Genomic DNA, 55,095 nt, shown 5'->3' with positions numbered 1-55,095 from the left:
GTAAGGCCCGCTGGAGGCCCTGCGTCCGTCGTGTTCTGATGGCCATGGACCGTCACCGGTCCGTCTTCCATCCTCCCACGGACGCCCATGATTGAGCCGCTTTCGAGCGGGAAGGGGTCGCTGCGGGGCCCCAACGACAGGGGAGGAGTTGCCGTGCCTCTTGCAATGATGTTCGGAAAGCGCAGCACCAGTAAGGTTCCGGAGACCCGGATGCGACTGGCCAAGGACCAGGCCCAGCTGGTCAAGGACCAGGCGAGGCTGGCCAAGGACCAGGCCATGCTGCAGATCGTCCGGGCGGCCGAGAAGGTCGGCCCGATGGCCGCGCAGATGCGCGAGACGGCTCTGTGCGCGGCGGACGAGAAGATGACCGAGGCCCGCAGGTGGGCGGCGCCCCAGCTGGACGCCGCGGCCCACTCCATCGAGCAGCAGCTCGGGCCGAAGCTGAGCGCGATGCTGTCCGACGCGGCGGCGAAGCTCGATCCCTCGCCGAAGGCCGTGAAGTCCCGCAGCAGCTGGCCCATGGCCCTGCTGCTCACCGGCATCGCGGTGGGCGCCGCCGGTTTCGCGATGTACCGCAAGAACACGAACCAGTGGGCCGAGTCCGTGAAGGGCGGCGCGCACGACGCGTCGCACTGGATGGGCGACAAGGCGAAGACCGCCGCGGACAAGGTCTCCAACATGGCCGGAGGCATGAAGTCGCGGGCCGAGGAGTTCAGCCACAAGGCCGAGCCCACGGGCGGTGTGAGCGACGTGAGCGGCGGAGTGAGCGCCCCCACCGGTTCCGCCCGCACGGCCGGTGTCCCCGACATCACCGACACCACGGGCGTCCCCGACATCACCGACATCGATCAGCAGCAGCCGAGGAACACCACCTGACCCCGCCCGGGGTCACCGCCCGCGGCTCGCGCCCTCCTCGGGAGGTCGCGGGCCGCCTGCCGTACCGGGGTCCCGCCCGGTCAGGACGGCGGGAGCGCGTACACGGTCGTGCGGTCCTCGACCGTGAAACCGGCGCGGGTGTAGACGCCGAGCGCGCCGGTCGGGCTGTCCGCGTCGACGGAGAGCGCCGCCCGCTGGTAGCCCTGCGCGCGGAACTCGGCCAGAGCGTGGGCGATCAGCGCGCCCGCCACCCCCCTGCCCCGCCACTCGCGCAGTGTGCCGATGGTCTGGATCCACGCCTCGCGGACCCCGGTGGCCGCGGTGTCGGCCTCGTAGTGGCAGGTGAGCAGGATGGCCACGCCCGTCCCCGAGCCGTCCACGGCGACGAACGAGGACTCGGGGCTGAAGGCCGAGGTCCCGACGAGCGCGTCCCGCCAGGACTGCGCCGTGTGCGTGGGGCTGCCCCAGTGGTCGGCGAAGGAGGCGTTGCGCACCTCGCGGACGGTGTCCTCCAGCTCGGCGCCGTAGGGGACGATCCGCAGGCCCTCCGGGAGCGACACCCGGGGAAGCCCGGCGGACAGGTCCCGCCCCATGCCGTAGAACCAGTGGACGGGGGTCGAGCCCGCGCCGGTGAACAGCGCCTGTGCGCCCTTGTTCCGGTCGTCCGCGTACGCGTGGATCTCCAGCGGACGGCCGGGGAAACGGCGCCCGTGCAGCACCGGCGCGGTACGGCGGGCCCAGCCGACCAGGTGTGCGCCCAGCCCCCGGCGGCGGTGGGCGGGGTGGACCCCGCCCCACAGGATCATCTGGTGGGACGGGTCGGCGGAGGGACGGGCCATGAGCGTGCAGAAGGCGACCAGCCGGCCGTCCACCCGCCCGCCCAGGCTCCCCTCCGCCAGGTCGACCAGGGGGTGGGCCAGGTGCTCGGCGATGTCGTCGGCGCCGTGGTTCTCCCCGATCCTGTCCTCGGCCTCCATCGCGGCGACCAGCTCCACCAGGGCGTGCACGTCACCGTCGGCCAGCGGGCCCCACTCAGGCGTCATGGTCCGGGAGCATATGCACCGGTCATCCGGAAAGCGATCCGTTTTCCGGTGGGGCTCCGCGGTGCCGGAGACGGCCGGCGATCTCCGCCATCGTCTCCTCGGGGAACGGCGCCCGGGCGCGGTCGCCTCCGGCCGTGACGATCCCGACGGCCGTGACGAGGTCGGCGTGCTGGCGCCGGACGAAGTCGCGGTCGACGACGGCTCCGTGACCGGGGACCACCGTCTCGCCGGGCAGCTCCAGCAGGCGGGCGAGCGTGTCCGGCCACTCCAGCGGGAAGCCGTCCCCGAACTGCGGCGGCGCGCCCTCCTCCACCAGGTCGCCCGCGAAGACCACCCCGGCGTCGGGCACCTCGGCCACGACGTCGTGGTCGGTGTGGCCCCGGCCCAGAAAGCGCAGATGGACCGGGCGGCCGCCGAGGTCGAGGGTGGTGGAGTCGGTGAACGTACGGCCCGGCGGGGTGATCTCCACCTCGGCCAGTTCCTCCGGACCCTCGCGCAGCCACGCCTGCCGCTGCGCCTCCCCGGTGGCCGCGGCCGTCTCCGCGCAGCGGGCGTGGCCCCAGATCTCGGCGGGGAGGAAGACCGCGTTGCCGAAGAAGTGGTCGAAGTGCGCGTGGGTGTTGACGACGGTCCAGGGCAGGGCGGTGACCGTACGGACCGCGTCGGCCAGCTCGCGGCCTTGGCGGTGGGACATGCGCGTGTCGATCACCAGGCAGCCCTCGTCGCCGACGACCAGCCCGGCGTTCAGGTCGAACGACGCGTGCCGCCGGACATAGACGCGGTCGCCCACTTCCCGCCACTGCTCAGTCATGCCGGGGAGCCTGCCAGATCCGGAGCCGGGACGGGAACCAGGGCAGGGAGCCGGGACGGGCCGGCGTGACAGCAAGCAGGGACGGACCGGCGTGACAGCGAACCGGGACGGACCGGCGTGACAGCGAACCGGGACGGACCGGTGCCCCGGCGCGGCCGTCGGCGGGACGGTCAGCGGGCCGTCAGGGCCAGCTTCGCTCCGCCGGCCGTCACCGTGAGCCCGCGCCCGGCCGTGCCGGGCTTGGCGGGTCCGACCTTGAAGGTCAGCTTGACCGTCGCCTTCGGGGCCAGCCGGGTGATCGTGCACCGCACCGCCGTACCGCTGAACCGGCAGCCCTTGCCCACCTTGACGATCTTCTGTCCGCCGGACGTACGGCCGGCGACCTTGAGCTTGGTGACCGGCGTGTTGCCCGTGTTGGTGACCGTCACCGTGTAGGTGCTCCCGCTGACCCGGCCCGTCAGCCTGATCGGCGACGGCGGCCGGGCGAGCGCCCGCAGCTGCGCCGCCGTGCCGTTGAAGGAGTTCTGCCCGCCGGGGAAGGACGGGTCCTTGTCCGCGGACTGCCAGAAGGCGTGGCGCTTCCAGCCCGCCGGGAGCTCCCCCGGCTCGCTGCCCCACCGGGCCAGCCAGAGCGGGTTGCGGCCGAAGGCGGCGGAGTCGCCGGCGCAGGTCCGCCACCAGCTCGTGGTGGTGTAGATGATCGCGTCCCGGCCGGTCCGCTGCCGGTAGCGGCGGGTGAAGTCGCCCACCCAGGCGACCATCTCCGCCGGGGTGAGGCCGTAGCAGTTGTCGAGCTTGTTCTTCTTGCCGTACGGGTTGTCCTCCAGGTCCAGCACGCCCGGCAGGGTCCGGCCGTCGCGGACCAGGCCGCCGCCGTTCGCCACGAAGAAGTCCGCCTGCGCCCTGCCGCCGGACTCGTGCGGCTGGGCGAAGTGGTAGGCCCCGCGCACCAGGCCCGCGTCGGCGGCTCCGCCGTACTGCTCGGTGAAGCGGGGGCTGACGTAGTCCAGGCCCTCGGTGGCGTGCACGAACGCGAACGCCGCTCCGGCGTCGGCGGCACCCGCCCAGTCGACCTCTCCCGTCCAGTTGCTGACGTCCGTCCCGGTGACCCCGGGCGCCCGGGACTCCGCGAGGGCGGACGCCTGCGTGCCCTCCAGGAGCAACACCCCGGCCGTGACGGCCGCGGCCGTGGCGGCACGATGTTTCACGTGAATCCCCCTCCGCGTGGCAGCGGGGACGATCATGTCGGATGGCCCGGGACGGCCGCAAGGGCGGATTCCGGCCCCTTCCACCGCGGGAGGACCCCCGGCGGAGAAGGCCCGCGCCGGTGAGGCCGGAAGCGGACGGCCCCGGTGGACCCCGCCGCGACACGCCCGCCGAGAGGCATGATGCTCATGTGGAGCGCGATCTCGTGGAGCTGAACGTCCGGGCCGGGGAGCTGACCGGTTCCGGCTCCTGGGTCTACCTCTGGCTGCTCGGCCCCCGGGTGGTCTACGTCGGCACGACGGGACTCCCGCCCGAGGCCAGGACGTGGCTCCACCTCAGTCACCCCGACCCCTCCATCGGGAGGATCAGGGCCCTGCTCCCCGACCTCGCCGCCGGCGACCTCGACGTCCTGGCCTTCCGCCTGCCGGACGGGGTGGGGCGGCCCCGGGCCAAGGCGGCGGTGATCGCCGGACTGTCCGGCGCGGGCCGGCTGTCCGGGCGCTACGCCGGGGATCCTCCGGGCGACGGGGACCCGGCACTCGCCCCCGTCGTGGAGGCGGTCATCCTCGCTCTCGAGGAGAGGCGCCCGGCGGATGGCTGAGCGCCGGTGGGCGGCCGGGGCCCCGGGGCCGCCGCGGAGTCCGTCCGAGGAGACCTGAGGAGGAGCCGAGTCCGTGTCCGACATCATCATGCGGCCGTACGGCGGCCCCGGCGACCTGCGGAGGATGCAGGAGCTCGTCCAGACGGGCTGGGGGCCGGGCAGCCGGTGCCACGTGGGCGAGCTCGCCTGGGACCGGTTCCAGCACCCGGGCCGGGAGCCGGAGTGGCCGACGATGCTCTGGGAGCACCGGGGGCGCACGATCGCCTGGGCCTGGGTGCGGCTCCCCGGCGGTCTGCAGTTCGTGGCGCCCGACGACCTCGCCGACGAGGTGCTCGACTGGTTCCACGAGATCACCACCGGAGACCGGCTGGCGACGACGATCCTCGACACCGAGACGGGTCTCGCGGAGGTCCTGGCCCGCCGGGGCTACCGGCCGGCGCAGGACGGCTCCTTCCTGCTGCGCATGTCGCGCGGGCTGGACCGGCTGGAGGAGGTGGAGGTCCCGGACGGGTTCACCGTGCGGCACGTGCGCGGCGACGAGGACGTGCCGGAGCGGGTGGCGGTGCACCGGTCGGCCTTCCACCCGTCCCGGGTCACCGAGGACAGCTACCGCCGGGTCATGCGGGCCTGGCCGTACCGGAGCGACCTGGACTGCGTGGTGGAGGCGCCGGACGGCCGGCTGGTGGCGTACTGCCTGGCCTGGCCTGACCCGGACAACCGCGTCGGGCAGTTCGAGCCGGTCGGCACGCACCAGGGATTCCGGCGGCTCGGGCTCGCCCGCGTCGCGTGCCTGTACGCGATGCACCGGCTGCGGGACGCCGGGGCGAGGGAGGCGCTCGTCTACGCCCGCGGGGACGCGGGCCATCCGGGACCGGCCGAGCTGTACCGCTCGCTCGGCTTCCGCGCCGGCGCCCGTACGGTGACCTACACGCACTCCCGCTGACCGGCACGCCGGGGGGTGGGACGGCCTGTCAGGCCGCGACGGCGATGGCCGCCAGCAGGAGCAGCGAGCCGCCGATCTCGACGAAGCCGAGCTGCTTGGCGGTGGCGGAGCGCCGGGGCAGGACGACGGCGCGGACCAGATACCAGGTGAAGGGGACGGCGTACAGCGGGGCGACCCAGGTCGCCAGGGCGAGCGCGGCGAGGTGGAAGGCGGCCGAGGCGGCCAGGAGTCCCCGGTTGCCCCGCTCCCGGATGCCCGTCTTGACGAAGAACACGGTCCCGGCGAAGTAGAGCAGTGTCACCAGGAACGTCCCGCCGGTCTCCAGGGGCGGCACCCCGTTGACGGCGGCGACGACCGGCAGGATGAGCGTCGCGGCGGCCGCCGAGACGAGCCCGTTCACCAGCGCCCGGTCGTTGCGGTGGGAGGCGAAGAAGGCGTTGACCGCCAGCACCGCGGCGAAGACGGGAGCGAAGGCGAGCAGCTGGGGACGGGCCGCGAGCACCGTCGCCCCCGCGGCCAGCGCCGCGGTGCCGTACACGGTGAGCTGGGCGCGGACCCGGCCCGGGCGGCGGGTCTTGACCGCGAGCAGCGCGAAGTACGACAGCACGTAACCGGCCGTCCACGCGACGAGGAGCGGCAGGACGGGCCAGGAGAACCCGGTGGTGACCAGCCCGGCCAGGTAGGGGACGAGCAGCATCGCCCACGCGCCGTGCTGGGGCGGCACCCACTGCCCCCTGCGGCGGCGCGGTCGCGAGGCGGGCGCCGGGCGGTCCGGGTCACCTTGCGCCTCTGCGGGACCGGCCTCTGCGGGACCGGCCTCCGCTGGACCGGCCTCCGCTGGACCGGCCTCCGCGGGATCGGCGTCTCCGGCCGGGCGGGCGGTGCGCCCTGACCTTCGGCGGGAAGGTGGGGTGGGACGGGAGCCACCGGTGAGGAGGACGTGGCGGCGGGTCAACGGGGACCCCCTTCCGATGGGGGCGGCGGCCTCAGGGCGGGACCACAGGGATGGCGGCCGACGGCGGCCTCTGATCAGGACATTAAAAACAATATATTTTCGGTTCTATTACCGCAAAACGGTAGCATCGGCGGCATGGCCTCCGAACGGCTGACCGATCCCGGCCCTCCGACCCCGGTCCAGCGCGGCCGCCGCGCGGCCGTGCTGCAGGTCCTGCGCGGCTCGGACGAGCCGCTGGGCGCAGCCGAGGTCGCCGACCGCGTCGGGGTGCACCTCAACACCGCCCGCTTCCACCTCGACGCGCTCGTCGCGGGCGGCCAGGCCACCCGGGACACGGTGCCGCGCACCGAGCGCGGCCGGCCGAAGGTCGTCTACACCTCCGTCGACGGCTCCGCCCAGGCTGGGGACACCCGGAGCTTCCGGTTGCTCGCCGAGATCCTCACCGGCATCGTGGCCTCGTCGGCGCCGGACCCGGCCGCCGCCGCGCTGGAGGCCGGTCGCGACTGGGGGGCCCGTCTGGCCGATCCGCCCGGGCCCGGTGAACGGGTCGACGCCGACGAGGCGCAGCGGCGGATCGTCTCCGGCCTCGACAGGATGGGCTTCGTCCCCGACGCCGACGAGCAGGGGGATCGGAGGGAGCTCCGCCTGCACCACTGCCCGTTCCGCGAGGTGGCCCAGGAGCGGCGGGAGATCGTCTGTGTGATCCACCTCGGCCTCATGCAGGGGACCGCCGCGCGGCTGGGAGCACCGCTCGAGGTGGAGGACCTCACCCCGTTCGTCCGGCCGCACCTGTGCGTCGCCACCCTGCGCCGCACCGGACCGGACTCCCCGCCCTCCGGCTGACCGCCGGACATCCGTACGGCCCGGCGCGGAGAACTGCCCGGCGCGGAGAACGACCCCGCACGGAGAACGGCCCGGCCACCGGATGGGCCGAGGGCTCCCCGGCCTTCAAGCCGGGGTGCGCGTCAATCCTCTCCCAGCCACCACCGGGCCGACTCCGGTGAACGCGAACCGGCCGGGGACACGGCCCGCCGACGGAGGGCGGGCAGCCGCCGGAGCAGGGGGTGGAGAAGGGCCGTGACCAGGGAGGCGGTCATGGCGAGGGAGAGCGCCAGGCAGACGAGCAGGCCGATGACGGTGAGCACCCCCTCAATGATCTTGTGGCCGTACAGGAAGGCGAACTCGCCCAGCTCGAGACCGAGCGGCGTCCTGCCCGCTCCTTCTGGATACACGGCCGCTCCTCGTCGTAGTCCGTCGCGGGTCCATCCGCCTCCGCCGTACGGAGCGCACGGAGCCGTCCACCCACCGGGACCGTTCCGCCCGTTATGTCTTTCTTCCCCGCCAGAAGATGGAATCGTCACTTCCATCCTCCGGGAACCGAGCCTGGCGGAGGCCGCCTGCGAGGCACTTGCGGACCACTGGACGCGTACCGGGGCCGGTACGCTGGCGGGCTCGTCCCGCGACCGCACGGAGGGCAGGCCGTGATCCGTTACACCACCGACATGGACATGATCGAGGCTGATCAGCTGAGGGGATTCTTCGTCGGATGGCCGGTCCCGCCCTCGGCGGACAAGCACCTGGCGGTGCTGCGCGGCAGCCACCGGACGGTCGTCGCGATGGACGAGAGCGGGCGCGTCGTCGGCTTCGTCAACATGATCAGCGACGGTGTGCTGACCGCGTTCATCCCGTGGCTCGAAGTCCTCCCCGAGTACCAGGGGCAGGGGATCGGCACCGAGCTGGTGCGGCGGATCCTGGCGGAGGCCGGTGACCTCTACTCCGTCGACCTGGTGTGCGACCCCCCGCTCCGGCCGTACTACGAGCGGCTGGGCATGTCCCCGCTGCAGGGAATGGGCCTGCGCTCCCCGGCGGCCCTCCGGGACCGGCCGGGCCCCGCGGAAACCGTCCCTGAGGACCGCTAGGTTCCCTGAATGAGCCTTGCGATGCCGGACGCCGAGGCCGCACGGGTGCACGCCCTGCCGGAGAGCGCGCCCTTCGAGATCGAGTCCGTGGTGTGGCTCGCCCTCCACGAGGCGTGCCGGGCGAGCGTCTCCACCGGTCAGGCCATCGTCTTCCACTGGCGGATCTTCCACCGACGACGGTGCGGACGTGCCGGTCCCGGCGGCCCGGCGGCCCGGCGGGCGGCCGGCGACCGGCCTGGCCGGGTGCGCATCCGGCCAGGCCGGCCGCGCTCCTGCGCGCGAAGGGACGGTCCGCTGAGGCCCTCGGCCGCGACGGCGTCTGGAGATCAACCGCACGTGCTCATGAGGCGGCCGACACTCTGCTCGGGTTCTTCTCCCTCGGTGCAGAGAACCGTCGTGGCGAGCGTGCGGTTGCCGGGATGGTGCACCCACCGGCGGAGGAAGTCGTGTCCGTCCTCGCCGATCCAGTCGGTGCCCTTCGCGGTGATGCTGCGCTGCCGCAGGACCTCGACGGACCGTTCCGGGTCGAGAGCGGGAAGCACCAGCACCACATGGCCGACAGGCCTGAGCGCGGCTTGAACACGCCGGAACAACTCGGGGCGGGTGTAGTGGCTGTGACCGGCGCCCAGGGAGACGATCGCGCCCGGATGGTCCGCGACCACGCGTTCCACGGCATGGGCGCGCGCGGGTTCCCACTCCTGCTCCGCCGCGGCACGGCCCACGGCCCGGATCCGGTTCCTCAGCCTGTCCATACTCCATCCGACCTCGGCGTAGTAGGTCTCGCCGAGGTCGTCCACGTCGATGAAGGCTCTTCCGGTCACCGTGGCCGATCCGTCGCCGATCGTGCTCTTCCCCGCGGCGGCCGGGCCGATGAGGACCATCCATGGGACTGGGTGCATCCCGTGCATTCTGGCGGAAGGGTCTCCGGGAAACCTCCGGGACGCTAGAACCCGAGGAGGGACCCCAGAATCCGGAACAGCCAGGGCGGAGCCTGCACGACGATCCCCACGAGGAGGATCGGCGGTATCACCTCGGCGAAATCGGCCGCCATCACCACCAGCGTCACTCCCAGCGCCGCGATCACCACCCACTGGCCCACCAGATAGCCGACGAGCCAGCCCATGCCGCCCTCCGACCGGACGTGGTGCGCGAAGCACATCTCCTGGCACGTGCGCACGTCGGGCAGGGAGGCGTCGAGGTGGACCTCGTGTCCCGGCTCCTCGTCCCGGGGCTCGGGGCCCTCTCCGGCTCAGCGGATGAATCCCGTCGCTCACGTCACCCGTCTAACAGAGCCCTCTTGCATCTTTACACCGATTCGGGCGGAAAGCTGACCTTTGTCACCGTTCAGCGACCGTCGATCACCGCGAGGAGGTACGGCGCCGCCTCCGCGAGGGAGGTGAAGCACACGTCCGCACCGCCCAGATCATCGGGCGCGTGGGTGGTGGCCACACCGACCACGGTGCATCCCGCCGCCTTCCTCGCGTTCACCCCGTGGGGTGCGTCCTCGACCACGACACAGTCGGCGGGATCGACCGCCAGGAGCCCGGCCGCACCCGGGCGGGCCACCGGACGGTCATCTCACCCGGCGGGAACGGCCATGCCGCTCGTGAACCCGGATCGATCCGGATCGGCTCAACCGGCCCGGCCCCCGGCCTGGCGCTCGTGAGCACGCCGGGACTCCTGGTTCATCAGCATGACGCCGTCGGCGCCGCCGCCCGCCGCCCCGAGACGCGCCCCCCTCAGGAGAGCGGGGGACACGGACGTCCGCCCCCGGGCCGGGTCACGCCTGGACCTCAGGGCGTCCCAGGCCCAGATCGCGGCCGCCCCGCCGAGCACCAGGACAAGGACCCACGTGAAAGCGTTCATCGCATCTCTCCTCATACGGAGCACGGGTGGAGGATCCGGCCCGGTACCACCGATGGTAAAAGATCTAGAAGTCCGGCGTGCGCGCTGTACGCATGGCATGTCCGGCGTGCGGGATGACTGCACGACTGGGAATTCACCGTCGGCCCGGCGCGTTGAGCACCGGTGCGGACCCGGCCAGGGCCCGCCCGGACGAGACGCGCCGTACCCGGCCTGCCAAGACGACGCTTTCCACGTGAAGGAGCCGCCACATGGCCTGGGTGATGATCGTCGTCGCTGGACTGTTCGAGGTCGCCATGGCCTACTCGCTCAAGCTCAGCGACGGGTTCTCCGTCCCCCTCCCCACCGTCGGGTTCATCGTCTCCGCCCTGCTCAGCTTCGGTCTCCTCGCACTGGGGCTCAAGAGCCTCGACGTCGGCACGGCCTACGCCGTCTGGACGGGCATCGGCGCGGTCGGCACCGCCACGCTGGGCATCCTCGTCCTGGGGGAGGACGCCTCCCTCATCAAGATCGCATCGATCGCCCTCATCCTCACCGGCGTCATAGGCCTCAACCTCGCGGGCGGCGGCCACTGACGGAGACCGGCGAGCGGTCGCCGCGGTGTTCTCCGGAACGGGTCGTCAGGCGCCGAGCTCGTCACAGAGGTCGGCGTAGCGGTCGAGGTGGTCCGGGTTGCTCCGGAACCGGCCGAGACCGATCGTGTCGAACTCGTCCGCCGGAGCGGCCGCCCGGACGCCGAGTGCGGCGAGTGCCTCGTTGATCGATGCCCGGTCGCCCGTCAGCCGCCTCTCGCCGGCGAACGCCGCGGCCCACTGGCCGCCGGCACCGGCGAAGTACTCCGTCTGGATGATCGCGAACCGCGGCTCGTCCGTGCCGGTCACCTCGCGGACGAGGTCGCACAGCACCGCCTCCCCCGGGAACGTGGCGGGAAGGTCGCCGGGCAGGTCGAGCCGTGTGCCGCTGCCCCGGATCGCGGCCCAGTAGGCCGAGAAGTAGTGATCGATCGGGAACACGCCTATGCCGTCGTGCACGAGTTCGGCACGTAGCCCCATGGAGCGGGCGCGCTCGGTGTCGACCCGTCCGGCCACGACGAGGGCACAGATGTGATGACCCATGCCCGGACCCTAACCGAAGGCTCCCGGAAGCCCCGAAGTGATCAGGGCCCGCCTCCTAGACTCCCGGCATGGATCTGAGGCGGCTCACGGACGAGGTCGAAGCGGTGTCGAGCGCCTACGCCCGCAGGCACGGGATCACCCGGGACGACACCTGGTTCCTGCTGAAGCTCCAGGAAGAGGTCGGTGAGCTGACGCAGGCGTTCCTCATGCGCTCCGGGCAGGCCAGGGACAAGGGGCACTCGCCGGAGGAACTGGAGGCGGGCTTCCGCTCCGAACTCGCGGACGTCCTGTCCCAGCTCCTGCTCATGGCGCGGCACCACGGGGTCGATCTGGAGGCGGAGGTCGAGCGGAAGTGGATGCCGTGGCATCCTGACCGGCTCTCCGCGCGCGGCGGGAGCCGAACGACGGACAGCGATCCGGAGGCGGCGCCGCAGGCCAGGTGAACCCGTACCTCCGGCATCCGAGGAAGACGCTCCGTGACCGACACCGTCCCGCTGCGCAGGAACGTGCGCTTCCAGCTGCTGTGGGCCGGCAGCGCGGTCTCCAGCTGGGATCGGAGCTCACCCGGCTCGCCATGCCGCTGCTGGTGCTGGCGCTCACCGGCTCACCGGGGGCGGCGGGCGTCGTCGCCGGGGCCCGCGCCGTCGCCTTCCTCCCGGTCCAGCTGCCGGCCGGCGTCTGGGTGGACCGGTGGGACCGCCGCCGCACGCTGATCACCGCTCAGAGTCTCCAGGCGGCCGTGTCCGCGCTGCTGGCGGCGCTGATCCTCACCGGTCAGGCGCAGATCTGACACTTCGTCACCCTCGCGGTGCTCGACGGGCTGTGCGCCGCGTTCATCGGTCCCGTCCAGGACACGGCGATCCGCGGGATCGTCCCCGCGGGGCAGCTACACAGCGCCTACGCGCAGGAGGAGGCCCGCACCCACGCCGCCGGGCTGATCAGCCCCCCGATCGGCAGCCTGCTGTACTGCCTGGGCCGGGCGGTGCCCTTAGTCGTCGACACCGTGACCTTCCTCGCCGCCACCGCCCTCTACACCGTGACCTTCCTCGCCGCCACCGTCCTCTACACGCTGGCGAAGGTGCCGCGCCGCCCGGCGGACGAGCCGCGGGCCTCCTCCCATGCCTCCCCTGAGGAGGCATGCCTCCCCTGAGGAGGAGGGTGAGGAGCGGCGCCCGGCCGGAGACGCGCTCCCGCACGCCTCCGCCTGACTCCTCAGACCCTCGGGGCCGGCTCCCCGACGGCGCGTTCCCGGTGCCGGAACCGGCCCGGCGGCACCCCGAACTCGCGCCGGAAAGCGCCGGCGAAGGCGAACTCCGAGCTGTAGCCGACCTGGCGGGCGATCGAGGCCAGCGGCGCGTCGGTCTCACGGAGCAGCCACGCGCCGCGGTTGAGCCGCCAGTGGGTCAGATACGTCATCGGCGGGAGACCGACGAGCGCGGCGAAGCGGCGGGCGAAGGCGGTGCGGGACATGCCCACCTCGGCACCGAGCTCCTCCACCGTCCACCTGTGCCGGGGATCGTGGTGCATCCGGTGCAGGGCGGCCGCGATGGCGGGGTCGTCCGGCGCCGCGGGCAGGCCGGCGTCGTCGTGCCAGGCGCGCAGCAGGTGGACCAGCAGCAGGTCGATCAGGGCCGGTACGACGGCGTCCGCCCCCGAACCGGACTCCGGACGGTCGGCCAGCAGGCCGACCAGCGTGCGCGTGCCGGGGTGGCGGCCGGAAGGCAGGTGGATCACGTCGGGGAGCCCGCGCAGGAAGGGATGGGCCCGGCCCCTGTCCAGCCGGTAGGCACCGCACACCACGTCCGCGTGCGGCGCGGCGGCGTCCTCGGGCGGGAGGCCGGCGCCCGGTGCCGCAGGCAGCTCGGCGAGGGACCGGTCCGGGGTACCGCTCAGCCCGTGCGCCGCGCCGTGCGGGACGAACACCACGTCGCCCGCGCCGAGCCGTACCGGCGGCTCGGACGGCGTGACGAGCCAGCCGCCGCCTTCCAGCACGACGTGGAACCCCGTTCCGGAGAACGGCTCGAGCCGCCTGCCCCATCGGCCGGTGCCGCGGGTGCGGCAGAACGACTTCTGTCCGGCCCGCATGCTGCCGATCACGTCGCTGAAGAGATCCACGCCATCCGTTCCGCATGATCTCGTATGGACCAAGCCTTTCCGGACATCGTCCCATACATCCGATGATCCCTACAGTGAGAGTTTGGAGACGATCACTGTGCATCCGTCCGGCGACGGGGGCGTCCCGTACCTCCTCGGCCTCCCCGCGCGTCCGCACGCGGAAGAGCCACGGGTTCGCCCGGACGGAAGCCGTGATCACCGACGGGACCCGCGATGCCGGAGGTCATGGGCCGGTCAGGCCGTCCCGGAACCGAAGGTCTCGCCACGGACCGGCGGGCGCCGTCACCCGGTCACCGGATGGTCCGGAGGAGCCGGTACCCCTTCCCATCCGCTGGACGTACGAGGTCCCTGTCAGGGGTTCGTGTCCTTCACCGTCCGGCACGGAACAGCGACGGGTTCGGTGACGTGCTCGCTGTTCGCCGGCGGACAGCTGATCGGCCGGACGGAGAGCACGGGCGCGCACGCGGGCGCCGCCTGCGCGGCAACGATCGACGAGTGATCGTCTGCGGCGGTGTGACCCCGGCGCTGCGAGTCGACCGGACACGGCGGAGGACCGGTGGCCGGCACCGGCCTCCGAAACGATCATTGAGATCCGCGGAAATGCGCGAAGGACCTCGCCCAGGACGGGCGAGGGGCTTGGCCCTCACCGGGCCGGACGCCGTGCCGCCGCGGCGGCCAGGGCGGCCGGCCTGTGGCTAGGACCAGATCGGGCCCTGGTCGGTCCAGACGACGCCCTTGTTGCGGCACAGGCAGAAGGGGTGACCGATCGGGTCGGTGTAGATCCGCCAGCCGTAGCCGTCGGGGCCGATGAAGTCCTGCCGCAGAGTCGCGCCGAGGTCGAGGATACGGCGCTGCTCGGACTCGATGTCGTCCACTTCGAAGTCGAGGTGGAACTGCTTGGGGTGCTCGCTGTCGGGCCACTGCGGAGCGCGGTAGTCGTCCACCCGGATGAAGGCCAGCTCGATCTCGCCGAACTTGATGCCGGCCCAGTTCTCGTGGCTGCCTTCCTTGATCGGGCGGCCCGTAACCTCGGAGTAGAAGGCCGCCAGTTTCATCGTGTCCGGGCAGTCGATGATGAAATCGGTGAGTCGCAGCATGCCGCGATCTTGCCACAGAATCCTCGGCACAGGCATTGGCCACGATGGCGGGAACCGGGCGGCCGCAGAGCCCCGCCGTCCTCTGTGCGGACCTCTGTGCGGACCTCTGTGCGGACCTCTGTGCGGACGCAGTGGCGGGACGTACGGCGGGCCGGAGCGCCGTCGCCTCGGACCTCCACAGGAACGGTTCGGTGATGCTCAGCGGTCATGGCCGGCCATGTCCCGGAGTGCTCCCGGGAAGCGCCGACGACCTCGCAGAGACCGGAGAAGAGCTCGCAGAGACCGGAGAAGATAGAGCGTGCTCGACCACCGGTTCAGAGTGACCAAGTACGACCCGCGCCTACGGGACGCGCGGGGAGTGTTCACCGGTGACGACTGGACGTCCATCAGCGACGTCGGCGGGGTCTTCGACGGCCGGCGGCTCACCTGGGAGCGGTACGAGCAGGTCGAGGCGGCCCACGTCAGAGCGGTGCAGCTGTTCGCTCAGGAGTCCGGCGTCACCGAGCTGACCGTACGCACTCCCTCGCTGCACGGTCTCGGTTCGGGATCTCCGCTACCAGACCACGTTTCGGCGGTGTCCGGCGGCTTGTCACCGGAGGACTTCCACGACGGTCTCACGGTGTCGCTCACGACAGGGCTGGAACTGGTGCGGGCGATGCTGCGCGAAGACGGCCTGTGGTGCCTTCTGGAGGCGGAGGATCGTTTCAGAGTCGCGGTGGGCTGGGACTACTACCTCTACATCGGCAGTCACCGGCCGTGCTCGCAGGTGGTGGACCGAGTGCGTGAGCTGGGGCTCTTCGTGGACGAGGGCTTCATCTCGCCCTACGACCCTGATCTCGGCGATCCGATGGCGTTCCGGCCCGCTGACGAGGAGTTCTGGACGGAGGTGGAGTCGCTGGCGGCTCGGGCAGGCGGGGAGCTGCCGCTGCTGGAGATGTGGGCCGGAAACGCCTGGCGCTGGCACCTGGTGACCCCGGGAGAGGGCATCGCCCGGGTCCGTTCCGCTCTCAGACCACGTGCTGTGGTCACGGTCTTCACCGATGCCCCGGTGGCCGCCGACGGCGACGGGATGACCGAGATCGAGGAACGGATCCGGCGCCTCCTCCACGAGGGCTCTCCCGTCGTCGGAGTGATGTGCCTGATCGAGGACAGGGAGACGGGGAAGCTCCACCACGCTTACCTGCTGGACGAGGACGAACTCCCGGCCTGGCTGGAGACGGCACGGAGCGCCCGGCGTTGCGGGGTCTATCCGGTCGAGACAGACGACCGGCCCGAAGTCCTCACCGCGGTGCTCCCGGACGAGGACGGAACCGTCCGGGCCCGCTGGTCGTGACACCGTACGGGCACCGCGATCACCTGGCCCGCTGATGGCCCGGCGGTCCGTGGTGTCGTCCGCCCTCCGCGTGCGAGGAGACGGCCGTCCCCTTCGCAGTCCACGGAGCAGTCGTGGTCCTGCCGTCCGGCGTGCCGTACGGACAGCGGCGGTACCACGCCCTCATGGCGGAGAACGGGATCATCGGGCACACGCCGGAGGAGGCCGCCGCCGCCCTGGCCGCCGAAATTCGCAATGCCCTGGACGCTTGCCGAGTTCGCATCCGAGGCTGAGGGGCTGAGGTCACAGCGGTTCGGGGATGAAGCCGGTCCGAGCGATGAAGCCACCCGGGAGCCCGGACCGGTGCCGCATCCGCTCGAGCTTGGTGGCGACCGTCGCGGCGAGCCCGTCGATGTCGATGCCGTGCGGAGCGAGATCGACCGGGGCCCGTTCGAGCGTTGGCCACCGGACCGGACGGGCTGCGCGCGCCGCCGGTCATGGCGGAATCGAGAGTGAGGATCACGCCGGCGCGCCCGCCCCACTCGATTCCCGAGCGCAGTGCTACGCATCTGGCCGTGAACCGAATTCCATCTGCTCAGAGCAGATCTGCCCCGAGCAGATCGCGTCGACGCCGGTACGGACCGCCTCACATGATGGGCGCATGAGCGGAGAATCGAATCTTCCACTGTTCAACGAGCGGGTGAGGCGCGAACTGTACGACCAGCGCGTTCTCGTTCTCGACGGCCCTCTCGACGATGACAACGGGACACTGCTGGCCACGCAGCTGATAGCACTCGCCACGCAGGACGCGTCAGCGGACATCGCATTGTGGATTCACTCGCCGGGCGGGTCGGTTCCCTCGATGCTCGCGATCCGCGACATCATCCGGCTCATTCCCTGTGACGTGTCGACCCTCGTGCTGGGCATCGCTTACAGCGCCGGCCAGTTCTTGCTGTCGTCGGGGACCCGGGGGAAGCGCCGTGCCCTGCCGCACGCACGTGTCCTGATGCACCAGGGATCGGCGGGGATCGGTGGCACCGCGGTCGACATCGAACTGCAGGCCGGCGATCTCCGGCATACCCGCGACACGGTGCTCGGTCTCATCTCCGAGGACACGGGACAGTCCGTCGAGCGCGTATTCGAGGATTCCCTGCACGATCGCTGGTACACAGCGCAGGAGGCACTGGACTACGGCTTCATAGACGCGATCGTTCAAGATTTCGACGAAATCGCGCCGCACAATCGCCCGCGGCTCGGATTCGGCGTCACCGAGGGAGCAGGCCAGTGACCACGTACACGATTCCGAACGTCATCACCCAGAATTCCCGCGGCGAGCGGATCATGGACGTCTACTCGCACCTGCTCACCGAGCGGATCATCTATCTGGGCACCGCGATCGACGCGGGCGTCGCGAACGCGCTCATCGCGCAGATGATTTTCCTGGAGTCGGACAACCCCGATGCCGAAATACAGTTCTACATCAACTGCGAAGGCGGGGATCCGAGCGCGATGCTCGCGATATACGACACCATGCGCTACATCCGCCCGCGGGTCTCGACGACCTGCGTCGGACAGGCCGTCTCGGTGGGTGCCGTCCTTCTCGCGGCGGGTGCCGAAGGAAGACGTGCCGCTCTCCCGCACGCACGAGTGGTTCTGCACCAGCCGGCCGCTCAGGGGCGCGGAACGATCCCCGATCTCATCCTGCAAGCCGACGAGGTCGTCCGTGTCCGAGCGGACATCGAGCGCATACTGTCACGGCACACCGGCCAGACGATCGAGACCCTGCGCGCCGACACCGATCATGATCGTGTGTTCACCGCGACCGCGGCTCTGGAGTACGGACTCATCGATCAGATCATCGAGGAGCGCTCACAGGCCAGGAGATGATCACGGCAGGCCAGGCTACGCGGCCAGAGCGTACGCCACCGAGCAGGTAGCACCTCTCGACGTGCTGTTCCTGGCAGACCGCAGGCTCTCGGCGACGGCAAGGGTCAGATCGACCAGGGTCACGTCCAGCGCGCCGGCGACCGCAGCGATCATCTCGCTCGACGGTTCCTTGACGCCTCGTTCGATCTCGGAGAGATACTGCGGCGAGACCCCGGCACGACGTGCCGTCTCGCTCAACTTCTCGCCCCGCTCGTGACGAAGGCCTCTGAAGCACTCACCGAGCGCGTGCCGCCACAGCGGCTCGCGAGCCGGAGACGGCTTGGAGTCGGGCCGATCGATCGCCGGACGCAGCGGCGGGATGGAAGAGGCCATACCTCACCTTAGGTAGACGGCGCGTTCGGGTTCAGGGTGATCCGCGCAGAGCGGAATCATCCCCGCCTCCTCCGATCCGTCCGGGGGCGGATCATGCGCTCACCGGGTGGTCACCGTAGCGGAGACCGCCCGGTGATGCCGGTGACCGGTCCCACGAGTGGGCGCCGCAGACGGTGCTCAGCAGCGTGAGGCGGGTGGTGCGGGCCTCGGACAGGATCTCCGGTACGGCCAGGATGTCGAGCCGGCCCTTCCACGGGTGTCGATCGTCCCGGCCCCAGGCTCCGGTCATCGTCGACCGCTGGGCATGGAGTTTCCGCCGCCCGATCCGCTCCGCCGGACTTCGATCGATCCCATCAAGGGCGAAGCCCGCCATGGACCCACCGATCAGGAGTGGAGCGGCAGACGGTGGCTCCGTAATGCGGTGGCCAGCGGATACAGGCTGTGGCACGGTGAGTGAAGTGGAGATCATCCCGTGCATGTCCCGCGCCGGCCGGCCTTCGACACAATGACCGAAAGATCAAGAAGGTGACGCCATGGAGGACTACCAACGCGCGCTCGTCGGTCAAATGGCCGAGCGCATCGACCTATACGACTCGGGTGAGACCTCCCTTCCCAAACTGGTCGAAGACCTCCACGGCTTGTTCGAGGCGGCCGACCCCCGCAGGCTGAGCATCAGGGACTCGTTCATGGAACTCTGGGCCGAACTCGATGCCGAGAGCGAGCTCAGGACCGCGCCCTGGATGCCTCCCGGACTCGCCGACGATGCTCGTCTACGTGAGATCCTCAGCCGACTACGTTCTTGGATCGAGAGCCACGGACCTGCGCCTTCTGATCCGTAGGTCCCCGAACGACGTCCAGGATCGTTCAGGGCCGTACGCTGTGCTGCTCGTAGGGACTCCGGCCGTTCAGCGCCATCAGGCTCAGTTCGCGATCGTCCGTGCACAGCGGACGACGGCTGACCACTTGGGTCTTGGCGGTGCTACTGGGTGTTCCAGGGCATAGGGATCTGCACCTGCAGCCTGGCTGTCCGCGTCCCGGCCACTCGCGGCCGAAGGATCTGTTGCACGGGCAACACAGTGGCGTGTTGGGCTTGGCAAGCACACGGAAGCGGGGTGGTTTGATCCGGTCGGGGTAGTCGAGTATTGGATGATCCTGAATGACCGATTCAGGACGGCGCAGAATAGGGAGAGCTGAATTACCAGTCCGGACACCAGCCACTGATCGAGCCGAGCCGAGGAGACCGGAGTGCAGGTCAGAACGACTCGGTTGACGGCGAGTCCCGTGAGTGACCGCGATTTCCCGCATGGTCGGGCACGGGCCTGGAACACGACCGCTCGCCTGTGCTTACGTGTTCGGTGTGAGTTCTGATTCAGGTATAGGCAGGCGTCTCGAACCTGTTGTGGCGAAGACGGGCCCGGTGGCCGGGAAGGCGGAGTACATCACGCCGGCCCTTGTCCCGGGCGCGGTCCCCCTTCTGCTCGCCAACTGGTTCATCCCTGCCGCGGTCCTAGGGCGCGGCTGTGTCACACAGTACGAGGGCGGCAACGTAACGGAATGCGGTGGCGGGTTTTCGGAGGAAGAGATGTCCGCCGCATCGGGACTGATCGCGCTGGCGATGCTTGCCATCCAGATAGGGGTGATCATCTTGGCGAGACGACGCATCCGTTCCGGCTCGCAGTGAGACCGTACGGCCGACGACGGCGCACCTTGAGGCGGCGGGTCCGCGACAACGAGCACACCAAGGCCGGCGCTATGAGCACTGCCAAAGAAAGCGGCCCTCTCTGCCGTCAGCGCTGAGGAATCCGTAGCCGACACCTGCGTCGCCGAAGTTGACACCGTAGAACTCGCCCCCGTCATTGAGCTGGAGCAGGAAGCTCCAGTCCCCGGGCGGATACTCCTCACCCTGGACCCAGGTGGGCGAACCGCCGAGCCGGTTGTCCCAACCCTCTTCGAGCTCGGCAGGACTCGCCGGCACGAGTTCGACGGCAAGATCCTCGCTCATCGTGGGGCCTTCGGCGTCGTCGGTCACCGTGATGAAGGACGGCACACGTCCAGGCTGCACGATCAGCGCGTTCTCGCCCTGTTCGCTCTCCCACGTACCGTCGACGTGGTCCTCCTCATCATCGGTCATGAACAGGTAGGCCATCCGAACCTCTTCCCCGGGAAGCCGGAACTGGCCGAGGAACATCATCGGTGTTCCCAACTCGGTGGACAGCGGCCACTGCGGTTCGTCGACCCATACCGGCTGGCCGCCCAGCTTGGTCACCGGCTCCAGGATGGGTGCGTCAGCCTTGCTGAGCACAAGGCGGTAGGAAAGTGCGCTGATCGCCATAGGGGCAGACCGTAGCGCCTACAACCGACAAGGTGTCTTCGGCCCATCCCGATGGGTCAATGGCCCGGATGGCCTCACACCGAGATCAGGTGTGGGGCGTTTCGACTGGTGGAGCCTAGGAGATTCGAACTCCTGACATCCTGCTTGCAAAGCAGGCGCTCTGCCAACTGAGCTAAGGCCCCTTCGCGGAGGGCCTGGTCCCGGGAAACACTGTGAACAGTGGATCCAAGGTCACGGCACACCGCTAGGACAGCATATAACGCTCCCGTCGGAGCGGGCGCCGATCCAGGGCACGGTGATGATTCACGCGGTGGCCCTGAGCATGGCGCGGCTCATGGACCACCGGGCCCATGCGGGCTGAATTCCCGGTCCCGAGCAGGACCGGTGGGGCATGACCGGCAGCCTCGTCCGACCCGGCGCGGGTGCCGTCCCGGCGCAGGGTGAGCGTGACCACGAGGCGTTCCGCTCCTGCCGTGTCATGCGGCCGCCTCCCCGGTCAGGCATGACTGCCACCCGATGAACTAATCCGGCTGCCGGGCGGAGGTGCGGTGAACGGCGAGTTCCCCGGGCCGGATCCGGGCCGAGGGCCTGGGCTGCGGCCCGCCGGAGACCGGTCCGCCCCGGACCCGACGGTCATGGACCGGACCGGTGGAGATCGGACCGTCGAGGGCGGCGACCGGGCGCGGGGGCCGTTCGCGGGCGGCCGCCACGCGGGCTCTCCGCAGAGCGAGCGGCGCCCGGGCGAGCCCCAGCCGCCGGGTGCGCACCTCCCGGGGCTCGACCGGCCTGTCCACCGGACGGCGCGCGTCAGCGCATGCGGGCAGGCGGGCCGCTTCCGCGGCGGGCTCGGCCGTACGGGGCACGGGTACGGCCGGGCTCTGCTCGGCGGGCCACGGAACGGACCGCGTGACGGGGACAGGACGGTCGGCGAGGTCCGCGGCCGGGACAGGCTCCACTGCGGCGAGCCGCGGACCGGGGCCGAGGACGGGGGCGAGGACGAGGTCGGGACCAAGGCCAAGGTCTGGAACGGGGACGAAATCGGGGACGGGGACGGGGACGCACTCGGCGGGCCGTACCCAGTCGCGGGCGGGCATCCGCAGTTCGTCCAGCCGGGCGGCGCGGATCAGCTCCCAGCGGGCGGCCACCTGTCCGGCCGTGGGCACCCGGTAGTCGTGCGCCTCAGCGTGCAGGCACCCGTGGTCGTACGGCGGATGCCCGCAGACCCCGCACCCCATCGGCAGCGGTGGCCGCTGGGTGGAGAAACACGGCCCGCAGGAGAACGCGGCATCCGCAGCCGGTGGTCCGGAAAACGGTCTAGGGTTGTCCACGGGTCGGACCTCCTACGTCCGATCAAGGGCCCGGTACGGCGTTCGCGCGCCTGCCGGGCCCATCTTTTTTCCCAGGCGTGTCAGGCGGAAACGGTACCTCAACATACATAGTCACTACCATGCGTTCCCATAGATTGCTAGTGAGCACCTTGGTATTCGCAGGTCAGGCGCGGTCTCCTAACCTTGTCAGGTGATCGAATTCCGCCCGGACGAACTCAAGTGGCAGGCCATCCTCAACGAGATACGCCGACGCATCCGCGAGGGTCAGTATCAACCGGGTCACCCCATCCCAGGGGAGCCACGTCTCGCCGAGGAGTTCGGGGTAGCGCGAGGCACAGCGCGGCGAGTGATCAATGAACTGCTGGGATCGGGTGAGGTGTACAGCATCCACGGCAAGGGAACCTTCGTCGCCACCCCGAAGGACGACGAGGACCAAGGCGAGGACAGGTAGCCCTCGGTCCCGGAGAGGGGCTCCCGCACCGGTGGGCGTCACCTGTCGCCGTGGCCCCGCCGCACGCCGCGAGCAGTCCACCGGACGGGGGCACACCTCCGGAACGCCGTTCAGGGCTCGACCCGGAGCATGACCCGTCCGACGAGACGGAGTGATCCCTGCCGGCCCCGGATGTCAGCGCGTCCCGGTGAGCCCTCCGGCGATCGTCTGAGCGATGGGCGAGGGGCGAGGGGCCCCGCCGTCCGGAGTGGAGCGGCCGGGACGGCCGCACCCGGCCGCGACGTCAGCCCTGGCGCGATCCCTCTGCACGGTCAGGAAGATCAGGACGGTCGGGACAGGGTCTGCACCATGAGCCGCCGCGCCGGGCACACGTCCCCGGCGCGGCCGGTGACATGGGTGACCGGCCGGAGGAACCGGCGGAACGGGCGGGTCCGGCGGGAGGATTCAGCGGACGCGAGACCTGCGAGAAGATTCAGCGGGCACGAGGCCGGTGGGAGGATTCAGCGGGCCGAGGAGGACGCGGAGGCGAGGGGCTCCGCGGCGTCGGCGCCGAGCACCAGTGCGGGGAAGTCGGCGATGGAGTCCAGGATGTGAGTGGCGCCGCCGTTGAGGAGCCGCTCCTTGCTGTGGCTCCCGGTCAGGACGCCCGCCACCACCGACGCGCCCGCGCGGCGGCCGCAGAGCATGTCGCTCTCCGAGTCGCCGGCGACCGCCACCTGGCGGACGTCCTCGATGCCCAGCCGGAGCACCGCGGCGAGCACCATGTCCGGCATGGGGCGTCCCCGGCCGGCCTCCTCCGGGCACAGGGCCAGGTCGATCTTGTCGGACCAGCTCAGCGCGGTCAGCACACGGTCCAGGGTCGGCCGGCTGAAGCCGGTGATGAGGCAGATCTTGACGCCGGCGCCCCGGAGCTTGTCCAGCACCTCCACGGTGCCGGGGACGGGCTCGAGCCCGGAGCGCTCGATGGCCCCCTCGTAGGAGCGCTCGAAGGTCAGATTGGCCGCCTGGGCCTGCGCCTCGTTCTCGGGGAAGATCCCCCGGAAGACATCGATCTTGGAGCAGCCCCGGGACCGGTGCACGTGCACCATGGCACGTGCGTACGCGCCGGTCCCGGGAACGATGCCCTGCGTGGCGATCGCCTCGGCGAACGCCCGTTCGACCATCGCGACGTCACCGATCGTGGTGCCTGCCAGATCCAGACAGGCAAGCTTGATGGGTGCCATTCCCCCAACCTTGCTCAGGACCGTGGGCACACCTGGATCGGTAGCCGCTGCGGTCAGTTGTCGCTGCCGGTCGCCTCGGTCCACAGATCGAGCTCGGCGCGGTCAGCCTGAACCTTACGCCAGACCAGCAGCCCCCCAAGGGCGACAAGCGCCAGAACGAGCAGCTTCTTCACGGTGTGACCCCACTTCTCGACGGTCTCACCTGCCGGGGTGAGACGACGCCCGGTTCCAACGGTTCCTTGCAGCCTAGCAAGGGATCAGCCTCCCGCCGGGAAGGCGCATAATCCCAGAGCGGCGAATCTGCGTTCACTGCGTGATTTTCGTCACCAATCCGTACGGCCGGCGGTCGGGTGATCACGATCCGCCACGAGCTCCACCTCGTAGCCGTCCTCGTTCTCGAGATAGCCCGCGTAGTGCTCGTCCCCGCCCGCGTGCGGGTGCCGGTCGGGGAACATCAGGGTCCACCCGTGCTCCGGCGCCGCCGCGACGAGCTCGTCCACCCGCTGTCTGCTCCCGGCCCGGAACGCCAGGTGGTTCAGGCCGGGCCGGAGGCGGTCGTGGGCGGGCGCGCTCAGCGCGGGCGAGTGCTCGACCACGACGTAGGCCCCGTCCGGCGCCGCGGCCGGAGCCCAGCTCCGGCCGTCCTCCCACTCCTGGAAGGGCTGGTACCCCAGCTCGGTGAGGAGCCACCCCCACGACCGGACGGCCCGGTCGAGGTCGGGGACCCAGAGCTCGACGTGGTGCAGCATGATCCCCAGCCTGCCAGACGTACGGCCGGCGGCACCCGGACCGGCGGCACAAGGGTCGACGGCACAAGGGCCGGCGGCGCCGGGAGGCCGGTAGGGCCCCGGCCCGGGATCGGCTCAGCCGCTCAGGCGTTCAGGCGTTCTCGACCAGATCGGCGTAGGTGGGGTGACGGTCGATCCAGTCCTTCACGAACGAGCAGCGGGGCCGTACGGTCGCCCCCTCGGCGCGGGCCGCGTCGAGGGCCGCCCGGACGAGCGCGCCGCCCACCCCGCGTCCCCCGAAGGCGGGGTCCACCTCGGTGTGGGTGTAGACGATCACGTCGCCCTGCCGGACGAGCTCCAACTGTCCCGCGTGCTCACCGTCCACCGTGGCCTCGAAGAAGCCCTTCTCGGGCACGAACCCGACGCTGACGTTCATCTCGGATCTCCTCGTCCTTCTCCGCTGTCATGATCAGCCGACCCGGCCCGGCTTTCATTCCCGCCGCGCCACCGCGCCACCGCGCCACCGCGCCACCGCGCCCGGGTCCGCCCCCTCCCCTTCCACCGCACCTCCGGATCATGTACGGCTCCGCCATCGCGTCCCGGCCGGTACGGCGCCGCAGGACCTCCCCGGGCGCTCTTGTGCCGCTCCACCCGTTCCCCGTCCCCGGGCCGGTCGTACGGTGGCAGCATGGGCACGGTTGAGACGGTGGGGCTCGTCCTCCACCCACGGCGCGACTCCAAGACGGCCATCGACACGATCATCGACTGGGCGCGGTCCAGGAACGTCACGGTGCTCGGGTCGCCCGAGGAGGTGGGACGCATCGACTGCAGCGCGGTCGCGGTCGATGCCGCCACCCTGGTCGAGCGGGCCGACCTGCTCGTCAGCCTGGGCGGGGACGGGACGATGCTGCGCACCATGCGGCTCCTGGCCTGCCGGCCGACCCCCGTGCTCGGCGTGAACCTGGGACGGCTGGGGTTCCTCCCCGAGATCGACGTGGACGAGCTGCCGTCCGCGCTCTCGGCCATCGACGGCCGGCGCTACACCGTCGAGCCCCGCATGGCGATACGGGCGGTCCTTCCGGACGGGCCGGAGGTGACCGCGTTCAACGACATCGCCCTGGTGCGCACCCCCGGCCACGGACTGTCCGAGGTGGCGGTCTCCGTCGAGGGCCACCCCTTCGTCCGCTACGCCTCCGACGCCGTCATCGTGGCGACCTCCACCGGATCGACCGCCTACAGCTTCTCCGCGGGCGGCCCCATCGTCTCCCCCACCGTCGAGGGCTTCCTCGTCGTGCCCGCCGCGGCCCACTCGGTGTTCAACCGGGCCGTCGTGCTCTCCGCCGACGAGGAGGTCACCCTGGACGTCCTGCCCACGAGCGGGAGGCTGGCCGTGGAGGTGGACGGCACGGTCGTCGGTCATCTCCCGCCCGGCCGGCGGATCTCCGTCACCGCCGTGCGCGCCGCGGCGCGGGTCGTCCGTCTCGGCACCACGACCTTCTACGAGCGCGCCCGCCGCAAGCTCCGGGTCACCGGGAGCGCCCAGGTCGACTGGTAGCCGGCGTCCGCCCGTCGCCGTCCGCCCGTCGCCGCCCGCCCGCCCGTCGCCGCCCGGTCACCGCCGTCCGGTCACCGCCAAAGAAAATCTACAGCGGTGAATGTAGACATTCTCCATTTCCGCGATTAGCGTGCTTAGTGAGCACAAGGGGCAAAGCCTGTGCGGCAACAGATGTCGAGACCCTTGTGGACACCGCGTCGGACGCGCGGCCATCGCGCCGCCGACGCATCGGGTGGCCGGTGGGCCGCCCGGCAAGGACAACGGAGACACCGGATCGAGAAAGGAGAGTTGGACGCCATTGGACCGCCCGCGAGCCGGGGACCGGCGAGCGGGACCTCAGTTCGAGACGGACGGGAGGTGGTTTCCGGTCACGTCGACGCGACGCCCGCACCCCGCCTGTGAAAGGCGCCCGTGCGGGTGACGGATCCGGCACGAGAGCCGGAAGATGGTGTTGAACTCTTGGGCCCCGACGCGTTGCGGCGCCGGGGCCCTGACATGCGATGATCCCTGGCACATCCCTGACACGCGGCGGGAAGGTGAGGTGACTCCTCCGATCCCCGAAGGGAGCGGCTTCTCGCTTTCCTCTGCTGAGGTAGGCGACGGACAAGCCCTGCCCGTTTCGAACAGCAGAACCGTAACAGGGAAGCGATTCCCCTGCCGGGTGAACCCTGCAGTCCCCTCACTAGATTTGATGGAACCGGGCGGTGCGACGCTGGCGGACAACCTCGACGATGACGACTATCCCTCCTACAGCATGGGCACCGCCGCGGAGATCCTCGGCGTGACCCCCGCGTTCCTGCGCGGCCTGGGTACGGCCAGGCTGATCGAGCCGTCGCGTTCGGCCGGTGGCCACCGCCGGTTCTCCCGCCGTCAGCTCCGCCTCGCCGCGCGCGCCCGCGAACTGGTGGACCAGGGCACGCCGGTGGAGGCCGCCTGCCGGATCATCACCCTGGAGGAGCGGCTGGAGGAGGCGCTGCGGCTGAACGCCGAGCTCCGCGGCCGGCTCGTGCGGAGCGGGGAGACCCCGGAGTCCTGAAGACCTCGGGGAGTCCTGACGCGTCCTGGCACCTTCCCGGTAGATCAGTCCCGCTCCCCGGTGGCCCGGCGCGGGATCTCGGGCAGCCGCACGGCGAAGACCGTGCCCCCGCCCTCCCGGGGAGAGGCCGCGATGGCGCCGCCGTGCGCCTCCACGATCGCCTTGGTGATGGCCAGGCCCAGTCCGGTGCCCTTGACCCCGGACTGCAGCGCGGTGGAGGCCCGGAAGAAGCGCGAGAACAGCTTCGAGTACTGCTCGGCGGGGATGCCGATGCCGGTGTCGGCGACGCCGACCACGGCTTCGGGACCCCGTCCGTCGGCCGGCTCCTCCCTTCGGACGGTGACCGCGACGGAACCGCCGTCAGGGGTGTACTTGATCGCGTTGGAGAGCAGGTTGTCCAGCACCTGGCGGAGCCGTACCGGGTCGGCGTGCACGGACGGATCCTCGGCGGCGTCGGTGGTGACGGTGAGCCGCTTGGCCTCGGCCGCGGCCCGGTGGTCGTCGACGGACTGGAGGACCAGCGGCGTCAGCGGGAGCGGACGGGGGTCGATGGTGATCCCTCCGGAGTCCAGCCGGGCCAGATCCAGCAGGTCGTCGAGGAGCCGCTGCAGATGCGCGCTCTTGCGGTCGATCACCTCGGCGAACATGCGCTGCTCGTCGGTCAGCTCCGGGTCGTTCAGGAACGTCCCGACGGAGGCGCGGATGGTGCCGATCGGGTTGCGCAGCTCGTGGCTGACCACGGAGATCAGCTCGTCCTTCATCCGGTCCAGTTCCCGCAGGCGGAGCACCTGCGCGCGCTCCCCGGCGAGCAGGCGGTCGCGCTCCTCGGCCATCCGGTGGCGCTCGGTGACATCGGTGGAGATGCCGTCGATGAGGAACCGGTCGCCCTCGCGGCGGGGGATCCCCCGCATCCAGATCCACCGGGTGACGCCGTCCATCCCCCGGATGCGGCACTCGGCCTCCGCGGGCCTGCCGGAGGCGACCGCGTCGTGGAACGCGATGAAGGCCGGCAGGTCGTCGGGATGGACGTGCCCGGTCATGATGGCGAACCCGTCGGGGCCCCGCGGGAGCGGGCCGCCGAACACGGCCGTGCCGCCGTCGGGACTGGTGTACACCGGGCGCACCGTGCCGTCGGGGGCGAGCTCGACGGTCCACACGTAGTCGTCGATCTGGTCGATGATCTGCTCCAGGCGACGGCGGCTGGCGGCCAGGGCCAGGGCCAGCTCCTCGGCTCTGCGGCGCTCCATGTGGCGGCCGACGTGGGCGCGGATCCCGTCGAGCAGGTCGACGAGGTCGTCCTCCGCCTCCTGGACGGTGTCGGTGAAGAAGGTCAGCACACCGAGGATCTGCCGGTCGCTGCGGACGGGGAGCCCCATCGCGGCGCGGAGCCCGGACCGCAGCGCGGCCCCCTTGCGGGTGAAGTCCCGGGGGTCGGCGGCCAGGTCGGGGATCCACGTCTCCCGGCCGGATGCCCACACCATCCCGGCCAGCCCCTGCCCGGGAGGGAAGACGTCCGGCTCGTCCCGGGTGAGCGCCGACAGGTCACGGCCCGGCCGTGTCCACAGGCCCAGCCGGGAGATGGTCCCGCCCCCGGGATCGACCTGCCAGTACTCGCCGCAGGTCCAGCCCAGCGCGCCCGCGACCGCCGCGACCACGCCGCAGGCGGCCTCCTCGCTGGAACCGGCCTCCGCCAGCGCCTGGGCCGCGGCGCGCTGGGCGGCGCTCATCCGTTCGATCCGGTGGCGATCGGTGATGTCGTGGCCGGCGACGACCGCGCCCAGCAGGCGCCCGTCCGCGGTCTCGATCGGCCGGCCGTTGACCAGTAGGCGGCGCGGCCGGCCCTCCGGCGTGTGGACCACCACCTCCTGGTCGTCGAAGCGCTCACCGGCCAGGGCCCGTGCCAGCGGCACCTCCTCCGGCCGGAGCCGGGTCACGCCGTCGGGAGCGTGCACGCGGTAGGCCTCGGCCCACTCCTCGACGCGCACCGGCTGCTCGGAGGCGTGGATGGCCTCGCGCAGCACCTGGTTGAACGTCAGCCGGCCCTCGCCGTCGCAGGCCGCCACCACGACGTCCAGGCTGTCGAGCAGCGCCGTCAGGAACGTCCTCTCCTGTTCCAGCCCCCGCCGGGCCGCCAGCCGGTCGCCGATGTCGTGCAGGAAGGCGTGGAGGACCGGTTCGCCGTACTCGTGGTCGGCCTGCAGCGCCATCTCCACCGGGAACTCCCTGCCGGTACGGTCGACCGCGGTCATTTCGACGCGGTGCCCGGACGGCGCCGGCCCGCGGGAGTCCCGCACCCGGCGCAACTCCTCTCCGAAGGCCCGCCGCGCCCACTGCGGGACGATCAGCCGGTCCGCCGGCCGCCCGACGGCCTCGGAAGCCGGCCGGCCGAACAGCCGCTCGGCCGCCGTGTTCCAGGCCGTCACCGTCCCGGACCCGTCGATCGAGAGGAAGGCCTCGTGGGACTGCTCCAGAACCGTGTCCAGCCGCGCCGCCGCCAGCCGCGCCCGGCCCTCGGAGATCCGGGCCGCCAGCTGGGACTCCACCGCGCCGGCCGCCTCCGCGACCAGCTCCAGCTCGTGCGGCTCCCACCGCCGCGGCCGTACGTCCAGCACGCACAGCGCTCCCAGCACCTCACCGTCCGGGGCGCGGATCGGGAAGGCCGCCCAGGCCGGCGCCGCGGGCTCCGCGCCGGGCCACCGGAGGCCGGGCCGCGCGTCGCACACGACCAGCGGCGCCCCGGCCTCCTCCACCCGCCTCAGCAACGACCCGGGCACGTGGTCCTCCGGCGCCTCCCGGAGCCCGGCCGGGCCGTCGGCGTCCCCCCGTGCCGTCCGTCCGGCCGCGCCGAGGCACACCTGCCGGTCCCCGTCGGCCAGCACCACCAGTCCGGCGGACGCGTCCAGCAGCCGGGCCGCCAGCCGGGCCGCCCGCTCCAGCGCCCGTGACCCCGGCACGTCGAACAGACCGGCGGCCCGCAGCGCCTGCGACCACCGCGCCCCTCGAACCCGGTCCGCTGTCCTGGTCACCATTCCCCCGGATCACCTGTACCCGGCGAATCCGGCCATCACACGGCGTCCGGGACCGGTACGGCGGGCAGACCGGCGACCTCTTCACCTGTTCACCTGATGTGATCAGTTGATTACTGATAGACACATCGGGTGCGGGTGCGGTTATCTAAGGGGGAAGCCACGCTCGCGTCGGGGGACGGGCGCCTTTGGCCACCGGGGCACGATGGCCAGGGGCGCCCACACCGCCCGCACCACCCGCCCCACACCCGCACCGTCCCGCCCGGCCGAGGACCGTCCGGCCGGAGACCGTCCGACTGGGAACCACCCGGCCGGAGACCGTCCGGCCGGGGACCGCCGGGATCAGCTGGCCAGCGCGGGCGGTTCGAACAGGTCGGAGCCGTCCCCGCGCGCGGCCCGCTCGGCCAGCCTCCGGCCGATGTCCCCGGCAGGCAGCGGCGGCGCGAAGTGGAAGCCCTGCGCCAGGCGGTAGCCCAGCTGGTACAGCCTCTTGGCCTGCGCCTCGGTCTCCACACCCTCGGCCACGGCCTGCAGCCGCAGCGCCCGGGCGATCTGCGCCAGCGAGGTGGCGATCGCCGAGTTCTCGACTGTGCCGGTCACCCCGTCGACGAAGAGCTTGTCCACCTTGAGCGCGTCGACCGGGCAGGTGCGCAGCAGGCCCAGCGAGGAGTGGCCGGTGCCGAAGTCGTCGAGGGCGACGCCGACGCCCAGCTCACGGACCGCCCTGACCGTCTCCAGCGCGAGCCCGCCGTCGAACACCGCCGTCTCGGTGATCTCCAGCAGCAGGTCCTCCGGGGCCAGCCCGGTCTCCTCCAGCACGTCGGCCACGGCCTGGGCGAACTCCGGCTCCCGCAGCTGCCGCGCCGAGACGTTCACGGCCATCCGGTACGGCGCGGCCGCGCCGTACCGGCGCCGCCAGTCGGCCATCTGGCGGCAGGCCTCCCGCAGCACCCAGGTGCCGATCTCGACGATCATCCCGTTGCGCTCGGCGACCGGGATGAACTGCGCCGGGGACACCATGCCGCGCTCCGGGTGGTGCCAGCGCACCAGCGCCTCCAGGCTGGACAGCTCGCCGTCGGGCAGCGCGACCACGGGCTGGTACAGCAGGAACAGCTGACCCGCGGCCAGGGCCCGCCGCAGCTCGGCCCCGAGCCGGGCGTGCTCGACCGCGCGGGCGTCCATCTCCTCGACGTACCGGACGTAGCGGCTCTTGCCCTGCTCCTTGGCGGCGTACATGGCCAGGTCGGCGCGGCGCAGCAGTTCGTTGGCGTCGATGTCCGGGCCGCCCTCGACCAGTCCGATGCTCGCCTGCACCAGCAGATCGTGACCGTCGGCGGGGACCGGGGTCCCCAGCGTCAGGATGATCTGCTCGGCGGTCTCCTCGGCCTTGGCCGCGCACACGCCTCGCAGCAGGACGGCGAACTCGTCCCCGCCCAGCCGGGCGACCATGTCCCCCGGCCGCACGCACGCGCGCAGCCGCTCGGCCACGGCCGTCAGCAGGGCGTCGCCCACCGCGTGCCCGAGCCGGTCGTTGATCGCCTTGAAGTCGTCGAGGTCGATCAGGGCCAGCGCGACGCCGGCGCCCCCCGCCTCCGCGAGGGCGCTCTCCGCCCGCCTGGCGAACAGGTCCCTGTTGGCGAGCCGGGTCAGCGTGTCGTGGGTGGCCTGGTACTCCAGCTGGTCCTGGAAACGTTTGGTCTCGGTGACGTCCCGGACGTTGCTCACGATGCCGCGGATGCTGGGATCGTCCAGCCGGTTCGCGCCGGCGATCTCCAGCCAGCGCCAGGTTCCGTCGGCACGGCGCATGCGGACCTGGCAGGTGGCCGTGGCACGGGGCTCCTGCCGGAGCCGCCTGGACAGCTCGTTGAGGGTCGGCAGGTCGTCGGGGTGGGTGCACCGCGTCACGGGGCCGCCGATCCAGGTCTCGGCCGGCGTCCCGAGGATGCGCTCGACACTCGGGCTGATGAAGAGGATGTGCCCCTCCAGCGCGGTGACGGCGATGATGTCGGAGGAGTTCTGCACGAGCGACCGGGACCACCGCTCCAGCCGGCCCAGCTCCAGCATGCTGGAGTCGAGCCTGGACAGGAGATGCGCGTTGTCGTAGAAGGCCAGGATCTGGCGGACCACCACGAGCGCGGTGATGACGAGCACGCCCGCCGCGATCACGCGGATCTCGCCGTCCGCCTTCCGCACGGACACCAGCAGCAGGGCGCCGGTCGCCGCGATCGCGCCGTACGGCAGCAGGCTGAACGGCCGCCGCCGGCGGCGGGGGACGCGGACGGCGTCCCCCTCGGTCCGGAGCTGCCGCTCGGCCGCGATGCCGACGAAGAGGAAGGTGAGCGGGACGGCGACGAAGGAGGAGCTGAGATCGGGCCGGCCGGCCTGGAGCGGGGACAGGAAGGCGCCGGCCGTGGCCCCCGCGAGGAGGCCCAGCCCCATGGCCGTCAGGGAGCCCCGGTCCAGCGGGCCGACACCGGTCAGCGCCAGTTTGACGGCGGCGAGCACCCCGATGAAGCCCATGAGGGCGGTCCCCAGCACCGGCAGGTACGACCCCGTGGCCTCGGCCAGCGCCGAGGAGCCGTTCACCGCGTAGGACCACGCGAACAGACCGGCGGCCAGGACGACGATGCCCGCGTCGAGTCCCAGGGTCAGCCACGCCCCGCGCGAGCGGTCCCCGGCGGGCAGCCGGAGCAGCGCCCACAGGGTGACCAGCACGCCTGCGACGTAGAACGCCATGGTGTGCGCTCCCGGCTTCCACTCCGCCCCGCCGAAGCCGGAGACCATGTCGTAGGCGTTGGAGAGCACCGCCACCAGGATGGCGGCCGTCGCCGTGGTGATGGACCGCCAGAACGTCCGCGCCGGCGCGGTCAGCTCCGCAGACCGCGCGACGCGCGCGCACGCGAGCACGCCGACGACCGCGGCGAGGACCATCGGAGCCCAGCCGACGACGGGCAGGGAGAGCGGGTGGACGAAGTTGAGGACGAACCACCCCAGACCGAACACGGTCAGCACGCCGAGGGCGGGCACCGGCGGCAGCACCGGGGCACGGGCCGGGACGGTGCTCGGCGGCACACGCCCCAACTGGCCTTCTCGCATACTCCAGTCCTCCCGGCGCTGATCCGCGAACCTTCCGATGATGAGGCCATCGGCAGGAAGGGGCCGTCCCTGAGAGGTTTTCGCCCCCCTGCCGCCGAGGTGTCACCGGCCGCCCCCGTCCCCGCCCCCGCCCCCGCCTGTCATGGCATGGACCCGCAGGGCGCGGAGGAGAGGACATCTCGCCCTTCTCCCCGGACGGACGGCGCGGCGCCCCGGACGGAGCCGATCCAACGATTCCCGCGGACGAGGAAACACGGCCACCGGAAACAGATGGGAGTCAATTCATCGGGAAAAACCATTTGGCGTCCCCGCCGGAGGGATCTACTCTCGAAACGCGAACAACGAACGACCAGAAGGACAGGCCATGAAGGAACGCGGGACCACCGCGCCGCACCGGCGCGAGCTGCGCATGCTCAGCGCCCTCGGCGCCGGCGGCCTCGCGCCTCCCGAGGCGTCCGTGTGACCACACCCCACACGGAGGCCGCCCCGGGAGGATCACCCGGTAGGCGGCTTCTTCCGTTCCGGGAGCGATTCGGAACCGCTCCGGGCCGGCGGGGCGCGGCCGCCGGCGGGGATCCGGTCCCGCGGATCCGGTTCACGCCGTCCCGCGTGCGCCGTTCCCGCCTGTGCGGGAAATGCAGACCGCACAGGAAATGCACCGCACTGGAAATGCACGACGCGGTTTTTCGACAATTCAACAGTGGAGAACACGCTTTTTCGGAAGCTGCCGCTCCCGCCGTTCCGTGCGGCGGGCGCCCGCCGCGCCGGCGGCGCAGGCACGGCAGAGCCCGTGGGCCGCGCCCGACCCGGGGCGGGCCGCGACGGGCACTTCCTCGGGCCGATGGTGAAACGGGATCACACCTGTCTTGCACACAGGAGTCCAGGGTTCGATTCCCTGTCGGTCCACGAGGCGCCTCCCGAGTGGCGGCCGGGCCGTACGGTCCCCGTCCGCGGACGGGGACCACCGCGGATCCGGATCCCACCGCCGCGCACCGGAGGCGCCCACGCCGCAGAGGCCGACAGGATGAGGCGGCCGGCTTCCACCCGGCAGGACGGGGTTCGAGTCCCCGCTGCGGCTCCGCCCTGAAAGGAGAGGGCACCGGGCCAGGTGCTCGGCGACGGGAGTGGCGTCCCCCGCCAGGTTCACGGCCCGGTTCGCGTCCGTACGGCCCACGCCGTCCGGAGCGGACGCGTGGCCCGCGCCGATCACGCGGGCAGGCGTGATGCCGGACCGCCCGATCGGCGGGACGCCCCGCTCCGGACCCTCCGGATCGGGAGGCGGAGGTCCGCCCCTCCTCCGGCAGCCACGCCCTCGTGGGTGAAGTGTCAGCGGAAGCACACGGCCACGCCACGGCCGGAGGACGGGTTCGAGTCCCGTCACCCACTCGCCGCCCTGGCCCAACCGGCAGAGGCGCCGCGCTCAGGACGCGGAGGTTCCGGGTTCGAATCCCGGGGGCGGCACGGAGACGCGGGACGGCGGAGCGTCCGGCGGCGGCACTCCCGCCCTCGCCGGGTCCGCTCCGCCGCCCGCGCCCCGCGCACGGCCCGTTGGTCTAGTCAGGTCCAGGACACCTGGTTCTCACCCAGGAGGACATCGGTTCGAATCCGATACGGGCTACAAGACGTCTCTCCGCCCCGTTGGTCTATCGGTGAGGACGCCGGACTTTCACTCCGGAGACGACCGGTTCGATTCCGGTACGGGGCACGACGGCCGCGCGCACGCGGTGGCCACGGCGGAGTGGGGCAGCCAGGAGTGCCCGTCGGTCTCATAATCCGAAGGTCGCCGGTTCGAATCCGGCCTCCGCCACCCGGCACCGGCGGACCGAGCCCTCCCTGCGGCGACGGGGCGACGGGGCGACGGCGGGCAGGGTCGCGCCCACCCGAAGAACAGAAAAGGCCACTTCCCGATGCGGGAAATGGCCTGTGAACCGGGTGGGGCTATCAGGACTTGAACCTGAGACCTCTTCCTTATCAGGGAAGCGCTCTAACCGACTGAGCTATAGCCCCTCGTCGTGCGAGAACCGTACCGCATCTCCGCGGAGAGAGGCGAATCGGGCCGCTCGAACAGGGAAAAGCTTACCGTGTCCGGGGACCTGCTCGCGCCACGTCCCCGGAGTCCGCTCCGGGGACGTGGCGGCGGGCGGCTACTCGGCCTCGCTGAAGGTGACCTCGACCCCGCCCACCAGGTCGGAGGCGACGTTGTAGATCACCGCGCCGAGGGTGGACAGCGCGGTGATGAGCACCACGTTCACCGCGCCGATCAGCGCGGTGTAGCCGAGGATCCGGACCGGCTCGAACCAGGGGGCGATGTCGAAGCTGGTCTCGGAGGCCTGGCCGTCGGGAACGGTGAACTGGTTCACGATCTGGATGACCGAGTCGAAGACGCCCACCGCGTCCAGCACCATGTACAGCACGGCGACCGCGACGAACAGCACCACGAAGCAGACCAGGGCCACCACGAAGCTGAACTTCATGGCCGACCAGGGCTCGATGCGGCGCAGGACCAGGTGGGCCTTGCGCGGCGCCCGGCCGGAGGAGGCCGTACCGGAGGACTTCTTGCCGCCCAGCCGCAGCGACGGGGACGGCGAGGAGGCCGCGTCGCCGCGCGCCTTGCCGTCGACCTGGCCCGGCAGGGGGGCCGACAGGGGAGCCGTGCCCGGCGCAGAGGAGCCGGGCATCGGCGGCGAGGAGGGCGACGACGGAGCCGGAGCCGCCCCCTGCGGGCTGCCCGGGGACCAGGACGCGCCGGCCTCGGCGGACGCCGGGCGGATCCGCACCGTGGAGTCTCCCGGCTTCTTGTCGTCCTTGGTCTCCGCCGGACCGGACGGACGCTCCTTGGCAGTGTCGGTCTTCGGGGCTTTGCCCGCCGTACCGTCGGTCTTGGGCGCGGGGGCACCACCGTCGGCCGGTGAATCGACCACCTCGACGACGTCCGCTTCAGTGGCCTTGTCCATCTTCTCCGTCACCTGCTCGCGTTTCGATGGAGAGGGTGGACGCGGACCCGAACTGGCCTGAGCGCTCACCGGCTACTCCCCTTCCCCGTTCTCCTCGGTCTCCAACACCTCGGCGTCGGCCTCCAACACCTCGGCGTCGGCCTCCAACGCCTCGGCGTTGCGGGCGAGAGCCACGACGCTGTCCCCCTCGCTGAGGTTCATCAGCCGGACTCCCATGGTCTGACGGCCCGACTGCTTGATCTCCCCAGCACTGGTCCGGATAACCCCGCCGGCCGACGTGATGGCGAAGACCTCGTCCTCGGCCCTCACCATGACGGCGCCGACCAGCCGGCCCCGAGCACTGACGATCTTCGCGGTCAGCACACCCTTGCCGCCACGTCCCTGCACAGGGTACTGATCGGCCGGGGTGCGCTTGGCATAGCCTCCCTCGGTCGCGACGAGCACGTCGTCACCGTCGGCGATGCGGGTCATCGCGAGGAGTTCGTCGCCGTCGGTGAACCGCATGCCGATCACGCCGCTGGTCGCCCGGCCCATCGGCCTCAGCGCCTCGTCGGAGGCGGTGAAGCGGATGGCCTGGGCGTTGCGGGAGACCAGCAGGAGGTCGTCCTCCTCCGACACCAGGCGTGCTGCGATCACCTCGTCATCTTCGCGCAGATTGATGGCGATGAGGCCACCTGTGCGCGGCGAGTCGTATTCAGACAGCCGTGTCTTCTTCACCAGACCGCTCCGCGTCGCCAGCACGAGGTACGGCGCGACGTCGTAGTCACGCAGCGCCAGGACCTCCATGACGATCTCGTCCGGCTGCATGGCCAGCAGGTTCGCCAGGTGCTGGCCGCGGGCGTCGCGGGCGGCGTCGGGCAGCTCGTAGGCCTTGACCCGGTAGACGCGGCCCTTGTTGGTGAAGAACAGCAGCCAGTGGTGCGTCGTCGTCACGAAGAAGTGGTCGACGATGTCGTCCTGGCGCAGCTGCGCACCGCGCACCCCCTTGCCGCCGCGTTTCTGCGCCCGGTAGAGGTCGGTGTTGGTGCGCTTGGCGTAGCCGCCGCGGGTGATCGTGACCACCATGTCCTCCTCGGCGAGGAGGTCCTCGATGGACATGTCGGCCTCGTAGGCGATGATCTCCGTCTTGCGCTCGTCGCCGTACTTCGCCGTGATCTCCGCGAGCTCGTCGGAGACGATGGAGCGCTGCCGCTCCGGCGAGGCCAGGATCGCCTGGTACTCGGTGATCTGGTTCATCAGCGAGTCGTACTCGTCGATGATCTGCTGCCGCTCCAGGGCGGCCAGCTTGCGCAGCTGCATGTCGAGGATGGCCTGCGCCTGGACCTGGTCGATCTCCAGCAGCGCCATCAGGCCGCCCTGCGCCTCCGCCGCCGACGGGGAGCGCCGGATCAGGGCGATGACCTCGTCCATCCGGTCGAGCGCCTTGAGCAGCGCGCTCAGGATGTGGGCCCGCTCCTCGGCCTTGCGCAGCAGGTAGCGCGTCCGTCGGACCACGACCTCGATCTGGTGGTCGATGTAGTGGCGGACGAACTGGTCGAGGCGGAGCGTGCGCGGCACGCCGTCCACCAGGGCCAGCATGTTGGCGCCGAAGGTGGTCTGCAGCTGGGTGTGCTTGTAGAGGTTGTTCAGCACGACCTTGGCGACCGCGTCGCGCTTGAGCACGATCACCAGGCGCTGGCCGACCCGGGAGGAGCTCTCGTCGCGGACGTCGGCGATGCCGCTGATCCGGCCGTCCTTGACCGACTCGGCGATCGACAGCGCCAGGTTGTCCGGGTTGACCATGTAGGGCAGCTCGGTGATGACCAGGCACTGGCGGCCCTTGGCGTCCTCCTCGACCTCCACGACCGCCCGCATCGTGATCGAGCCGCGGCCGGTCCGGTAGGCGTCGTCGATGCCGCGGCGGCCGACGATGAGCGCGCCGGTCGGGAAGTCGGGGCCCTTGACCCGCTCGATCAGCGCCTCGAGGAGCTCCTCCTCGCCCGCCTCGGGGTGCTGCAGCGCCCACGTGACGCCCTCGGCCACCTCGCGCAGGTTGTGCGGGGGGATGTTGGTCGCCATGCCGACCGCGATGCCGGCCGAGCCGTTGACCAGGAGGTTCGGGAAGCGCGACGGGAGGACCAGCGGCTCCTGCGAACGCCCGTCGTAGTTGGGCTGGAAGTCGACGGTGTCCTTGTCGATGTCGCGGACCATCTCCATGGCGATGGGCGCGAGCTTGCACTCGGTGTACCGCATGGCGGCGGGCATGTCGTTGCCCGGCGATCCGAAGTTGCCCTGGCCGTCGATCAGCGTGTAGCGCAGCGCCCAGGGCTGTGCCAGCCGTACGACGGTCCCGTAGATCGAGGAGTCGCCGTGCGGGTGGTAGGAGCCCATGACGTCGCCGACGACGCGGGAGCACTTGAAGTAGCCGCGGTCGGGCCGGTAGCCGCCGTCGTACATGGCGTAGAGCACGCGGCGGTGCACCGGCTTGAGGCCGTCGCGGACGTCGGGCAGCGCGCGGGACACGATGACGGACATCGCGTAGTCCATGTAGCTGCGCTGCATCTCCGACTGGAGATCGACCGGCTCGATGCGTTCGGCCGGCGGCGTGGTGTTCACATCCGTCACGGGTGGAGGATCCTTCTTCTGGGTCGGAGAGGGTCGGTACGGCTGCCGCTACACGTCGAGGAAGCGCACGTCGCGCGCGTTCCTGATGATGAAGGAGCGGCGGGCCTCGACGTCCTCTCCCATGAGAACGGTGAACAGCTCGTCGGCCTGGGCGGCGTCGTCCAGCGTCACCTGCCGCAGCACCCGGGTGTCGGGGTTCATCGTGGTCTCCCAGAGCTGGGAGGCGTTCATCTCGCCCAGACCCTTGAACCGCTGGATGCCGTCGTGCAGGCGCGGGTCGCGCTTGCCCGCGGCGATCCCGGCCTCGATGATCGCGTCACGCTCGGGGTCGGAGTAGGCGTAGGAGGCGTCCTCGCCCCGCCGGTCCCACTTGATCTTGTAGAGCGGCGGCTGGGAGAGGTAGACGTGCCCGGCCTCGATCAGCGGGCGCATGAAGCGGAAGAGCAGCGTCAGCAGCAGGGTGTTGATGTGCTGGCCGTCGACGTCGGCGTCGGCCATCAGGATCAGCTTGTGGTAGCGGAGCTTGGCGATGTCGAAGTCGTCGTGCACGCCGGTGCCCATCGCGGTGATCAGCGCCTGGACCTCGGTGTTCTTCAGCACCTTGTCGATGCGGGCCTTCTCGACGTTCAGGATCTTGCCGCGGATGGGCAGGATGGCCTGGAACCGGGAGTCGCGGCCGCCCTTGGCCGAGCCGCCCGCCGAGTCGCCCTCGACGATGAACAGCTCGCACTTCTCCGGGTCGCTCCACTGGCAGTCGGCCAGCTTGCCGGGCAGGCCGGAGCCGGACTCCAGCAGCGACTTGCGCCGGGTGAGCTCGCGGGCCTGGCGGGCCGCGAGGCGGGCGCGCGCCGCCTGCAGGGACTTGGTGATGATGTCCTTGGCCTCGCCGGGGTTGCGCTCGAACCAGTCGCGCAGGTGGTCGTTGCAGGCCTTCTGGACGAACGACTTGGCCTCGGTGTTGCCCAGCTTGGTCTTGGTCTGGCCCTCGAACTGCGGGTCGGCCAGCTTCACCGAGATGATCGCGGTGAGCCCTTCGCGGATGTCCTCACCGGCGAGGTTGTCGTCCTTGCCCTCCTTGAGGAACTTCTGCTCGCGCGCGTAGCGGTTGACGATCGACGTCAGCGCGGCGCGGAAGCCCTCCTCGTGGGTGCCGCCCTCGGCCGTGTTGATCGTGTTGGCGAAGGTGTAGACCGACTCGCTGTAGGAGTTGTTCCACTGCATCGCGATCTCGACCGAGATCCCGTCGCCGTGCTCCTCGAAGTCGATCACCGAGACGTGCGCCGGCTCCTTCTTGGCGTTGAGGTACTGGACGAAGTCGGACAGGCCGCCCTCGTAGTGGTAGACGACCTCGACGGGCTCGCCGTCGATGTGGTCGGGCCGCTCGTCGCGCAGGGAGATCGTCAGGCCCTTGTTCAGGAAGGCCATCTCCTGGAAGCGGCGGGAGAGCGTCTCGAAGTTCCACGTGGTGGTCTCGAAGATCTCGCCGTCGGCCCAGAAGGTGATCGAGGTCCCGGTCTCCTCGGTCGTCTCGTCCTTGCTCAACGGGCCGGTGGGCCGGGAGTCGCGGTAGCTCTGCCGCCAGTAGTGGCCGTCTCGGCGGATCTCCACCTCGAGCCGGGTGGACAGGGCGTTCACCACGGAGACGCCCACGCCGTGCAGACCGCCGGAGACGGCGTAGGACTTGCTGTCGAACTTGCCGCCCGCGTGCAGCACGGTCAGGACGACCTCGACCGCGGGGCGCTTCTCGACGGGGTGCAGGCCGACGGGGATGCCGCGGCCGTTGTCGACGACCCGGACGCCGTTGTCGGCCAGGAGCGTCACCTCGATCCGGTCGGCGTAACCCGCCAGGGCCTCGTCGACGGAGTTGTCGACCACCTCGTAGACCAGGTGGTGGAGACCGCGCTCCCCGGTCGATCCGATGTACATGCCGGGGCGCTTGCGGACCGCCTCCAGCCCCTCGAGCACGGTGATTGAGCTAGCGTCGTAGGACAAGTGTGAAATCCTCCTGCCGAGGACACGCGGCGGGCACAGTGCAGCCCCGCCGTGCCCGTCACCGTCGTGAATGCCCCGATGCGCTCACCCGGGGGAGTCGGCTGTCAACGCCGGGGGTGACACGCAAACGGACGTGTCCGGAATCCTGTTTCATTCTAGCGGCTCCGCCCACATCGTGTGGCATTGACGGCCCCTGAAAGCCTCTCTGGCGCGTCGATCATCATTTCGAGCATCCCCCCACAGGGGCGGGGCTCGTCGCGCCAGAGAGCCGCTGATCCGTTCGCAGGAGGTTCGACCAGGGGCTGGGAGCCGGATTCCGCCGCCTCCGCCGGGCATCCCTCTCCCGGTACGGCGTGCCCGCGCCCCGGTAACGGTCCGTGCCCGGCCCGGTAACGGCACGGCCGTACGGCCGCCGGGGCGCCGCCCGGCGGCCGCGGAGGGATCCGGAAGGATTCGGAGGGATCCGGAAGGATTCGGAGAGCGCGGAAAGCGAAGAAGATCCGGCAGCGCCCGGCAGGACTTCCTGCTGAGGACTTCCGGAGGGCTCCGGAAGAACCGCAAGGAGGACCGCAGAGGGCTCAGCCGTAGGTGTCGCCCGGGCCGCGGCTGCCGGTCACCCGGAGGCCGCCGCTGTAGCCGGGAGCGTGCTGCGGCCCCTGCACCTTGACCCGCCGTACGGTCCCGTCCCCCAGCTCCTCGTTCAGCCGCCGGACCATGTCCCGGGCCAGCAGCCGCACCTGCGTGGCCCAGGCGGTGGAGTCGACGACCACCAGGACCTCTCCGTCCTCGAAGCGCTCCGGCCTGGCGTGGGCGGCCACGTCCGCGCCGACGATCTCCTCCCAGCGGCTGAACACCCCGCCGACCGCCACCGGCTTCTCCCAGCCCCGGTAGGCGAGCAGGTCCTCGATGGCACGTCCGAAGAGCTGCGGATCGCCTGACTCCCGGCGGGCCCCGGCCGCCTTGCGCCGGGGCTCGCGGCGGGGCAGCTGGCCCCGCCTGGCCGCGTCGGCCTTGGCCTGGGCGAGCTTCTCCCTGGCCAGGGCCGCCCCTCTGGCCGCCGCCGCCTTCCCGGCCCCTGCCGGCCCGTCCGGTCCCGCGGGTCCCGCGGGACCCGCTGTGGATCCTCCGTTCCCCGGGCCGGACGACGCCGTCGGGGGCCGCCCGTGCACATCGCCGGCCGCTCCCGGACCGGATGCCCGCTCAGCCGACACGGGCCACGCTCCCCTCGGACACGTCGAACCGGGCTCCGCTCAGCTCTGCCGGCACGTCGTCGGGGACCGCGGCGGTGATCAGCACCTGCTCGGCCGGGGCGACGAGCCCCGCCAGACGGCGGCGACGCTCCGTGTCCAGCTCCGCGAAGACGTCGTCGAGGACCAGCACCGGGTCGCCGCCGTCGGCCCGGAGCAGGTCGTAGGCGGCCAGCCGGAGCGCCAGGGCGAACGACCAGGACTCGCCGTGGCTGGCGTAGCCGCGCGCGGGCAGCTCGCCCAGGCTGAGGAACAGGTCGTCGCGGTGCGGCCCGACGAGGGTCACCCCCCGCTCCAGCTCCGCCGTGCGGACCTCGCGCAGCCCGGCGCGGAGGGCCTCCTCCAGCGCGGCCCGGTCGGGTGCGTCCACAGCTGTGGACAACGTGCCGCGGTAGGCCAGGCCGACCGGCGCGGAGCCGGGCGCCAGCGAGGCGTAGGAGGCGACGAGCAGCGGGCGCAGCGCCTCGACGAGCTCCAGCCGGGCGGCGAGCAGCTCGGCTCCGTGCCGGGCCAGCTGCGCGTCCCAGACCTCCAGCGTGCTCAGCACGTCGCCGGCCCCGGCCGCCTCGAACCCGGCCTCGCTCTCGGCCCGCCGTCCGCTCCGGCCGCGGCCCCGCCTGGCCTGCGCGGCGGTGCGGAGCAGGGCGCCGCGCTGCTTGAGCACCCGGTCGTAGTCGGCGCGGACCCCGGCGAACCGCGGGGCCCTGGCCACCAGCAGGTCGTCCAGGAAGCGGCGGCGCTCGGCGGGGTCCCCCTTCACCAGCGCCAGGTCCTCCGGGGCGAACAGCACCGTGCGCAGCAGCCCGATGACGTCGCGCGGGCGGGAGACGGGGGAGCGGTTCAGCCGGGCCCGGTTGGACCTGCCGGGGTTGATCTCCAGCTCGACCAGGGCCCGGCGGTCGTCACGCACGATCACCGAGCGGACCACGGCCCGCGCCGCCCCGTGGCGCACCAGCGGGGCGTCGGTGGCGACCCGGTGGCTCGACTGCGTCGCCACGTAGCCCAGTGCCTCGACGAGGTTGGTCTTGCCCTGGCCGTTCGGCCCGACGAAGGCCGTGGTGCCCGGCTCCAGGGCGAGATCCACGGTGTCGTAGGACCTGAAGTCGGTCAGCGAGAGGTGGGCTACGTGCACGCCGTTACGTTAGTGCCTTCCCGATCCTCCGGTTGCGCAAGGCGCAGAGCCGTACCGAAGGGGCATGGGCGCTCCGGGAGGCGCACGGCACGGCCTGTGGACGGACGCGGGCACGACCGCGGGCTTTCCACACGGGGCCCGTGCCCTGTGGACGGACGCGCGGGGCGGACCGGCGGATCCAGGCGCCGCGGGCCCGCGGGTCCACAGCCTGTGGACGGCGACGGGCCGGGTGCGGAGCCGTACCCCCTCCGGCCGTCCACAGGGTGTGGAGCGCCGGAGGACTACCCCTCCACCTCGACCGGGGGCACGACGTCCGCGCCGGGGGCGTCGGCGCCCTTGGCCACCTCGCCCTCCTTGGCGGTGACGGCGTGCCCGCCGAACTGGTTGCGCAGCGCCGCGACCATCTTCATGGCCGGGGAGTCGTCCTGGCGCGAGGCGAAGCGCGCGTACAGCGCCGCGGTGATGACGGGGAGCGGGACCGCGTGCTCCACCGCCGCCTGGACCGTCCAGCGGCCCTCGCCGGAGTCCTGGGCGTAGCCGCGCAGCCCCGCCAGGTGCTCGTCCTCGTCCAGCGCGCGGACCAGCAGGTCGAGCAGCCACGAGCGGATGACCGTGCCCTGCCGCCAGCTCCTGAACGAGTCGGCCACGTCGGTCACGACGTCGGAGGCCTCCAGCAGCTCCCAGCCCTCGGCGAAGGCCTGCATCATGCCGTACTCGATGCCGTTGTGGACCATCTTCGCGAAGTGGCCGGCGCCGATCCGGCCGGCGTGCACGAAGCCGTCCTCGCCCGCGGGCTTGAGGGTCTCGAAGACCGGCATGAGCCGGCGGACGTCGTCCTGTGAGCCGCCGACCATCAGGGCGTAGCCGTTCTCCAGGCCCCAGACGCCGCCGCTCACCCCGCAGTCGACGAAGCCGATGCCGCGGGCCGCGAGCTCCTCGCCGTGCCTCTGGTCGTCCACGTAGTGCGAGTTGCCGCCGTCGACCACGATGTCCCCGGCGGAGAGCAGCTTGCCCAGCTCGTCGATGGTCGACTGGGTCGGCGCCCCGGCGGGCACCATGACCCACACCGCGCGCGGCGCCTGCAACCGGTCCACCAGCTCCTGCAGGCTCGAGACGTCGCTGAGCTGCGGGTCCCGGTCGTAGCCCACGACCTCGTGGCCGCCGCGGCGCAGCCGTTCGGCCATGTTGCCGCCCATCTTGCCCAGGCCGATCATGCCGATCTGCATGTGCCGCCCTCCGTCCCTTCAGTCTTGCCTCGACCGTCCATACCGCTGTGCCCCCTTTTGCAGGGTTTCATCGTCCGTAGGTGGCCAGGCGGGTCCGCGCGAGCCGTACCAGATCGGCGTTCCCGCGGACGGGCTCGCCCGCGGGACCGTGGAGGACGTCCTCCAGACCGATACGTGTGGCAAGTCCCAGTCGCCCTGCTTCATCCACAAGTACCCACGCCGAGGCGTGCTCACCGTGGAGGAGCCGGGGACCGGGAACGGCCAGCTCGTCGAGGCGTGCCAGTACGGCGTGCGCACGCGCCACGGCGGTGCGCTCCTCACCCCCGATGACCTCCACGAGCACCCGCACGCAGTCGGTGCCGGCCGCGGCGAGGGCCTCCGCGTCCGCCACGGACCAGACTCCCGCCTCGACCCCCACGCCGAGCCGCCGAAGATCTTCGCACAGATCGGTGAAGCCGGGCTCGGAGAGGTTGACCGAGGCGAAGTCGGGCCGGTCCCCGGTCGGGAGCGCCGCCCAGCCGAGCACCGCCGCCCGGCGTGCCGCCACGTCCCCGGCCGTCGTCCACAGCCCTGTGCTCACCCCTGTGGGCAGTCCCGGGGCGGCCCGCCGTACCTCGCGGACGGCCGCCCCGATGTCCGCGGCGCTGAGAGACTCTCTGCCCGTCCCGTCGCGCGGATGCATGTGGACGGCGCCCGCACCCGCCGCGCGGGCCGCACAGGCGTCCTGAGCGAGCCGGAGAGGGGTGACAGGGAGCCCCGGGTGGTCGGTGGGGCCCCTGCTGCCGTTGAGGCACGCCTGGAGCGCGAACCCCCCGGCCGTGCCGTCTCCGCCGCCTGACTGCGCCCCGCCGGTCATACGCCTCCCGCGTCCCGATGCCGCCGCGTGCCGCCGCGTGCCGCCGCATGCCGCCCGGCGGCACGACCCGCCGGGCGTCAGCTCGACAGGCGGATCGGCATGATCAGATAACGGTAGGCGGAGGCGCTCGCCTCGTCCACAGGCTTGCCCCCGGTGAGGATGGCGGGCTTGGTGGAGGTGGTCATCTGCAGCCGGGCCACGTCGGAGTCGATCGCGCCCAGCCCCTCCAGCAGGAACTGGTGGTTGAAGGCGATGTTGATGTCGTCGCCGTCGAAGTCCACCGGCAGGACCTCCACGGCCTGCGCCTCGTCGCCGCTGCCGGCCTCCAGGACGACCTCGCCGCCGCGGAAGGCCATCCGGACCGGGGTGTTGCGCTCGGCGACCAGGGCCACACGCTTGACGGCCTCGACGAAGGAGCCTGTGGACAGGTCCGCGCGGGCGGAGAACTCCGTCGGCAGCAGCGAGCGGTACTTGGGGAACTCCGGGTCGAGCAGCCGGGTCGTGGTGCGCCGGCCGGCGCTGGAGAAGCCGATCATGCCTTCGCCCGTGCCGCCGACGGAGCTCATCGCGATCTCGACCTCCGCCCCGGTCGACCCCAGGGACTTGGCGATGTCGGCGAGGGTCTTGCCGGGGATCATCGCGATCGCCGAGAAGTCGGGCTGCTCCGGCTGCCACTTCAGCTCGCGCACCGCGAGCCGGTAGCGGTCGGTGGCGGCGAGGGTGACGGTGTCGCCCTCGATCTCCATCCGCACGCCGGTCAGCATCGGCAGCGTGTCGTCCTTGCCCGCCGCGACCGCGACCTGGGCGACGGCGGAGGCGAACACGTCGCTGCCGATCCGTCCGGCGGCCGGGGGCATGACCGGCAGGGAGGGGTAGTCCTCCACAGGCATGGTGAGAAGTGTGAACCGGGCGCTGCCGCAGGTGACGATGGCCTTGGCCCCCTCCACCACGAAATCCACAGGCTGTGCGGGGAGCGCGCGGGTGATCTCGGCGAGGAGCCTGCCGGAGACGAGGACGACGCCCGCCTCACCCGTCTGCGGTTCGAGGGTCACCTCCGCGGAGACCTCGTAGTCGAAGCCGGAGAGCTTCAGCTGGCCGCTCTCGGTGACCTCCAGCCGCATGCCGGCCAGCACCGGCACGGAGGGACGCGCCGGAAGGCTGCGTGCCGTCCATGCGACCGCCTCTGCGAGCACGTCTCGGTCGACCCGGAACATCACGTGGATCTGCCTCCTGTGTATCGAGCGCTGTCCGCTCGGTGCCTTGGGGTTCAAGTGTTCACTGTGGCGCGCGTGCGCTCCCCCGGAACCCCTTCTATGGGTCTTGAGATTCTTTGTAAGAGATATAAGAGGTCATCACAGTAGGGGGTGTGGAAACTGTGGACGACCGGTGTTTCCGCAGGTCAGCCCCTGGATTTCTATCCACTGGTCCTGTGGGTGGCGGCTGTGGGAAACCTCGCCGCCTGTGGACGGCCGAACTTTGCCCACAGCCCGTCCCCAGATTCGGGGTTTCTCATCCACGGGTAAAGGCAGGTTATCCACGAGGTTTCCACAGGTTTTCCACGGGGTAGGAGTCCGTTTTGTCCTTGGGGAAAACTTTGCCCACAGGGCGTCCACAGGCTGTCCCCAGGTTGTCAACAAGTTCTCCCCAGGTTCTCCCCAAGGTTGTCCCCAGGTGGAAGAAAAGCGAGCGGAGCTCATCATCGTCTCCATCAGGCATGATCGCCCCGATCGGGCCGGTCCTCCCCGGCCGGAACGCTGATCCACAGGGTTTTCCACAGGCTGTGCACCATCTGGGGGAATCACTCATCCATTGCGCGACTGCTGCTTGATCCGCGTGGTGAGCTCGTTGACCTGGTTGTAGATCGAGCGTCGCTCCGCCATGAGCGAGCGGATCTTCCGGTCGGCGTGCATGACCGTCGTGTGGTCGCGCCCGCCGAACTGCTGGCCGATCTTCGGCAGCGACATGTCGGTCAGCTCCCGGCACAGGTACATGGCGATCTGCCGGGCCGTCACCAGCACCCGCGAGCGCGACGTCCCGCACAGGTCCTCGATCGACAGCCCGAAGTACGTGGCGGTCGAGGCCATGATCGTGGCGATGGTGATCTCCGAGTCGGCGTCCTCGGTGATCAGGTCCTTGAGCACCACCTCGGTCAGCTGCAGGTCCACCGACTGCCGGTTGAGGCTGGCGAACGCCGTCACCCGGATCAGCGCGCCCTCCAGCTCCCGGATGTTGGTCGAGATGCGGCTGGCGATGTACTCCAGCACCTCCGGCGGGGCCGCCAGACCCTCCTGTATCGCCTTCTTGCGAAGGATCGCGATGCGGGTCTCCAACTCGGGCGGCTGCACGTCGGTGATCAGCCCCCACTCGAACCGGTTGCGGAGCCGGTCCTCCAGGGTGATCAGCTGCTTGGGCGCCCGGTCGCTGGAGATGACGATCTGCTTGTTGGCGTTGTGCAGGGTGTTGAAGGTGTGGAAGAACTCCTCCTGAGTCTGCTCCTTGCCCTCCAGGAACTGGATGTCGTCGACCAGCAGGACGTCCACCGCCCGGTAGCGGCTGCGGAAGTTGTCGGCCTTGTGGTCGCGGATGGAGTTGATGAAGTCGTTGGTGAACTCCTCCGTGCTGACGTATCTGACCCGCGCGCCGTCGTAGAGGCTCTGCGCGTAGTGGCCGATCGCGTGCAGCAGGTGGGTCTTGCCCAGCCCGGAGTCGCCGTAGATGAACAGGGGGTTGTACGCCTTGGCCGGCGCCTCGGCCACCGCGACCGCCGCGGCGTGCGCGAAGCGGTTGCTGGAGCCGATGACGAAGGTCTCGAAGGTGTACTTAGGGTTCAGCCGCGCCGGCTCCCCGGGGGTGCGGCCGCCGCGCGCGTCCCATCTGTTCTGGCCGGGGCCGCCGGGCGCGGGACTCGGCGCCGGGCGCTCGAAGGAAGGGCTCGGCTCGGGGCGGGGCGGGGCGGGCTGCGGGGCGTATCCGGGGCCGTACCCACCGCCGCTCCCGGGCCCGGGAACGCCGCCGGGGCCGTGCTCGGCCTGCGGCTGCGGGGCCGGAGCGGGCGTCGCGGGCCGGTACGGCTGCGCGTTCTCCTCAGCCTGGGGATAGGGATAGGAGAACGGCCGGCCCTGTGGCTCGTGCTGTGGATAGTCGGTGGACGACGGACCCGACGGCCCGGCCGGGGCGAACGGGCTCTGGCCCTCGGAACCCCCGTTGTGCTGTGGATTCACCGGCTGTGCATAACCCTGCTGGCCTCCGCCACCCTGGGGATAACCGGGTGCGGGAGCCTGTGGATATCTCTCGGGCCTGGAGGGCGTCGCAGGCCCCGAGCCCTTCGCCGAGGGGTCCACCATGACCGCGAACCGCATCGGCCGGCCCATCTCCCGGGAGAGGGCCTGGGTGATCAGCGGCCGGAGCTTGTTCTCCAGGGCGTCCCGGGCGAAGTCGGTGGGAGCGGCGAGCACCACGGTGTCGTTCATGAGGCCGAAAGGCACGGTCTGACCGAGTAGTGCGCGGTGGACCGGCGGGACGTCCTCATGGGTGGAGTTCTCCAGCACCCGTGCCCACACCGCGCCGAGGTCCATCTCGTCCATGGCTCGGCTCCCCTCCTCCCGACGCGGTCCCGGCAAGCCCGTCGCGATCCGCAGTTGTCCACAACGATGGCCGTCCCGGCGCATCGGAATCCCCCGTTGTCCACACGCCGGCGTCCGTGCGGTCCTTCGCGGTCCCGTCTTGAAATCCACATGGAATCCACAGCGGATCCACAAGCCGCGCACAACTCCGCACATACAGCCATGCCGTGTTCTACAGCGGGAAGGAGGTCCGGAGGGGGCCGACAGTAGTCTGTGTCCACAGGGGTGTTCAAGACGTTGTCCACAGCCTAGTGGCACTGTGGGGGAGCCTGGGTGCACATCCTGTGGATAGAGAAACGGCTGGGGAAAACTTCCCTGTGGAACTGTGGATGACTCGTCCAGGGAAGCCTTCGGTTTGACCTGGGGTGCATCCGCCCCGTAACGTACGACGGTCGGCTTGCCACGCGACGGCTATTTCGCATGCCCCGCATCCGGCAAGCCAGCCACTGTCGACCATCCCCATGTGCTGGGGATGCGCCTTGAAGCCTGGAGCCCACTCGTGAGCAAGCGTACTTTCCAGCCGAACAACCGCCGTCGCGCCAAGACCCACGGCTTCCGGCTGCGTATGCGCACCCGCGCCGGTCGCGCGATCCTGGCCGCCCGCCGTCGCAAGGGCCGCGCCGAGCTCTCCGCCTGACGCGCCGTCCGCCTCGCCCGCTCCGCCGGGCAGGGCAGTGAGCGTTCTGTCGCCCGCCGGCCGTGCTGTCGGCGGGCGATAGCCGTACCTGCCCCAAGGTCGAGAAGGTCTTCCGTGTTGCCGTCCAGCTCCCGCATGCGCCGGGGCGAGGAGTTCTCCACCGCGGTCAGGAAGGGCGGTCGTGCAGGCCGTCCCACACTGGTCGCGCATTTCGGCATGCGCGAAGAGAGCGGTGAGCCGCCCCTGGTGGGATTCGTGGTGAGCCGGGCCGTGGGCGGCGCGGTCGTCCGCAACCAGGTCAAGCGCAGGCTCAGACACCTGATGCGGGACCGCCTCGATCGGCTTCCGCGGGGTAGCCTGCTGGTTGTACGCGCCAATCCACCGGCCGCGTCCGCGCGAAGCGAGCGCCTTGCCGCCGAACTCGACGTCGCGCTGGATCGTTTACTCAGGCGGCGAGACCCCTCCAGGGGTCGCAGGGACGGATGACGATGACGGCGCAGCAGACAACCGGGGCGTCCCCGGCAGCCCGGATCCTGATGGCTCCGATCCGGTTCTACCGGGCCTTCGTGAGTCCCCTTCTGGGGCCCCGCTGCCGCTTCCACCCTTCGTGCAGCGCCTACGGCCTGGAGGCGATAGCCGTTCACGGAGCACTGCGCGGCACGTGGTTGACGATCCGGAGAATCGGGCGTTGCCACCCATTCCATCCCGGAGGTTTGGACCCGGTGCCCCCACGCCCGGTCCGGTCCCACGAAACGCAAGGGAGCTAGCTCGGTGGAGCTGTCCTGGCTCAACTGGCTGTACACAGCCGTCGCCCAAGTCATCACCTGGATTCACCAGGGCTACAGCACCTTCATCCCGAAGGACAGCGGGCTCAACTGGGCACTGACCATCATCACGCTCACCGTGCTCATGCGGCTGCTGATCTTCCCGCTCTTCCTCAAGCAGATGCGCTCGTCGAAGAAGATGCAGGAGCTCGCGCCGAAGGTGCAGGAGCTGCGCAAGCGCTACAAGAACGACAAGCAGCGCATGAACCAGGAGGTCATGGCGCTGTACCAGGGGGCGGGGGCCAACCCGCTCGGCGGCTGCCTGCCGATCCTGGCGCAGTTCCCGATCTTCATCTCGATGTTCACCGTGCTGCAGGCGATGGCGAGCGGCCAGCCGAAGTTCGGCATGAGCCCCGAGCTGCTGGCCGACGCCCGGGCGGCGCACGTCTTCGGCGCCCCGATCCCGGCGACGTTCTTCACCAGCTCCGACGACATCCTCAAGCTGGGCGCCGACCCCGTCGTCACCAAGGTCGTGCTCGCCATCTTCGTGGCGATCAGCTCGCTGACCACCTTCCTCACCGTCCGGCAGAGCGTGACGCGCTCGATGGCGCAGATGCCGGACAACCCCATGGCGCAGCAGCAGAAGATCCTGATGTACATCTCGCCGCTGTTCGCCATCTTCTCCCTGAACTTCCCCCTCGGCCTGATCCTCTACTGGGTCACCACCAACCTGTGGACGCTCGGCCAGCAGCACTGGTACTACAGCCGCCACCCCATGCCGGTGTTCGACGCCAAGGGGAACGTGGTCACCCCCGCCCCCAAGCCGGGCCTGCTGAGCAAGGTGAAGAAGAGCGCTCCGGAGCCCGAGTCGCCGCCCGAGCCTCCGGCGCCGAAGGTCACCCGCCAGCAGCCGACCCGCCAGCCGCGCAGCAAGCGGTCGGGCAAGACCGGCGGCAAGAAGTCCTAGCGGGTGCCGCGTGGACGCCCCGCCCGGGGACGGCCCACGACGGCTCCCGTCCCATCCCGACAGCACGAAGGAGTGGCTGGACGTGACTGAGGGCCAGCAGGAGACCGCGGCCAAGGCGGCTCCCGATCTCGCAGCCTTGGAGCAGGAGGGGGAGATCGCGGCCGACTACCTCGAGGGGCTGCTCGACATCGCCGACATCGACGGCGACATCGACATGGACGTCGAGGGCGACCGCGCCGTCGTGTCCGTCGTCGACGTCAAGGGCGGCGACCTGGTGGGCGCGCACGGCGAGGTCCTGGAGGCTCTCCAGGAGCTCACCCGGCTCGCGGTCCACCGGCAGACGGGCGAGCGCTCCCGCCTGATGCTCGACATCGGCGGCTACCGCGAGCGCCGCAGGACCGAGCTCCGCGAGCTCGGCACCCGGGTCGCCGGCGAGGTCAAGCGCTCCGGTGAGCCCAAGTCCCTGCAGCCGATGACGCCCTTCGAGCGCAAGATCGTGCACGACGCCGTCGCCGCGGCGGGCCTGCGCAGCGAGTCCGAGGGCGAGGAGCCCCGCCGCTTCGTGGTGGTCCTCCCGGCCTGACGGCCACGGCCGTCGCCGACGGTGAAGACCTCCGGTCCGGCGGGGCGCCCCTGCCCCACACGGCACCGGAGGTCTTCGTCTTCATCCCCTCGGCGCGGAGACGACCGTCCGCCGGACGGACCACAGCCGGCCGCCCTCCCGGACCCCGGGACGGCGGCCTTTTCCGTGTCTCTTCCGTGCCTCTTCCGTGCCTCTTCCATGTCTTCTCCGTACGGCGCGCCGCCCGCCCCGGGCCGTTCCAGGCCGCCGGGTACGGCGAAGCGGAGCGGCGTCCTCCAGGTCTCCCACGCGATTCCGGTTCGGCCTCGCCGTCCCGGCACGCCCCTCCGGCCGTCGGCTAACGTTGGTTCGCACAGTGAGTATTCGGCCGTCGGCTCACACCCTCGGGAGTGGCCCGGGATTCTTCGAAAAGAGTGATCGTCCAGTGAGTGAGCAGCTGCCCGAACCGCCCGAGGTCGCGCGTGAGGTGTTCACCGGCGCCGCCTGGTCCCGAGCGGAGGCATTCGCGGAGCTGCTGGCCGGTCCCGGAGTGGTGCGCGGTCTGCTCGGTCCCCGCGAGGTCTCCCGGATCTGGGACCGTCACCTCCTCAACTGCGCGGTGATCGCCGAGGCGGTCCCCGCCGACGTGCGGCTGGTGGACATCGGCTCGGGCGCCGGTCTGCCGGGCCTCGTGCTCGCGATCGTCCGTCCCGACATCTCCGTCACGCTCCTGGAGCCGCTGCTGCGCCGGACGGTGTTCCTGACCGAGTGCGTGGAGCTGCTGAAGCTGGAGAACGTCGAGGTGCTGCGTGGCAGGGCCGAGGAGTTCGCGGGCAAGCGGGAATTCGACGTGGCCTCCGCCCGTGCGGTGGCGCCGCTCGACCGGCTGCTGACCTGGGCGCTGCCGCTGCTGCGCGAGGGGGGAGAACTGCTCGCGATGAAGGGCGAGCGCGCGGCGGAGGAGCTCGCGGAGGCCGAGGAGCAGTTGCGGTCCAGCGGGGTGCGGAGCGCCGAGCTTGTATCGGTCGGGCAAGGTAAGGTCGAGCCGCACGCAACTCTCATCCGGGTGGTCGCCGGTCGGGCTCCCGAGAGGCCCCGGCAGTCCTCTCGCCGAAAGGACCGTGCTCCGCGCCCGAAGCGGGCACGAGGCCAGTAGACGGACCGGGAGAAGCGAGTGCGAGGCCAAGGAGATCCGGTGAGTCGAACACTCCCCGGCGCGAGCGCCGGGTTCTCCACGCTGGATGACCGCGGACGTACGATCGCGGGCACCGCGGGTGGTCTCGGCTGGCCGGAGAGTCCCTTCCTCCCCCCGCCCGGCAGTCCTTCCGGCCTGGGCTGGCCTGTCTCGGTCCCCCCGGCCGGGACCCGGCCGTCCGAAAGGACGACCGAGGCCCAACTCCCCCTTAAACCCGGCGACTCGCCGCTGGTACGAGAGGCACTCAGCTCAGTGGTTTCACGTGAAACATCGCCCCAGCACACCACGGTCGCTTCTTCCGGAGGCTCACCGGGGACCCGGGAGGGCGACTGGCCCCGGCCGCCCAAGACCCGGATCTTCACCGTCGCGAACCAGAAGGGCGGTGTGGGCAAGACCACCACCTCGGTGAACCTCGCGGCGGCGCTGTCCATGCACGGCGAGCGGGTCCTGGTGGTCGACCTCGATCCTCAGGGCAACGCCTCCACGGCACTGGCCGTCGAGCACCGCGGCGACGTGCCGGACATGTACAAGGTGCTGGTGGAGGACCTGCCGCTGAACGAGGTGGTCAAGGAGGTCCCGGACATGCCGGGCCTCTACTGTGCCCCCGCCACCATCGACCTCGCCGGAGCCGAGATCGAGCTGGTCTCCATGGTCGCCCGGGAGGCCCGGCTGCAGCGCGCGCTGGCCGCCTACGACGCCGTCGAGCTCGACTACATCTTCATCGACTGCCCGCCCTCTCTCGGCCTGCTGACGGTCAACGCCCTGATGGCCGCGAACGAACTGCTGATCCCGATCCAGTGCGAGTACTACGCGCTGGAGGGACTGGGCCAGCTGCTCCGGAACGTGGACCTGGTCCGTGCCCACCTGAACCCCTCGCTGGACCTGTCGACCATCCTCCTGACCATGTACGACGGCCGTACCCGGTTGGCCTCGCAGGTCGCGGAGGAGGTACGGTCTCACTTCGGCGACACGGTGCTGAGCACGCTGATCCCCCGGAGCGTGCGCGTCTCCGAGGCGCCCAGCTACGGACAGTCGGTCATGACCTACGATCCGGGCTCCAGCGGCGCCACCGCGTACATGGAAGCCGCCCGTGAGATCGCCTACCGCGGCGCGGCCGTGTGAGCGGCCGGGAGGTCCCCGGCGGTGCGACCGTGGACACTACCGAGGGGGAGACCTTGAGCCTGGGGAGGGGTCGTGAGTAAGCAGCCGAGAGGACTGGGCCGGGGACTGGGAGCACTGATCCCCACCGCGCCCCCACCCCCGCCCGCCGAGACCGCGGTCATCAGAACGACCGTGACGGCGGTGGCCGACGAGCCCGTCTCCCGGGAGCAGGAGCTCAAGCCGGTCGTCGGTGCCTACTTCCGTGAGATCCCGATCGGGGACATCACACCGAACCCTCGCCAGCCCCGGCAGATCTTCGACGGTGATGCCATCGATCAGCTCGCTGCCTCCATCAAAGAGGTCGGTCTGCTTCAGCCCGTGGTGGTACGGCCCGCGGGGGATGGGCGCTACGAGCTCATCATGGGAGAGCGCCGCTGGCGGGCCTGCACGCTGGCCGGTCTGGAGCTGATCCCGGCGATCGTGCGAGAGACGAGAGAGGACAAGCTCCTCCTCGACGCGCTGATCGAGAACCTCCAGCGCGAGCAGCTCAACCCGCTGGAGGAGGCGGCGGCCTACCGCCAACTCCTGGACGACTTCGGCGCCACCCATGAGCAGCTCGCCACGCGCATCGGCCGGTCCCGCTCACACGTGACGAACACCATCAGGCTGCTCGGTCTCCCTCCCTCGGTCCAGAACAAGGTCGCGGCGGGCACGATCAGTGCCGGCCACGGCAAATCTCTGGCGGGCCTGAGCGATCCGGCCGCACAGGAGCACCTCGCCAACCGGATCGTGGCCGAGCTGCTCTCGGTCCGCGCGGTGGAGGAGATCATCGCCATGGGTGAAGCGGTGGCCGCTCCTGCCCCCGCGCCGCGCGCCCCGCGGGCCAAGCCCGCCGAGGACCCTTCGCTCCGCCGGTTGGCGGACCGTCTCTCGGACCACTTCGAGACGCGGGTGAAGGTGGACTTCGGCCGCCGCAAGGGCCGCATCGTGGTGGAGTTCGCCACCATCGACGACCTCGAGCGCATCATCGCGACAATGGCTCCGGACTCTTCCGTGGAACTCGCGGACGGGTAAGCCCTCTGCTGCGCGGACGGCTCCTGTGTTTCACGTGAAACACAGGAGCCGTTTCTCCTCCGCACTGAGCCAGACGCCAGGCGATCCGTCGCCCGCCCGGCTTCTGCGGGCAGTCCCTCGGCGGGACTCCTGTGTTTCACGTGAAACAGAGAAGTCCTCTTCATGTACGGGTCCGGTGCCGCCTTGGCCGGGTTCCTTTCCATGGGTCTTGAGGCCCTGCTCTTCCGTGCGGAGCCGATCTTCGCCGGTGGCCGTACGGGTTCGGCTTGGC

Annotated in this window: 56 protein-coding genes, 9 tRNA genes and 1 riboswitch; of the genes, 32 read left to right on the top strand and 33 right to left on the bottom strand. The window is 71.0% G+C overall.

What is annotated here, in order from left to right; genetic code table 11:
* Positions 1–210 precede the first annotated feature (210 nt).
* Positions 211–876 carry a hypothetical protein gene (locus ACFOWE_RS32165; RefSeq protein ID WP_377294545.1) on the top strand — a complete coding sequence of 222 codons (666 nt, stop codon included), beginning with the start codon at positions 211–213 and terminating at the stop codon, positions 874–876.
* An 80-nt stretch (positions 877–956) separates the two neighbouring features.
* Here ACFOWE_RS32165 and ACFOWE_RS32160 read toward each other — a convergent pair whose 3' ends face one another.
* From ACFOWE_RS32160 to ACFOWE_RS32150, 3 genes are all read right to left on the bottom strand, one after another.
* Entirely contained in the window at positions 957–1,919 is a 963-nt protein-coding gene (locus ACFOWE_RS32160) for a GNAT family N-acetyltransferase (protein ID WP_377294543.1), read from the bottom strand.
* A gap of 22 nt (positions 1,920–1,941) precedes the next feature.
* Entirely contained in the window at positions 1,942–2,730 is a 789-nt protein-coding gene (locus tag ACFOWE_RS32155) for an MBL fold metallo-hydrolase (RefSeq protein ID WP_377294541.1), read from the bottom strand.
* 170 nt (positions 2,731–2,900) lie between these two features.
* Entirely contained in the window at positions 2,901–3,938 is a 1,038-nt protein-coding gene (locus tag ACFOWE_RS32150; RefSeq protein WP_377294539.1) for a GH25 family lysozyme, read from the bottom strand.
* A gap of 188 nt (positions 3,939–4,126) precedes the next feature.
* On the opposite strand from ACFOWE_RS32150, the gene ACFOWE_RS32145 reads away from it, so the two are divergent.
* The gene (locus tag ACFOWE_RS32145; RefSeq protein WP_377294537.1) at positions 4,127–4,537 is read left to right on the top strand and encodes a hypothetical protein; all 411 of its coding nucleotides are present in this window, start codon (positions 4,127–4,129) and stop codon (positions 4,535–4,537) included.
* Between the two features lie 73 nt (positions 4,538–4,610).
* Positions 4,611–5,480, top strand: coding sequence for a GNAT family N-acetyltransferase (locus ACFOWE_RS32140; RefSeq protein ID WP_377294535.1), 870 nt, complete (start codon positions 4,611–4,613; stop codon positions 5,478–5,480).
* Between the two features lie 28 nt (positions 5,481–5,508).
* Here ACFOWE_RS32140 and ACFOWE_RS32135 read toward each other — a convergent pair whose 3' ends face one another.
* Complete coding sequence (locus tag ACFOWE_RS32135; protein ID WP_377294533.1) at positions 5,509–6,204, bottom strand: YwiC-like family protein; 696 nt, start codon at positions 6,202–6,204, stop codon at positions 5,509–5,511.
* Between the two features lie 366 nt (positions 6,205–6,570).
* Between ACFOWE_RS32135 and ACFOWE_RS32130 the strand changes: the two genes are divergently transcribed.
* The gene (locus ACFOWE_RS32130; protein WP_377294531.1) at positions 6,571–7,278 is read left to right on the top strand and encodes a helix-turn-helix transcriptional regulator; all 708 of its coding nucleotides are present in this window, start codon (positions 6,571–6,573) and stop codon (positions 7,276–7,278) included.
* A 122-nt stretch (positions 7,279–7,400) separates the two neighbouring features.
* Here the strand turns inward: ACFOWE_RS32130 and ACFOWE_RS32125 are convergent, their stop codons facing one another.
* Positions 7,401–7,667 carry a hypothetical protein gene (locus ACFOWE_RS32125; RefSeq protein WP_377294530.1) on the bottom strand — a complete coding sequence of 89 codons (267 nt, stop codon included), beginning with the start codon at positions 7,665–7,667 and terminating at the stop codon, positions 7,401–7,403.
* A 249-nt stretch (positions 7,668–7,916) separates the two neighbouring features.
* On the opposite strand from ACFOWE_RS32125, the gene ACFOWE_RS32120 reads away from it, so the two are divergent.
* Positions 7,917–8,354 carry a GNAT family N-acetyltransferase gene (locus ACFOWE_RS32120; protein WP_377294528.1) on the top strand — a complete coding sequence of 146 codons (438 nt, stop codon included), beginning with the start codon at positions 7,917–7,919 and terminating at the stop codon, positions 8,352–8,354.
* Between the two features lie 326 nt (positions 8,355–8,680).
* Here the strand turns inward: ACFOWE_RS32120 and ACFOWE_RS32115 are convergent, their stop codons facing one another.
* The 4 genes from ACFOWE_RS32115 to ACFOWE_RS32100 form a co-directional block, all read right to left on the bottom strand.
* Positions 8,681–9,253: a shikimate kinase gene (locus ACFOWE_RS32115; RefSeq protein WP_377294526.1), complete on the bottom strand. Its 573-nt coding sequence runs from the start codon at positions 9,251–9,253 to the stop codon at positions 8,681–8,683.
* A 44-nt stretch (positions 9,254–9,297) separates the two neighbouring features.
* A complete protein-coding gene (locus ACFOWE_RS32110) occupies positions 9,298–9,531 on the bottom strand; it encodes a hypothetical protein (protein ID WP_377294524.1) in 234 nt (77 codons plus the stop codon).
* Between the two features lie 167 nt (positions 9,532–9,698).
* Positions 9,699–9,920, bottom strand: a complete 222-nt coding sequence (locus ACFOWE_RS32105; protein ID WP_377294522.1) for a hypothetical protein — start codon at positions 9,918–9,920, stop codon at positions 9,699–9,701.
* Between the two features lie 66 nt (positions 9,921–9,986).
* Positions 9,987–10,220, bottom strand: a complete 234-nt coding sequence (locus ACFOWE_RS32100) for a hypothetical protein (protein ID WP_377294520.1) — start codon at positions 10,218–10,220, stop codon at positions 9,987–9,989.
* Positions 10,221–10,382: 162 nt separating this feature from the next.
* Positions 10,383–10,448, top strand: a riboswitch (guanidine-III (ykkC-III) riboswitch).
* Between the two features lie 20 nt (positions 10,449–10,468).
* On the opposite strand from ACFOWE_RS32100, the gene ACFOWE_RS32095 reads away from it, so the two are divergent.
* Positions 10,469–10,792, top strand: coding sequence for a DMT family transporter (locus ACFOWE_RS32095; RefSeq protein WP_377294518.1), 324 nt, complete (start codon positions 10,469–10,471; stop codon positions 10,790–10,792).
* A gap of 45 nt (positions 10,793–10,837) precedes the next feature.
* On the opposite strand, the gene ACFOWE_RS32090 is transcribed toward ACFOWE_RS32095, so the two are convergent.
* Positions 10,838–11,332: a hypothetical protein gene (locus tag ACFOWE_RS32090; protein ID WP_377294516.1), complete on the bottom strand. Its 495-nt coding sequence runs from the start codon at positions 11,330–11,332 to the stop codon at positions 10,838–10,840.
* Positions 11,333–11,400: 68 nt separating this feature from the next.
* Here ACFOWE_RS32090 and ACFOWE_RS32085 point away from each other — a divergent pair, with 68 nt between their 5' ends.
* The 3 genes from ACFOWE_RS32085 to ACFOWE_RS32075 all read left to right on the top strand — a co-directional run bounded on the left by ACFOWE_RS32085 (position 11,401) and on the right by ACFOWE_RS32075 (position 12,482).
* Positions 11,401–11,775 (top strand): pyrophosphatase, encoded by a 375-nt coding sequence (locus ACFOWE_RS32085; RefSeq protein WP_377294514.1) that lies wholly within the window; start codon positions 11,401–11,403, stop codon positions 11,773–11,775.
* A gap of 80 nt (positions 11,776–11,855) precedes the next feature.
* Positions 11,856–12,122 (top strand): MFS transporter, encoded by a 267-nt coding sequence (locus ACFOWE_RS32080; RefSeq protein ID WP_377294512.1) that lies wholly within the window; start codon positions 11,856–11,858, stop codon positions 12,120–12,122.
* A gap of 18 nt (positions 12,123–12,140) precedes the next feature.
* Positions 12,141–12,482 carry a hypothetical protein gene (locus tag ACFOWE_RS32075; RefSeq protein ID WP_377294510.1) on the top strand — a complete coding sequence of 114 codons (342 nt, stop codon included), beginning with the start codon at positions 12,141–12,143 and terminating at the stop codon, positions 12,480–12,482.
* Positions 12,483–12,544: 62 nt separating this feature from the next.
* Here ACFOWE_RS32075 and ACFOWE_RS32070 read toward each other — a convergent pair whose 3' ends face one another.
* Positions 12,545–13,447 (bottom strand): AraC family transcriptional regulator, encoded by a 903-nt coding sequence (locus ACFOWE_RS32070; RefSeq protein WP_377294508.1) that lies wholly within the window; start codon positions 13,445–13,447, stop codon positions 12,545–12,547.
* A 695-nt stretch (positions 13,448–14,142) separates the two neighbouring features.
* Positions 14,143–14,544, bottom strand: coding sequence for a VOC family protein (locus tag ACFOWE_RS32065; RefSeq protein WP_377294506.1), 402 nt, complete (start codon positions 14,542–14,544; stop codon positions 14,143–14,145).
* A 298-nt stretch (positions 14,545–14,842) separates the two neighbouring features.
* Between ACFOWE_RS32065 and ACFOWE_RS32060 the strand changes: the two genes are divergently transcribed.
* The 3 genes from ACFOWE_RS32060 to ACFOWE_RS32050 all read left to right on the top strand — a co-directional run bounded on the left by ACFOWE_RS32060 (position 14,843) and on the right by ACFOWE_RS32050 (position 17,743).
* Positions 14,843–15,877, top strand: coding sequence for an RNA-binding protein (locus ACFOWE_RS32060; protein WP_377294504.1), 1,035 nt, complete (start codon positions 14,843–14,845; stop codon positions 15,875–15,877).
* Between the two features lie 640 nt (positions 15,878–16,517).
* Positions 16,518–17,144, top strand: coding sequence for a ClpP family protease (locus tag ACFOWE_RS32055; protein ID WP_377294502.1), 627 nt, complete (start codon positions 16,518–16,520; stop codon positions 17,142–17,144).
* Positions 17,141–17,743 carry a ClpP family protease gene (locus ACFOWE_RS32050; RefSeq protein WP_377294500.1) on the top strand — a complete coding sequence of 201 codons (603 nt, stop codon included), beginning with the start codon at positions 17,141–17,143 and terminating at the stop codon, positions 17,741–17,743. The genes ACFOWE_RS32055 and ACFOWE_RS32050 overlap by 4 nt, the downstream gene beginning before the upstream one ends.
* Positions 17,744–17,758: 15 nt before the next feature.
* Here the strand turns inward: ACFOWE_RS32050 and ACFOWE_RS32045 are convergent, their stop codons facing one another.
* A complete protein-coding gene (locus ACFOWE_RS32045) occupies positions 17,759–18,115 on the bottom strand; it encodes a helix-turn-helix domain-containing protein (RefSeq protein WP_377294498.1) in 357 nt (118 codons plus the stop codon).
* A 91-nt stretch (positions 18,116–18,206) separates the two neighbouring features.
* On the bottom strand, positions 18,207–18,404 hold the full coding sequence (locus tag ACFOWE_RS32040; RefSeq protein ID WP_377294496.1) for a hypothetical protein: 198 nt from the start codon (positions 18,402–18,404) through the stop codon (positions 18,207–18,209).
* A 244-nt stretch (positions 18,405–18,648) separates the two neighbouring features.
* Here ACFOWE_RS32040 and ACFOWE_RS32035 point away from each other — a divergent pair, with 244 nt between their 5' ends.
* On the top strand, positions 18,649–18,954 hold the full coding sequence (locus ACFOWE_RS32035; protein ID WP_377294494.1) for a hypothetical protein: 306 nt from the start codon (positions 18,649–18,651) through the stop codon (positions 18,952–18,954).
* A 560-nt stretch (positions 18,955–19,514) separates the two neighbouring features.
* Complete coding sequence (locus ACFOWE_RS32030) at positions 19,515–19,796, top strand: hypothetical protein (protein WP_377294492.1); 282 nt, start codon at positions 19,515–19,517, stop codon at positions 19,794–19,796.
* Between the two features lie 69 nt (positions 19,797–19,865).
* Here the strand turns inward: ACFOWE_RS32030 and ACFOWE_RS32025 are convergent, their stop codons facing one another.
* The 3 genes from ACFOWE_RS32025 to ACFOWE_RS32015 form a co-directional block, all read right to left on the bottom strand.
* The gene (locus ACFOWE_RS32025; protein WP_377294490.1) at positions 19,866–20,447 is read right to left on the bottom strand and encodes a hypothetical protein; all 582 of its coding nucleotides are present in this window, start codon (positions 20,445–20,447) and stop codon (positions 19,866–19,868) included.
* 106 nt (positions 20,448–20,553) lie between these two features.
* A tRNA-Ala gene (locus ACFOWE_RS32020) sits at positions 20,554–20,629 on the bottom strand.
* Positions 20,630–20,968: 339 nt separating this feature from the next.
* Positions 20,969–21,610 carry a hypothetical protein gene (locus ACFOWE_RS32015; protein WP_377294488.1) on the bottom strand — a complete coding sequence of 214 codons (642 nt, stop codon included), beginning with the start codon at positions 21,608–21,610 and terminating at the stop codon, positions 20,969–20,971.
* A 355-nt stretch (positions 21,611–21,965) separates the two neighbouring features.
* Between ACFOWE_RS32015 and ACFOWE_RS32010 the strand changes: the two genes are divergently transcribed.
* Positions 21,966–22,226, top strand: a complete 261-nt coding sequence (locus tag ACFOWE_RS32010) for a GntR family transcriptional regulator (RefSeq protein ID WP_377294486.1) — start codon at positions 21,966–21,968, stop codon at positions 22,224–22,226.
* 500 nt (positions 22,227–22,726) lie between these two features.
* On the opposite strand, the gene ACFOWE_RS32005 is transcribed toward ACFOWE_RS32010, so the two are convergent.
* The 4 genes from ACFOWE_RS32005 to ACFOWE_RS31990 form a co-directional block, all read right to left on the bottom strand.
* Positions 22,727–23,449, bottom strand: a complete 723-nt coding sequence (locus tag ACFOWE_RS32005; RefSeq protein ID WP_377294484.1) for an HAD-IA family hydrolase — start codon at positions 23,447–23,449, stop codon at positions 22,727–22,729.
* Positions 23,450–23,502: 53 nt separating this feature from the next.
* Complete coding sequence (locus tag ACFOWE_RS32000) at positions 23,503–23,622, bottom strand: DLW-39 family protein (RefSeq protein ID WP_218061633.1); 120 nt, start codon at positions 23,620–23,622, stop codon at positions 23,503–23,505.
* A 150-nt stretch (positions 23,623–23,772) separates the two neighbouring features.
* On the bottom strand, positions 23,773–24,198 hold the full coding sequence (locus tag ACFOWE_RS31995) for a VOC family protein (RefSeq protein WP_377294482.1): 426 nt from the start codon (positions 24,196–24,198) through the stop codon (positions 23,773–23,775).
* 130 nt (positions 24,199–24,328) lie between these two features.
* Positions 24,329–24,613, bottom strand: a complete 285-nt coding sequence (locus tag ACFOWE_RS31990; protein WP_377294480.1) for a GNAT family N-acetyltransferase — start codon at positions 24,611–24,613, stop codon at positions 24,329–24,331.
* A gap of 252 nt (positions 24,614–24,865) precedes the next feature.
* Here ACFOWE_RS31990 and ACFOWE_RS31985 point away from each other — a divergent pair, with 252 nt between their 5' ends.
* Together ACFOWE_RS31985 and ACFOWE_RS31980 are read left to right on the top strand one after the other, a co-directional pair.
* Entirely contained in the window at positions 24,866–25,732 is an 867-nt protein-coding gene (locus tag ACFOWE_RS31985; protein ID WP_377294478.1) for an NAD(+)/NADH kinase, read from the top strand.
* 691 nt (positions 25,733–26,423) lie between these two features.
* Complete coding sequence (locus ACFOWE_RS31980; protein ID WP_377294476.1) at positions 26,424–26,768, top strand: MerR family transcriptional regulator; 345 nt, start codon at positions 26,424–26,426, stop codon at positions 26,766–26,768.
* Between the two features lie 44 nt (positions 26,769–26,812).
* Here ACFOWE_RS31980 and ACFOWE_RS31975 read toward each other — a convergent pair whose 3' ends face one another.
* Both ACFOWE_RS31975 and ACFOWE_RS31970 read right to left on the bottom strand, forming a co-directional pair.
* On the bottom strand, positions 26,813–29,797 hold the full coding sequence (locus ACFOWE_RS31975) for a PAS domain-containing sensor histidine kinase (RefSeq protein WP_377294474.1): 2,985 nt from the start codon (positions 29,795–29,797) through the stop codon (positions 26,813–26,815).
* Positions 29,798–30,136: 339 nt separating this feature from the next.
* A complete protein-coding gene (locus ACFOWE_RS31970) occupies positions 30,137–32,866 on the bottom strand; it encodes a putative bifunctional diguanylate cyclase/phosphodiesterase (protein WP_377294798.1) in 2,730 nt (909 codons plus the stop codon).
* Positions 32,867–33,725: 859 nt separating this feature from the next.
* Here ACFOWE_RS31970 and ACFOWE_RS31965 point away from each other — a divergent pair.
* The 7 genes from ACFOWE_RS31965 (at position 33,726) to ACFOWE_RS31935 (ending at position 34,697) form a co-directional block, all read left to right on the top strand.
* Positions 33,726–33,796 (top strand) — tRNA-Ala (locus tag ACFOWE_RS31965).
* Positions 33,797–33,896: 100 nt separating this feature from the next.
* Positions 33,897–33,968 (top strand) — tRNA-Gly (locus ACFOWE_RS31960).
* Between the two features lie 236 nt (positions 33,969–34,204).
* Positions 34,205–34,276 (top strand) — tRNA-Gly (locus ACFOWE_RS31955).
* A gap of 1 nt (position 34,277) precedes the next feature.
* A tRNA-Leu gene (locus ACFOWE_RS31950) sits at positions 34,278–34,351 on the top strand.
* A gap of 81 nt (positions 34,352–34,432) precedes the next feature.
* A tRNA-Glu gene (locus ACFOWE_RS31945) sits at positions 34,433–34,508 on the top strand.
* A 14-nt stretch (positions 34,509–34,522) separates the two neighbouring features.
* A tRNA-Glu gene (locus ACFOWE_RS31940) sits at positions 34,523–34,595 on the top strand.
* Positions 34,596–34,622: 27 nt separating this feature from the next.
* Positions 34,623–34,697, top strand: a tRNA-Met gene (locus tag ACFOWE_RS31935).
* A 126-nt stretch (positions 34,698–34,823) separates the two neighbouring features.
* Here the strand turns inward: ACFOWE_RS31935 and ACFOWE_RS31930 are convergent.
* The 10 genes from ACFOWE_RS31930 to dnaA form a co-directional block, all read right to left on the bottom strand.
* Positions 34,824–34,897, bottom strand: a tRNA-Ile gene (locus ACFOWE_RS31930).
* A gap of 137 nt (positions 34,898–35,034) precedes the next feature.
* Positions 35,035–35,844, bottom strand: a complete 810-nt coding sequence (locus ACFOWE_RS31925; RefSeq protein ID WP_377294472.1) for a DUF3566 domain-containing protein — start codon at positions 35,842–35,844, stop codon at positions 35,035–35,037.
* Between the two features lie 72 nt (positions 35,845–35,916).
* Positions 35,917–38,448 (bottom strand): DNA gyrase subunit A, encoded by a 2,532-nt coding sequence (gyrA, locus tag ACFOWE_RS31920; RefSeq protein WP_377294470.1) that lies wholly within the window; start codon positions 38,446–38,448, stop codon positions 35,917–35,919.
* A gap of 48 nt (positions 38,449–38,496) precedes the next feature.
* Positions 38,497–40,440, bottom strand: a complete 1,944-nt coding sequence (gene gyrB / locus ACFOWE_RS31915; RefSeq protein WP_377294468.1) for a DNA topoisomerase (ATP-hydrolyzing) subunit B — start codon at positions 40,438–40,440, stop codon at positions 38,497–38,499.
* A gap of 578 nt (positions 40,441–41,018) precedes the next feature.
* Entirely contained in the window at positions 41,019–41,609 is a 591-nt protein-coding gene (locus tag ACFOWE_RS31910; protein WP_377294466.1) for a DUF721 domain-containing protein, read from the bottom strand.
* 31 nt (positions 41,610–41,640) lie between these two features.
* Positions 41,641–42,819 (bottom strand): DNA replication/repair protein RecF, encoded by a 1,179-nt coding sequence (gene recF, locus ACFOWE_RS31905; protein WP_377294464.1) that lies wholly within the window; start codon positions 42,817–42,819, stop codon positions 41,641–41,643.
* Between the two features lie 281 nt (positions 42,820–43,100).
* Entirely contained in the window at positions 43,101–44,045 is a 945-nt protein-coding gene (gene gnd / locus ACFOWE_RS31900; protein ID WP_377294462.1) for a phosphogluconate dehydrogenase (NAD(+)-dependent, decarboxylating), read from the bottom strand.
* Between the two features lie 67 nt (positions 44,046–44,112).
* Complete coding sequence (locus ACFOWE_RS31895) at positions 44,113–44,901, bottom strand: 3-keto-5-aminohexanoate cleavage protein (RefSeq protein WP_377294460.1); 789 nt, start codon at positions 44,899–44,901, stop codon at positions 44,113–44,115.
* Between the two features lie 77 nt (positions 44,902–44,978).
* The gene (dnaN, locus tag ACFOWE_RS31890) at positions 44,979–46,118 is read right to left on the bottom strand and encodes a DNA polymerase III subunit beta (protein ID WP_377294458.1); all 1,140 of its coding nucleotides are present in this window, start codon (positions 46,116–46,118) and stop codon (positions 44,979–44,981) included.
* 585 nt (positions 46,119–46,703) lie between these two features.
* Positions 46,704–48,485, bottom strand: a complete 1,782-nt coding sequence (dnaA, locus tag ACFOWE_RS31885) for a chromosomal replication initiator protein DnaA (protein WP_377294456.1) — start codon at positions 48,483–48,485, stop codon at positions 46,704–46,706.
* 538 nt (positions 48,486–49,023) lie between these two features.
* Between dnaA and rpmH the strand changes: the two genes are divergently transcribed.
* The 8 genes from rpmH to ACFOWE_RS31845 all read left to right on the top strand — a co-directional run bounded on the left by rpmH (position 49,024) and on the right by ACFOWE_RS31845 (position 54,824).
* Positions 49,024–49,161, top strand: a complete 138-nt coding sequence (rpmH, locus tag ACFOWE_RS31880; RefSeq protein WP_010849920.1) for a 50S ribosomal protein L34 — start codon at positions 49,024–49,026, stop codon at positions 49,159–49,161.
* A gap of 114 nt (positions 49,162–49,275) precedes the next feature.
* Positions 49,276–49,647: a ribonuclease P protein component gene (rnpA, locus tag ACFOWE_RS31875; RefSeq protein WP_377294454.1), complete on the top strand. Its 372-nt coding sequence runs from the start codon at positions 49,276–49,278 to the stop codon at positions 49,645–49,647.
* On the top strand, positions 49,644–49,928 hold the full coding sequence (yidD, locus tag ACFOWE_RS31870) for a membrane protein insertion efficiency factor YidD (RefSeq protein ID WP_449301237.1): 285 nt from the start codon (positions 49,644–49,646) through the stop codon (positions 49,926–49,928). The genes rnpA and yidD overlap by 4 nt, the downstream gene beginning before the upstream one ends.
* A gap of 4 nt (positions 49,929–49,932) precedes the next feature.
* On the top strand, positions 49,933–50,892 hold the full coding sequence (gene yidC, locus ACFOWE_RS31865; RefSeq protein WP_377294450.1) for a membrane protein insertase YidC: 960 nt from the start codon (positions 49,933–49,935) through the stop codon (positions 50,890–50,892).
* A gap of 82 nt (positions 50,893–50,974) precedes the next feature.
* A complete protein-coding gene (locus tag ACFOWE_RS31860) occupies positions 50,975–51,475 on the top strand; it encodes a Jag family protein (protein ID WP_377294448.1) in 501 nt (166 codons plus the stop codon).
* 424 nt (positions 51,476–51,899) lie between these two features.
* Positions 51,900–52,610: a 16S rRNA (guanine(527)-N(7))-methyltransferase RsmG gene (rsmG, locus tag ACFOWE_RS31855; RefSeq protein ID WP_377294446.1), complete on the top strand. Its 711-nt coding sequence runs from the start codon at positions 51,900–51,902 to the stop codon at positions 52,608–52,610.
* 291 nt (positions 52,611–52,901) lie between these two features.
* Positions 52,902–53,771: a ParA family protein gene (locus ACFOWE_RS31850; protein ID WP_377294445.1), complete on the top strand. Its 870-nt coding sequence runs from the start codon at positions 52,902–52,904 to the stop codon at positions 53,769–53,771.
* Positions 53,772–53,843: 72 nt separating this feature from the next.
* Complete coding sequence (locus ACFOWE_RS31845) at positions 53,844–54,824, top strand: ParB/RepB/Spo0J family partition protein (RefSeq protein ID WP_377294443.1); 981 nt, start codon at positions 53,844–53,846, stop codon at positions 54,822–54,824.
* Positions 54,825–55,095 lie beyond the last annotated feature (271 nt).

It is taken from the genome of Planomonospora corallina (assembly GCF_042650625.1).
GTDB classification, from domain to species: Bacteria; Actinomycetota; Actinomycetes; order Streptosporangiales; family Streptosporangiaceae; genus Planomonospora_B; species Planomonospora_B corallina.
Note: the sequence above shows the minus strand (reverse complement) of the source record. Positions and strands in the feature narration are given on the sequence as shown.

What these genes read in the sequence shown, in the direction of transcription:
- ACFOWE_RS32165 (WP_377294545.1), top strand. Translation starts at nt 211, where the DNA reads ATGCGACTGGCCAAGGACCAGGCCCAGCTGGTCAAGGACCAGGCGAGG.
- ACFOWE_RS32160 (WP_377294543.1), bottom strand. Translation starts at nt 1,919, where the DNA reads ATGACGCCTGAGTGGGGCCCGCTGGCCGACGGTGACGTGCACGCCCTG.
- ACFOWE_RS32155 (WP_377294541.1), bottom strand. Translation starts at nt 2,730, where the DNA reads ATGACTGAGCAGTGGCGGGAAGTGGGCGACCGCGTCTATGTCCGGCGG.
- ACFOWE_RS32130 (WP_377294531.1), top strand. Translation starts at nt 6,571, where the DNA reads ATGGCCTCCGAACGGCTGACCGATCCCGGCCCTCCGACCCCGGTCCAG.
- ACFOWE_RS32115 (WP_377294526.1), bottom strand. Translation starts at nt 9,253, where the DNA reads ATGCACCCAGTCCCATGGATGGTCCTCATCGGCCCGGCCGCCGCGGGG.
- ACFOWE_RS32100 (WP_377294520.1), bottom strand. Translation starts at nt 10,220, where the DNA reads ATGAACGCTTTCACGTGGGTCCTTGTCCTGGTGCTCGGCGGGGCGGCC.
- ACFOWE_RS32095 (WP_377294518.1), top strand. Translation starts at nt 10,469, where the DNA reads ATGGCCTGGGTGATGATCGTCGTCGCTGGACTGTTCGAGGTCGCCATG.
- ACFOWE_RS32090 (WP_377294516.1), bottom strand. Translation starts at nt 11,332, where the DNA reads ATGGGTCATCACATCTGTGCCCTCGTCGTGGCCGGACGGGTCGACACC.
- ACFOWE_RS32085 (WP_377294514.1), top strand. Translation starts at nt 11,401, where the DNA reads ATGGATCTGAGGCGGCTCACGGACGAGGTCGAAGCGGTGTCGAGCGCC.
- ACFOWE_RS32065 (WP_377294506.1), bottom strand. Translation starts at nt 14,544, where the DNA reads ATGCTGCGACTCACCGATTTCATCATCGACTGCCCGGACACGATGAAA.
- ACFOWE_RS32055 (WP_377294502.1), top strand. Translation starts at nt 16,518, where the DNA reads ATGAGCGGAGAATCGAATCTTCCACTGTTCAACGAGCGGGTGAGGCGC.
- ACFOWE_RS32045 (WP_377294498.1), bottom strand. Translation starts at nt 18,115, where the DNA reads ATGGCCTCTTCCATCCCGCCGCTGCGTCCGGCGATCGATCGGCCCGAC.
- ACFOWE_RS32040 (WP_377294496.1), bottom strand. Translation starts at nt 18,404, where the DNA reads ATGACCGGAGCCTGGGGCCGGGACGATCGACACCCGTGGAAGGGCCGG.
- ACFOWE_RS32035 (WP_377294494.1), top strand. Translation starts at nt 18,649, where the DNA reads ATGGAGGACTACCAACGCGCGCTCGTCGGTCAAATGGCCGAGCGCATC.
- ACFOWE_RS32025 (WP_377294490.1), bottom strand. Translation starts at nt 20,447, where the DNA reads ATGGCGATCAGCGCACTTTCCTACCGCCTTGTGCTCAGCAAGGCTGAC.
- ACFOWE_RS32005 (WP_377294484.1), bottom strand. Translation starts at nt 23,449, where the DNA reads ATGGCACCCATCAAGCTTGCCTGTCTGGATCTGGCAGGCACCACGATC.
- ACFOWE_RS31995 (WP_377294482.1), bottom strand. Translation starts at nt 24,198, where the DNA reads ATGCTGCACCACGTCGAGCTCTGGGTCCCCGACCTCGACCGGGCCGTC.
- ACFOWE_RS31990 (WP_377294480.1), bottom strand. Translation starts at nt 24,613, where the DNA reads ATGAACGTCAGCGTCGGGTTCGTGCCCGAGAAGGGCTTCTTCGAGGCC.
- ACFOWE_RS31985 (WP_377294478.1), top strand. Translation starts at nt 24,866, where the DNA reads ATGGGCACGGTTGAGACGGTGGGGCTCGTCCTCCACCCACGGCGCGAC.
- ACFOWE_RS31980 (WP_377294476.1), top strand. Translation starts at nt 26,424, where the DNA reads ATGGAACCGGGCGGTGCGACGCTGGCGGACAACCTCGACGATGACGAC.
- ACFOWE_RS31975 (WP_377294474.1), bottom strand. Translation starts at nt 29,797, where the DNA reads ATGGTGACCAGGACAGCGGACCGGGTTCGAGGGGCGCGGTGGTCGCAG.
- ACFOWE_RS31925 (WP_377294472.1), bottom strand. Translation starts at nt 35,844, where the DNA reads ATGGACAAGGCCACTGAAGCGGACGTCGTCGAGGTGGTCGATTCACCG.
- gnd (WP_377294462.1), bottom strand. Translation starts at nt 44,045, where the DNA reads ATGCAGATCGGCATGATCGGCCTGGGCAAGATGGGCGGCAACATGGCC.
- ACFOWE_RS31895 (WP_377294460.1), bottom strand. Translation starts at nt 44,901, where the DNA reads ATGACCGGCGGGGCGCAGTCAGGCGGCGGAGACGGCACGGCCGGGGGG.
- dnaA (WP_377294456.1), bottom strand. Translation starts at nt 48,485, where the DNA reads ATGGACGAGATGGACCTCGGCGCGGTGTGGGCACGGGTGCTGGAGAAC.
- yidD (WP_449301237.1), top strand. Translation starts at nt 49,644, where the DNA reads ATGACGATGACGGCGCAGCAGACAACCGGGGCGTCCCCGGCAGCCCGG.